Genomic DNA, 57,671 nt, shown 5'->3' on the forward strand with positions numbered 1-57,671 from the left:
CGTAGTGCAACGGCAACGACGCCCAGTCGAACGAGACGTTCCGGGCCTGCAACACGACCCGATCACCAGGCGCACGGCCAGCAACCGATGTGCTGGACTTTTGCGAATGTTCGGGTGAAGACACGCATCCCTTTCCTAGAATGGACGACATCCAAGAGCGACGATCCCGACCTCGTCGCTTATCTTGTCGATCACCGAGACGCTACGCATGGAGCCTCTGGAGAGCAACCAAGATCACTCTCGACAACACATGTGATTCGTTGTTCTGGGACTTCTTACTATCCGTATGTGTCTCTCGGTCCACGGCCCTTGACATGGCGATCGCCCTTGCGCCAACTCTTCGTTGTGGGCCCGTGAATCTTCAACGTCTTCACAACACCATGTCCGACGGCCGCAGCGATCTTCGCCAGGATCTGAGCCTGCATCAACCTCAGCTGAGTAGCCCATGCGGTCGATTCTGCGCTCACACTGAGCACTCCGTCTTCGAGTTTCGTCGGTGTCGCGTGGGATGCGATGTCCTCCCCGACCACTGCGGCCCAGCGACCGAGAACCGTTCCTTCGGAAACCTTGTCGGACCACCCACGTGATTTGGCGATGGACCCGGTCAAGGAACCCAATGTCTGCGGATCACGATCATCGGGGCCCGGTCCGGACCAACCACGCTTCCGGCGACCGCGAAGTGCTCTGACCCCACCCGTCGGCGAGGATCTGCCCTGACCGACCGATTTTCCGCTGGCTTTGGCCGCCGCTCGCGCGTCCTCGAGGGCTCGGCGCGCCAAATCGACGCCTTTCAGTTCGGGTTCGGATGTCGCACTGGGGATGTCCGCATCGGATCGATCGTCGTTCACAGCTGCAGACCTTCTTCCGTCTCGAAGGCAACGATCGTCGATATTCGTGCCGATTCATGTTGCACCGCTTCGACTTCCAGTCTGTTCGCGTTGAGTTCGGCAGGCACATCCTCGGCCACCGCCGCGGTAATCAGTACCTGTTCGGCATCGGCAGCGACCTTTGCAAGAGCACTGCGTCGCTTGCGATCGAGTTCGGCGAAAACATCGTCGAGCATCAAGACGGGATCGGATCCTTCGGCCCGTAACAACGCGAACGATGCCAACCGTAGGGACAGAGCAAAGGACCACGATTCTCCATGGCTTGCAAAGCCTTTCGCGGGTTGATCGCCGAGCGCCAACTCGAGATCGTCGCGATGCGGTCCGACCAGACACACTCCACGCTCGATTTCCCGCTGCCTCATCTGCATCAGTTGATGAAGAAACGCGGCCTCGAGGACTTCGACGTCGTCCGGTTCGGGCATGCGGCGTGCATCGGCGAACTCCGGGGGCAAGGCATCACCGAGACTGCTCCGATATCTGACTGCAGCAGGACGAGATTCGGGTGCAATCGAAGAATAGGACTCCGCCACGAACGGAAGTAATTCGTGTACCAACGCAATACGAGCAGCGAGCACCTGTGCACCATGGGCTGCCAAATGACCGTCCCAAACATCCAGCGTCGCAAGGGCACTGGTGCCGTCACTCGACCGGCTACCACGCCTGAGCGCACCACCCGCAGTCTTCAACAGCGCCGAACGCTGCCTGAGAACCTTGTCGTAATCCGCTCGCACAGCGGCCATTCGAGGCCGCCGCGTCGTTGCCAGATCATCGAGATAACGTCGACGCTCACCAGGATCGCCACGCACCAACGACAGATCCTCAGGAGCGAAAAGGACAGTCTGCAGGACACCGAGAATTTCCCTCGGTCGCCGAACCGGCGAACGGTTCATTCTGGCCTTGTTCGCTTTGCCCTCGAGCAATTCGATATCGATCGTCAGTTCACGGCCGAGATTAACGACCGACGCACTGGCGAATGCGCGCTCGGCTCCCGCTCGGATCATCGGTGCATCGGCGGACACTCGATGAGAGGACAGCGTCGACAGATAACCGAGGGATTCGATCAGATTGGTCTTACCATGTCCGTTCGGTCCGACAAACACCATCGACCCTGGCTCGAGATCGATGGTGACGTCGTCCCACGAGCGAAAGTCACGCAGGGTGAAGGAGCGAACGAACAAGACTTATTTCTTGGGGTCGGGTGCGCGGAGCGTCTCTTCGGTGGTGGCGCGCTTGACTGCGTGCCCCCCGAATTGATTCCGAAGTGCGGATACAGCCTTCATCGCGGGTGAGTCGGCCTGTCTGGACGCGAACCGCGCGAACAAGGCCGCCGAGATCACAGGGGCCGGCACCGCATGACGAATCGCCTCTTCGACGGTCCAGCGACCCTCACCCGAATCCTCGGTGTATCCGGATATTTCCCGGAACTCGGGATCCTGCGCCAAAGCCTGAACGAGAAGGTCCAACAGCCACGACCGTACGACGGTTCCCTTGCTCCACGCGCGGAGAACTCCGTGAGTGTCTTGCACCAGCTCTTCGGCCTCGAGGAGCTCGTAGCCCTCGGCATATGCCTGCATCAGGCCGTACTCGATGCCGTTGTGGACCATCTTCGAATAGTGGCCCGCACCGACCGGACCCGCATGAACGAAACCGTCGGCGCGCTCGCCCTCCGGACGCAGAGCGTCGAAGATCGGAAGCGCACGCTCGACGTCGGCCTCCGAACCTCCGACCATGAGGCCATAACCGTTCTCTAGTCCCCAGACACCGCCGGACACTCCTGCGTCGATGTAACCGATGCCCTTCTTCGCAAGCAGCTCAGCGTTCGGTCCGTCGTCGGTGAACCTCGAGTTGCCACCGTCGATCACCAGGTCACCCTCCTCGAGGGCGTCGGCAAGTCCGGTGATTGTGTCCCGAGTGATGTTTCCCGACGGAACCATGACCCACACCACGCGCGGAGCCGTCAGTGCACTGGCCAAGCCCTCGAGCGACGGCGTGTCCGTCACCTCGGGCCGGGGGTCGTATCCGATGACCTCGTGTCCGTGAGCGCGCAGGCGCTCGCGCATGTTGAAGCCCATTTTCCCGAGTCCGACCAGTCCCAGCTGCATGCGGAGCGTCCTTCTCTAGTGTGCGGGTGGTGGTGTGGACGACTTACCCTGGCTGGAGGCCCTCCACACGCTGGCGTACCCCGATCAGCCCGGAAGGCGAACCGGCATCAACAGGTACGTGTAGGCGCTCTGCGGTGCCGCGAACTTGCCCGAGGAATCGGGTACGAGTTCATCATCCGTGGTCGGACGAAGAACCGCAGGCCTACTGGGCGTCGTGAACCCGAATGTGACCTTTTCGCTGTGCAACGAGGACAGCCCGTCGATCAGGTAGCCGGGATTGAACGCAATGGTCAGCGCCTCACCCTGGAAATCGGCCATGAGTGCTTCCTCGGCGCGCCCCGCGTCGTCGCCGCCTGCAGACAGCAACACTCCGTCCGGGGAGAACTCGAGGCGGACCTGCGCACCACGTTCGGCGACGAGGGCGACGCGCTTGATCGCCTCGACGAGCGGAGCAATCTCGACTACCGCGACCGCGGTGTGCTCCGGCGGCAACAGCTGACGGAACTTGGGGAAATCCGCGTCGAGGAGTCTCGTCGTGGTCCGCCGTCCACCGCTGATGATGCCCAGCAGGCCGTCTGCGCCGACGGATGAACCCGATCCGAGCGCCAGCTCCACCGGCGAATTTGCATTGCCGGTCAACGTTTTTGCGGACTCGGACAGCGTGCGAGCCGGGATCAGAACCTCGGTTTTGGTCTCGCCACCGACCGGCATCCACTCGAGCTCACGGACGGCGAGGCGAAATCGGTCCGTGGCGGCAAGCACGACCGTGGTTCCGTGAATTTCGACGCGAATACCGGTCAGCATCGGCAGCGTGTCGTCCTTGCCTGCAGCGACGGCGACCTGCGCGATGGCTTCCGAGAACACGTCGACTGCGATGGACCCGGTTTGGGTGGGGAGTTCGGGCAGCTGCGGGTAGTCCTCGACGGGCATGGTCGGCAGCGAGAACTTCGCACTACCACACGTGATGAGTACCCGAGTGCCTTCGACGCCGACGTCGACGGGCTTGTTCGGCAGCGACTTCGTGATGTCGGCGAGCAGTTTGCCGGAAACGAGTACTCGACCTGCCGTCGCAACCTCGGCCGACACTCGAACTTGAGCCGAGACCTCGTAGTCGAAGCCCGACACGGTCAGACCCTGGTCGTCGGCGGCAAGCAGCACGCCACCGAGAACCGGGACAGGCGGCCTCGACGGCAGACTTCGAGCAACCCAGGCAACGGAATCGGAGAAATCTTCGCGAGCAACGCGAAACTTCAGACTTCCAAGCTCCATCGCTCGGTTTTTCCTCTCGTTCGGCAGCGGTCCATCTCGAAGTGTTGTCTTCGGTGAGTGCCTGTTGCGCTCGATACCGGTGCATCGAAGAGTCTGACACAGGCGATGGTCATGCACACCGTATGCCCTTCGCGACCAACTTGAAAGCCGAACTGTCGTCCCCGAGGGATGCGTGAGGCGCTGTCGAACGGCCTGTGAACGGATCGCTCCCCAACACCTGTTTTCAAAGAGATTCTCTTCAAGAGAAATTCTTCGTATTAATAGGTCCTGTGGAATCTGTGCACACGTGCCACTCGATGCTGGTCGGCAGGCGTGGTGTCGTGGGGATGAACTCTGCACCAATCAGTGGTTGCGTCGGGACGGCATGTGGACAAATCTCAGCGGTACACAGGGCTTCACAGTTCATCCCCAGATACGTACTTCTATCCACATGGTTATCCACAGGTGTGAATCAATGGACGAGAAGTGCAAGAAATTGTTCTCGGACCGCCCTCGCGGTGGATTCGGATCACCGAAACATGCAAGAAGGGCGGACCCGAATCGGGTCCGCCCTTTGTCTGCTCGGAGTACTCGTCACAGTCCCTAACGCTTGGATCGCTGCTTGATCCGTGCGGTGAGTTCTTGTACCTGGTCGTAGACCTTCCGGCGTTCGGTCATCTCTTTGCGGATCTTCTTGTCCGCGTACATCACCGTCGTATGGTCGCGACCGAACGTCTGACCGATCTTGGGCAGCGACAGATCGGTCAGTTCGCGGCACAGATACATCGCGATCTGCCTGGCCATTGCAAGTGCACGTGCTTTACCAGGACCGCAGAGATCATCGATCGACGTGTTGAAGTACTCGGCTGTGACGGCCATGATCGTCGCCGCATTGATCTCGAGACTCGTCGAATCCGGCATCAGATCTCGTAGTACGACTTCAGCCAGAGTCAGGTCGAGTGCCTGTCCGTTGAGTGAGGCGAACGCAGTGACACGGATCAGCGCACCCTCGAGCTCACGTATGTTGCGTTCGATACGACTGGCGATCAGCTCGAGCACGTCGTGCGGCACATCCAGCCGGTCCATCCGTGCTTTCTTGCTCAGAATCGCGATGCGCGTTTCCAGCTCGGGTGGCTGAACGTCCGTGATCAGACCCCACTCGAATCGCGTGCGTAGTCGTTCCTCGAGTGTCGCCAGTTGTTTCGGCGGACGGTCGGACGACACGACGATCTGCTTGTTCGCGTTGTGCAGGGTGTTGAAGGTGTGGAAGAACTCTTCCTGGATGCCCTCTTTGCCTTCGATGAACTGAATGTCGTCGACGAGCAGTACGTCGGTCTCCCGATAGCGACGCTTGAAAGCCACTTTCCTGTCGTCGCGAAGGCTGTTGATGAAGTCGTTGGTGAATTCTTCTGTCGAGACGTACTTGACTCGCATGCCCGGAAAGAGACGCTGCGCATAGTGACCGGCGGCATGCAGAAGGTGAGTCTTGCCGAGACCGGAGGCACCCCATACGAACAGCGGGTTGTACGCACGGGCCGGTGCCTCCGCGATCGCGACGGCTGCAGCGTGCGCGAATCGGTTGGACGCGCCGATGACGAAAGTGTCGAAGGTGTATTTGGAGTTCAGGCTGCCTGCACCTGGAGTCGTGTTCGACGACTCGGGAGGCTTGGTGAAGTACGTCGGCCACGAATTCTGAACACTTGCCAGAGCCTCACGCTCGTCGTCGACCTCTTCGTAGTCCGCAGTTTCGGAATCCGAAGGATCGTTGTCGGTGCTTGTGAGGAACCGCCGACGGTAGGTCGGTGAGCTCGCAGCCTCCGGATATCCGCGTTCGGGCTCGAGCTTCTCGTCATCCGGCGCCGAGATACGGACACCGAGGCCTTCGACTCCCTGTCCGAGGTGTCGGCCCAACGCATGGAGTATCGGTTCACGAAGGTCGCGCTCGATGGCTTCCTGGGCGAACGACGATGGAACTGCCAGGAGTGCGAATCCCTGGGTCAGTGTCAGGGGTTCGACGAGCGCGAGCCACGCCTTCTGCCCCTTGGTCAGCGGTTGTCCGCTGTGCCGGTCGGACGTCAACTCCGTGACAACCTCTGGCCAGACGCGCGCCAGCGCACCCGGATCCTCGTTCACGGTGCCTCCCATTCGACCGAACACATTACGAACTGCGCAGAGTGCGCTGAAAAAACTGATGTCATCGAAGCGCCGTACACCACCCCAAGTTCGACTATCGTCCCCGACGACGAACGTATCGGGGAGTCACACCGAAGTGGTGTGTGCCCGCCCCCGTACGAATATGCCACCTGGCGCGTGTTTCCACACAATTATCCACAGGTGTGGATGAACGACATCGGTGTGAGCCAGAGCGTTGGCCAGCCGGCGTTTTCGGCCGATTTGTGGCGGTTGACCTGCACCGTTGTGAAATTGCGAAATCTCGAGCTACGGCAGGTGCCTGTTAATGGACGCGGGATATTCAGGTGGAGAAGTTGTTCACAGGTCTTCGTCCCCAGCCTTGTGGATGAATGACATCGATGTAGTCTTTGCGGTGGCGAGAAGACGAGTTTGACCCTCGCGCACTCGATCAGTACTCTCGAACAGTCACCCAAGGCGAGGTGGCCGATGCTTGCTGGCTGCTTACAGTCTGTCTTCACTCGGGTTTCTCGCTCTGGGATGTAACTCGAGTTCGACCGAACTCGCTACTACCGCCAGTAGACGTCCGTGTGGGCGTCGAAACTTTCGAGGAGTGTTGACCGTGGCCAAGGGCAAGCGGACGTTCCAGCCGAACAACCGACGCCGCGCGCGCGTTCACGGCTTCCGTCTTCGTATGCGTACGCGTGCAGGTCGTGCAATTGTTTCTGCGCGTCGCGGCAAAGGCCGCAAGGAACTCACCGCCTAAATCATTGTTCGTCTGAGTTTACGGAGCTCGGGGTGTTACCTGAGCCGCACAGATTGCATCGCAGCGCGGATTTCTCGCGTGCCGTGCGTCGAGGCCGTCGAATGGGTAGACAAGACCTGGTAGTTCACGCTTACACGCGTGACGACGCAGGTGTTGTCTGCAGCGTGGGCGAACCTAGATTCGGACTGATCGTGAGCAAGGCTGTCGGGCCGGCGGTAACTCGTCATCGAGTTGCGCGCCGGCTTCGGCATATCTGTGCCCAGTTACTTCCGGATGTGCCGTCGACCGCAGACGTTGTCATCCGTGCTTTGCCCGGCTCGGCGGGGTTGTCCTCCGCCGACCTGCATCGTCAGGTTCGGTCGGGACTGAAGAAGCTGGGATACCTGGAAACCTCGAGCACAACGGCGTCGAGAGATGCGCATTCATGACCGTTCTACGTTTCATCCGTTCGCTCCCGGTGCGAACATTGGTTTTCTGCATCGAGCTGTACCGAACGTACGTGTCTCCGCTCCGGCTGCCGACCTGCAGGTTTTATCCCACTTGCAGTGAGTACGCAGTCGATGCGTTGAAGACCCACGGCGCAATCAAAGGATCTCTTTTGGCTGTCGCGCGGTTGCTCAAGTGTGCTCCCTGGCACTCTGGTGGGTGGGACCCGGTGCCAGAGCGTGGTTCGTGGCGTCACCGAACCCGCAGCGATGCCGATCAGACTTCGACCGAAGACATCCACTCGCACGTGAAAGTGGACGAACAGAGGAGTACATAGAGCCGTGCTCGATTTCATTTACATTCCGGTCTCCTGGATTCTCTGGGTGTGGCACAAAGTGTTCGGCGCTTTGCTAGGTGCCGACAACGGTTTCGCGTGGGCATTGTCCGTCGTGTTCCTCGTCTTCACTCTGCGACTCATTCTGTACAAGCCCTTCGTCAAGCAGGTTCGAACGACGCGTCAGATGCAGGAGTTGCAGCCGCAGATCAAGGCGCTGCAGAAGAAGTACGGCAAAGACAAGCAGCGCATGGCCGTCGAGATGCAGAAGCTGCAGAAGGAACACGGCTTCAACCCCATCATGGGTTGCCTTCCAGTGCTCGCACAGGCGCCGGTGTTCATCGGTCTGTTCCACGTGCTCCGCTCGTTCAACCGAACCGGCACGGGCATCGGACAGTTGGGTCTTGATCCCGAGGTCAACAGAACACTCCCGAACTATGCGTTCGACGTTGCCGACGTGAACTCGTTCCTCGATGCTCGTCTGTTCGGTGCGCCGATCTCGGCATGGATCACGATGCCGAAATCGCAGCTCGATGCGTTCGCCAACCCTGAGTTGGGGCTAGGGATTCCATCGGTATGGACGATCGTCGCAGTGTCGGTGCCGCTGATGATCATCGCTGCCATCGCGACGCATATGAACTCGCGAGCGTCGGTGGCTCGCCAGAGTGAGGCAGCTGCTGCCAATCCGCAGTCCGCGATCATGAACAAGCTGGCGCTGTATGTCTTCCCGTTGGGTGTCCTTGCCTTCGGCGCTTTCCTCCCTATCGCGATCCTTCTCTACTGGGTCAGCAACAACGCCTGGACCTACGGTCAGCAGCACCTCGTCTTCGGAAAGATCGACAAGGAAGAAGCGGCCAAGAAGCAGGTTGCGCTCGACAAGCGGACCGAGAATGCGCCGAAGCCAGGCGCAAAGCCCATGTCCAAGCCGAAGCCGGGCGCGCGTCCGAAGCTGTCGAAGATGACGCCAATCGAATCGGCCGCCAACGATGCGAACAGCGCGGGTGGTTCTTCGGATTCGGGGACGACTGCGGGTGGGACGAACGGTTCGAGTTCGACGGCTCCGAAGCCGCGACCGCAGGCAAACCGAAGCAAGTCGAAGCGCAAGCGTCGCTGACGCTCAGATACCGAGGACCGAACATGTCTGCAGAAACAGAAGAAGTAGCCAACACGGACAACGCAGTGAACGCTGGGGATGGAGCGAGTGAAGACGTGGCAGTCGAATCGGAGAAGTCTGGCGAAACGGAGAAGTCTGACGAAGATCTGAAAGACGTCGTGCCCGAGGTTGCTGACGCGGATGAACTCGAGGACGACGATGAGGACTCAGAGGACTACCTCGTCGAAGAGGGCGAAATTGCAGGCGACTATCTCGAGCAGCTACTCGACGTCCTGGACTTCGACGGTGACATCGACCTCGATGTCGAGGGTGATCGCGCCGTAGTCAGTATCGACGGCGGATCCGACTTGACGAAGCTTGTGGGCCGCAAGGGCGAGGTACTCGACGCACTTCAGGAGCTGACCAGACTGGCAGTCCAGCAGTCGACCGGCGAGCGAAGCAAGCTGATGCTGGACGTAGCGGGCTGGCGTGCGAATCGCCGAAGCGAACTGAGCACCCTCGGTATCGATGCTGCACAGCGCGTTCTCGAAAGCGGAGAGCGTGAAGAGTTGACGCCGATGACTCCGTTCGAGCGCAAGATCGTGCACGACGCAGTCGCACAGATCGACGGTGTCGACAGCGAGAGCACGGGCGTCGAACCCTCACGTCGTGTGGTCGTCGTCAAGTCCTGAGCAGAGTGTAGGAAAGAGTCCCCGGCTTCGGTCGGGGACTTTTTTTGTCTGCAGTCCCTAGTTCGGGATATGTGTTGCTGACGCGACACCTGAATGACAGGCATGTAGTTCGGATTTCGGCCGTTTCACGTGAAACATAGGAGTAGGGGACGAAACGTCACTGTGACGGCTGAAGCGGATGGGCTATTGCGTGATGTTTCACGTGAAACGACCGATCCGCCGTGATGTAGAACCGAACCAGAGGCTGGACGTCCGGGTACGACTTGGATTTCTGTGTAGTGGTGCTCCCCCACATTCGGCGTAGTTCGTGCGCAGGAGGCCGTGACTCGTTGACGTTTCAGCGGTTGGTGCTTCACATGCATCCCTTCTTTGAGTACCACTGGCATCTGTGCCGGGTGTGGATGTCAGCTGCGGTAGTTAGGTTGGATGGGCTAGTCGGCTAGCCCTCAGTTGGTGTTTCACGTGAAACATCGGTTGGCGCGCGGCGGCCGATCTAGCGACGTGTGTTGTCGCAGGCTCGTCAAGGACATCAGGTGTAGCGATCGACTGATGGATCGATTTGGGTGTCTCTCGATTCCGTGGTCCGGAACCCCGACCGCGGCGACGGTAAGAAGTGTGGATGATCTGTGAGTCGCGAACAGGCGCATGTGTTGGATTTGGGCGCAGTCGAATTCCACATCGCGACGGTGGCCATAGCTAATTCCGGAGATGACGGTGCGCGACACAATGTCGATCCGCGAACTGGTGTCGCCGATGCGAGCAACTGTGTAGCGAGAGGCCCACGCGGAATCGTGACGGGTCGCAAGTCTTCAACGCACCGAGTGCGCATGGTTCTTTCGCGCGCTGAACACATGCCAGATGTGGGGTCGACTCGTGGTGATGAGTGTCCCCTGCGTCTGTGGCCACCATGACCCGCCCACGGTTGTGACAAGGAGTGCCCGTTGTCGGACTAGATCCGTGTTTCACGTGAAACGACTCACGCCGCGAATGTAGGTGATCGGTGTGCGGTCGGCGGTGCGTGGAGCCCGGCGCCACCTGCGTCACGCCACCGTGTATCAGTGGTGAGATCGGTACGCTGCAAGTCGTGTCGTTGGCGGAGGGTGCTGTGGTCACCGCGGCCGCCGTCGATCTCCGAGGGGTGTTCGGTTGAGAGTTCGGCCAGCTTGGTATTTCACGACAACCGCTCTGTTTCACGTGAAACGGTCCGCCGACTGACCGACGGGTCGGGTTCCTACTGCGGGTGCTCTGCCTGCGTTCGCGTGGGTGCTTGATGCATCGACATCCCCTACCGTGGCTTGGTGGTGCCGGTTGTTGTCAGGGCACCCAGACACATTTGCCCTCGTGCGCGGACGGGCAGCCTCTCCGGCTCGGTAGCTTCGGGACCGGCGGAGCCGCGACGACGCTCGCCGCCCGGGAGCGTCTTTGCTGTTACTTACGTGGGGACGGCCGCGGGTACAAGCGTTCTGAAGGATCGTTGTTTCACGTGAAACTGATCCGACGATGTTGGCGTAGCGATAGTGACCCTCGCGGCGCCCAGGGCGACGCGGCAACACGGGCCGGCCCCTCGTCGAACTTGCATACATCGCGGAGCTGTTCGTCGTCGATCCCCGCCAACGCCTACGAGCATCCTCGCGATCAATCCCCAGGGGCGGAGAAGACAAGACGACGCAGAGCCGACACCGGGTATTCGGGAGGGACGAGCCATCGCATTGGCCAACCGGTTTCACGTGAAACATGCGTTTCAAGCGAAGATTCGAGTGACTTCGACGTCAACGGGGCCGACAGTTTGGCGAAGTGAGCCGCCACGCGGGAGGATAGGAGCTGTGGAACCTGATGCCTTGGATGACGATCGTTTGATGGAAATCGCAGAGCGTGTGTTCGGTCCGCGCCTGGATCTGGCCAAGCAATATCATGACTCCCTCGCAACGGATGGCGTCGAGCGTGGCCTGATCGGCCCCCGCGAAGTGCCGCGGCTTTGGGAACGTCATCTACTCAACTGTGCAGTGATCGGCGAGCTGATCGACGAAGGTGAACGGGTTGTCGACATTGGCAGCGGTGCGGGACTACCGGGTATCCCACTCGCGATTGCTCGGCCTGATCTCCGCGTGACACTTGTCGAACCTCTTCTGCGTCGAACCGTGTATCTAGCCGAATTCATCGAAGCTCACGGTCTCGATGTCCTCGTCGTTCGGGGCCGTGCCGAACAGCCCGGCGTGAAGAAGGAAGCGGGTGGAGCGGATGTCGTCACATCACGCGCCGTAGCGCCGCTCGAGAAGCTGGCGAAATGGTCGCTCCCGCTCATCCACGAACGCGGCCGGATGCTCGCAATGAAGGGAAGTAGCGCCGAGGAAGAAATCGAGCGGGATCGGACTTCCCTTAATCGCATGGGTGCTGGCAAGCTAGAGGTTGTGAGGTGTGGCGTCGACGTACTGCCGACGCCGACAATCGTTGTTCGCGCTGAGAGGGTGCCACGCCGCTTTCCGCGTTCGTAACTCGTCCCGTACCTCAGATCAAGTTCTTCTACTTCAATCCAGTTCCGCATTAAGGAGCACGTATGTCGGGTGGATCCGATCCAACTGTTTCACGTGAAACAGAGTCCGCAGCCAGCGGTGCGCCGAAGGCACCCAAGGCATCCCCTACGGACGCGACGGGCGGATCTGGCTTCGGCGCGTACAACAGCATCTCCCCGAACGACACCCCGATCGGTGCCGCCGCTCACCGTGCCAGTCAGATCTTGCACCCGGGCAGCGTGGCGCTTCCCAAGCCGGCGCATCGTCGAACGCTCACCATCGCGAACCAGAAGGGCGGCGTGGGCAAGACTACGACCGCTGTGAATATGGCCGCTGCTCTAGCCCTTCAGGGTCTGACGGTTCTCGTGGTGGATCTGGACCCTCAGGGCAACGCCAGCACAGCGCTCGGCGTCGAGCATCACTCTGGGGTGCCCTCGAGCTACGAGGTCCTCATCGGTGAAGTCAGCGCCAGAGAGGCCATTCAGCAGAGCCCGCACAGCGAACGACTCTTCTGCATCCCCGCGACAATCGATCTGGCGGGTGCGGAAATCGAACTGGTGTCCATGGTGGCTCGCGAGGGTCGGTTGAAGACCGCGCTCACCGACTTGGACGACGTCGATGCGGACTTCGTTCTCATCGATTGCCCCCCGTCGCTGGGCCTGTTGACTGTCAATGCGTTGGTGGCAGCTACCGAGGTTCTGATTCCGATCCAATGTGAGTATTACGCCCTCGAGGGTGTGGGACAGCTCCTGCGAAACATCGAGTTGGTCCAAGCGCATCTGAATCCTGCCCTCCACGTTTCCACCGTCATTTTGACGATGTACGACGGCCGGACGAAGCTCGCAGATCAGGTCGCCGAGGAAGTCCGCAAGCACTTCGGCGATGCGGTGTTGAGGGCCGTCATCCCCCGAAGCGTCAAGGTATCGGAGGCTCCCGGTTATGGGATGACCGTTCTCGACTACGACCCCGGTTCGCGGGGGGCGATGAGCTATCTGGATGCAGGTAGAGAACTAGCAGCGCGGTCCGCGGTCGCGACATCAGACGGAACGCAGGAGCAGTAGGAAGATGAGTCAGACACGTAAGGGTGGCTTGGGACGTGGGTTGGCAGCGCTGATCCCGACCGGTCCCGAAGCAGGACCCCGACTGGGCAGTGCAGCTGCGGACGTCGTGATCGGCAAGGACAATTCGGCTACTCGAGACAAGCCGCGGGTAACCGCTACGGCCGAGAAAGTCGCCACTGCGCCGACCCCTGCCCCGCCGATTCGAAGCTCGGAGGAGGACCTCTCCCCCGCAGGCGCCGTGTATCGCGAGATCGCACCGTCCCTCATCCAGCCGAATCCGAAACAGCCTAGAAGCGTTTTCGACGAGGAATCCCTCGCGGAATTGGTGCATTCGATCCGCGAATTCGGACTGATGCAACCGATCGTCGTTCGCGCTGTGGACGACGGCAAGTACGAACTCGTGATGGGTGAGCGTCGGTGGCGCGCGAGTCAGGAAGCCGGCCTCGAGTCGATTCCGGCCATTGTTCGCGAGACTGCAGATGACGCGATGCTTCGAGACGCTCTCCTGGAAAACATCCATCGAGTGCAGTTGAATCCGCTCGAGGAAGCTGCCGCCTATCAACAACTTCTCGAAGAATTCGATGTTACTCACGAGGAGCTCGCTGCGAAGATCGGCCGCTCCCGACCCGTCGTGACCAACATGATCAGACTGCTCAAGCTTCCCATCCCGGTTCAGCGACGAGTCGCGGCCGGTGTTCTGTCCGCCGGACACGCTCGTGCATTGTTGTCGCTGGACGCTGGGACGGATGCTCAAGAGTCGTTGGCCGCTCGAATCGTCGCCGAAGGGATGTCTGTTCGAGCAACCGAAGAGGCAGTCACTCTCGCAAACCGGAACGACGATAGTGCACCGAATCCCGCTCCGCGCCGCAAGCCGATCCAGATGCCAGGGCTTCAGGATGTCGCGGATCGGCTGTCGGACTCCTTCGATACGCGCGTAACTGTAAGCCTTGGTAAGAAAAAAGGTAAGATCGTCGTCGAGTTCGGCTCGGTCGACGACCTTCAGCGGATCGTCGACATGATGGAAAGTCAGAAGAAAAAATAGTCACGATCTTCAAGGTATAGATACAAGCGGGACATACGTCACTGTGACGATAGGTTCCGATTTCGTGCCAAGAACGAACCAATTCTGGTTGAAAGATACTGCATCACAACTGTTTTCGAGGATGGCGCCTACGACGACACCTGATGAGGTTCCATCGCTTATTCTTGTCGAGAGTGTCGGCGCTCGAGACACCCGACAAATGACATGCAAGGGTTTGGAGGCTGAGGTAAGCAGTGTCGACGCTCGTCACCGGAGTCACATTGAACTCCTTCGATCGATTGCCGAACCATACCCGTCGGTGTGGGTTCTGGGTTCTCGATCCAGCGACCGACGGCGCCGACCGCCAGACCCTCGATCTCGAGTTGGAGAACGAAGCATGGTTGTCGATGATCATGCTCGAATGGGGATCGTGCGGACAATTGCTCACTTCGCATGGCGCCACGGCTGGATGCGCTATCTACGCTCCCCCCGGCGTCGTCCCGCGAGCGTCGACCTTCCCGACCTCACCGGTGAGTCCCGACGCCGTGCTGCTGACAACACTGCGAATCGAATCCGAAGTGGACAGAGAAGGCAACTCTGCAGCCTTGATCCAGGCAGTCGTGTCCGATCTGGTGAACCGAGGTGTCCGCGCATTGGAGGCGTTCGGGATCCGTCGCACCGCAGCGGACGAAACCGACGTTCCGCGCGCCACGGCGTCGATGTCATGCTCGGACACGACCTGCATGATCGATGCGGACTTCCTGGAAAAGGCGGGTTTCGACGTGATCGCGCCGCACCATCGATATCCGCGGCTTCGGCTCGAGCTGGATCGAGATCACGGGTGGAAGGAAGACGTCGAGTCCGCGTTGGAACGACTGCTGATCGCGGCAAGCCTGACGATGGTGGACATCGAGCACAAGGACACCGTCGGCGTCCGTTGAATCATCGTCACGCGCAACCGGCCGCACGTCAGCGGCGGTCGGCGGCGGCCAACTCCTCAGCGAGCAGTTCTGCGAATGTGAATGTGCCCGTAGGTTGATCGTCCTGACCCAGAAGGTAGAGACGCTTGACGGCGACGAGAATCGCCTCGGCGATGACGTCGCGTGAGCGTGGATCGCTCAACACCGCGACATCGGAAGCGCTCGTGAGATAGCCCAAGTCGACCTGTACGGTCGGCATGTTGGTCAGCCGCAACAAATCCCAGGTACGTCCGTGACTGCGGCAATCCAACAATGGTGTGCGAGCAACGATCTCACGTTGAATGTACCCGGTGAGGACCTGACCGATCAGCGAGGCCGAACCGTGCGAATTTCCGAAGTGGAAGCTCGCGACACCGTTGGCCGCAGAGCTGGTACTGGACGCGCACCTGAGCGAGATCATCAGGTCGGCGTTGAATGCGTTCGAGGTCTCGGCTCGGTCTGCAACACTCGGGTTGGTTCCCCGCGCTCGGGAGAGGAAAGTCTCCATTCCCGTTGCGGCCATCCGTCCCTCGAGGCGACTGGCGACATCCCACAGTATCTCGGCTTCCGAGATCCGACCGAACACCCCGTCGACGATCATTCCTGTTTCCGAGCCACCGAGGTCGGGGTCGATGACGATGCGCTTGCCGGTCAGTTGTGGGCCGGACTGGCGGACCAGCTCTTCTTCACTGATGGCGTGCGGTGATCCGCCGGTGACTCGCGCGCCGAGCAGTTCCAAGGAGCGCAGCGTGGCCGGACCACAGATGCCGTCGGGCGACAGGCCGATTTCGCGCTGGAACGAGGACAAACCTTCGTGGGTCTTGGGACCGAAGTAGCCGTCGACGCGTTCGCTGTAGAAACCGAGGTCCTGGAGCCGCGTCTGCAATGTGGCAACGTCGTCGCCGTATAGCGGCGCCGACAGTTGGTAGATCAGCGTGCGCGCGCCGAGCCGGTACGACGCTTCCTTCAGTGACCGATATGTTGCCGGGCCGACGACGCCGTCGACGAGCAGACCGCGGTGTTGTTGGAATGCCCGGACGGCCCCGTCGAGTGCGGAGTCGTAGTCAGATGCGGGCGCGCTCCAGTGGAGTGGATCGCCGGCTCGAGCTGCGTCGTCCTGCTCGTCCTGTAGAAAGCCGAGGGAGATCAGCGTGCTCCGCACCTCCGCGACGGCGGGACCGGAGTCGCCGTGCCTGAGTCGGTGCATACCTATTGACCTCTCGCAGAAAGAACGACTACGTGTCGAATCATCGCAACCAGGGAACTCACGTAACTCCCCGGCGAATCAGTCGTCGAACACAAAAGTCGATGTACCGACCCTGTGCCGGCACATCAGACGATTGTCGCAGAAAATGGCCGTAGGACCGTAATCCACACCGTCTTTGGCGTGGACTCGGTCCTACTGCGGTTGCGTCACAAAACGGATTCGAGGTCCTTGAGCAGGGCCGCCTTACCCTTTGCACCGACGATCTGCTTCACGGGCTTGCCACCCTGGAACAGAATGAGCGTAGGGATGGACATGACCTTGAAGTCGCGCGCGGCCTGCGGGTTGGCATCGATGTCGAGCTTCGCGACGGTCAACTTGTCGGCATGCTCGGCAGCGATCTCCTCGAGGACCGGTGCAACCATCTTGCACGGGCCGCACCAGGTGGCCCAGAAGTCGACGAGAACCGGCTTCTCGCTGGTCAATACATCGTCGACGAACGATGCGTCTGTGATCGTGACGGTCTTCTTGTCATCGGACATTTGGCTGTGCTCCCTGGGTCGGTGAAATAGTTCGAGTGATGAGATCGGTCGAGCGTCAGGCAGACCCGACATCGACGGGCTGATCGGCGTGTTCGAGGGTGTTGCTGGTGATGTCGCCCTGCTCGGCAAGCCAGCGCTCGGCATCGATCGAGGCTGTGCAGCCGGTACCTGCGGCCGTGATCGCTTGCTGGTAGACGTGATCGACCAGGTCGCCCGCTGCGAAGACGCCTGCGACGGATGTGGCCGACGACGGAGATGCGACCTTGACGTAGCCGGCTTCGTCGAGGTCGACCTGACCCTTGACCAGCTCGTTGCGAGGATCGTGTCCGATCGCGACGAACATTCCGGTCACGTCCAGAGTCGTCTTCTCGCCGGTGAGCGCATTCTCCAGAGCCAGTCCGGTGACCGATGTGTCACCGAGAACCTCGAGGACCTTGGTATCGGTCAGGAAGGTGATCTTGTCGTTGAGCTTGGCGCGCTCGAGCATGATCCGCGACGCGCGAAACTCGCTGCGACGGTGAACAACGGTCACGCTGCGGGCGAATCGCGTGAGGAACGTGGCTTCCTCCATGGCGGAGTCGCCACCGCCGATCACGGCGATGTCCTGATCGCGGAAGAAGAACCCGTCACAGGTGGCACAAGCACTGACTCCGCGGCCGAGAAGCTTCTCCTCGCCGGGAATGCTCAGGTAGCGCGCCGCCGCACCCATGGCCAGGATGATCGCGCGAGCTTGGTAGGTCTCACCGTTGGCCGAGACGGTCTTGATCTCGCCGGTCAGGTCGAGCTCCTCGACATCTTCGGTGCGGATGTCGGCACCGAAACGCTTGGCTTGCTCGCGCATCTGCTCCATGAGGTCCGGGCCCATGATTCCCTCGCGGAAGCCAGGAAAATTCTCGACCTCGGTGGTCGTCATCAAGGCGCCGCCGAACTGAGTTCCTTCGAACAGGATGGGTTCGAGCTCGGCGCGGGCTGCGTACACGCCAGCGGTATAACCGGCGGGTCCCGAACCGACGATGATGAGATCGTGAACCTTGGGCGTAGTCATGCGGACCTTCCGATTGAAGTTCGAGGACGAACTGCCTGTAGTCGCCGACTCCAGACGTGTGTGTTCAACACCAGGGTAAGGGGTGTTGTTCCCGCTCGTATGGGTCGACGTCGGAGAATCGGACTGGCGGGACGAGCATCGTCAATCGACATCCTGGCGGACCAGGACACCGGGGTTTCCGAGACCGCAGTCGGTGTCGACGGCCAGGAGTGTCAGGCCGGTCTCCTGACCGGGTTTCGGTAGGACGAGCATGACGCCGCGTTGACCGTCGAGCTCGACTCGAGCGGACCCGAGCACGGTGGTCGAGGGTTCGAAGCCGTTGGCTGCAAGACACCCGGACAACGCACCGGACTCGAGAAGATCGTTGGTTTCGCGATTCGTCATGACTTCGTAGGCGACGGATGCATCCAGGTTGTCGGAGTCGACAACCAGGGCCGGTGAATCCGCCGACGGAGCCTCGGCGACGAGATCCTGCGTACCTTCGCCATCTGACGTCACATTGTTCACCACGACGGCCGTCATCACGACGCCGAGTGCAACCGTGGCTGCGACCCCGACGACGATCGCGACTCGACCACGTCGTCGACGTGAGGCCAGCGTGATGACGTCGGTGGATTCGGCGCTGGTGTGAAGTGCGGTCGGCGGTTCCGCCTCGGCGAGAGCTCGGTCGATTCGCTCGGCGACCTCAGGGGGAAGCGGTTCTCCGCGGGCAGGTTCGCGGCTGGCTCCTCCCAGGCGGGCGGTGACCGCATCGAGCGCAGCGAGGACATCCATGGCGTCCGGGTCCTGCCGTACGAGGGGCCACAGCTGCGAGCTGACCGCCTCGGGAAGTGCACCCGCATGTAGATCAGCGAGAAGTTCCAGTGAGTACGGCTGGGTAGGAAGGGGGTCGGTGCCGTGCGACGCCATCACGATCTCCTTCCATGCACAGTCTCCCTACACATGCTATGACGCAGCGAACGGTTCAACGGTTCCCGTCGTATCGAAGAAATTCGAGATGAACGGCCAATTTGAGTCTGCCGCGAGCGCAGCGGCTCTTCACCGTTCCTGCGGGTACCCCGAGGAGTCGTGCCGCATCAGCTACGGAATACCCCTCCATATCGACCGCGACGACTGCCGCGCGTTGCTCGGGTGCCAGCGTCATGAGGGCTTTGTGCACTTCGATAGAGGTCTCCACGGTCGCCATCGGGTCGCGCGAATCGGCGGGATCGAACGAGTCGCCGTCGGGTAACGACACCGTCGGCCTCGATCGATTCCGTCGGATGCGGTCCAGGCACGCGTTCACGACGATCTTGTGCAACCAGCTGCGCACAGCAGCGTCTGCGCGGAACGACGCCGCCGTACGATGCGCCGACAGCAAGGCTTCCTGCAGCGCGTCCGCAGCATCTTCGGTCGTGTAGCTGGTCCGGCGTGCGGTCATCCACAGGTGCTCCTGATGTCGATGAACAAGCGTCGTGAACGCCGATGTGTCACCCGCAACGTGCGCCTCCAGCAATTCGACATCGGAGCGCCCACCGAGCAGATCCCCGACCCCTTCGTTTACACCTGCAATCCCCATACGAAAACGGCTCCCCCCGTGTTACCGCATTGCTGGAGAGCCTAAAGCATAGAGACCGCGCAGTACGAAAAGATGTTCTTTTCAAGCACTGTGCAGGTGAAGCGGGTGTTTACAGGGCGAGGATCAGGATTGTGCGGTGAAGCCGAAATCCGCGATCGACGACTGGTTGCGTCCACTGTCGGTGCTGAGGCCGGTGATCCACACCAGAACGTGGCTCGTCGGCTCCGTCATCTGCAGAGGAATATCGGTGACACCACTTCCGAGAGTTGCCTCGCCGATGATCGTCGTATCACTGAGGCTCGGAGAATCGCTCGGGGCCGATCTGATCTCGACGACTGTTCCGGGTGACGGAGAGTTCACGAACGCGCTGGTGAGCACTGACGACGATGGCAGTGTCGCAAGCAAGCCCACGCCCTCCTTGAGTGAGGGGAATGGCTGGAAGTAGGAGTCCGACGCCCACACGGTCGAAGGATCGCCATCGGTCGCATTGGACGCCGTCGAGGCATTGTCCGCACTGCCCTGCGGTGAGAACACCTCGACCGAGTCGATAGCAACGGGCGCCGCGGCCGGGGTCGCAGCCTCGGGGGCCCCTGGTGCGGGCGGCACTGTCTCGGGCGTCGTGAGACCGAAATCCTGTTGCGTCAACGGTTCATCGGAGTTGCCGCCGGCGATGGTGGTGAACAGCCAGTACCCGGCGAAGCCGAGGACAACGACGGTCAGAGCACCGAGAACGGCAAGCGCGATGTTGGTTCGTCTCGATCGCTGCTGTTGTGCCGCAATCTCTTCGGGGTCGGCGAGGGAATGCCCGCTGGCCCCTGGAGCTCGCTGTCCCAGACGAAGCGCGGGCATCATGTCGGTCTTGTCGTTGACGACGGCAGCCTGGTCGAGGACGTGCTGAACGGTTGCCGCAGTCCTGATTCCGCTGTTCTGCTCGAGCGCGCGTACAGCAACAGCCGAGATTTCGAACGGAACATCGGACCGAATCCGACGTGGCTCGACGGCATGGCCACTGGCGTCTCGATCTGCGGGCTTCATGCCACCGACAGAACGCAACTGTCCGTCCGGACGGGTGTTGCCGGCTGCGTCGACGAGGGGCCATCGTGCGGTGATCAGGGCGTAGAGCATGGCGCCGAGTCCACGAACGTCCGAACCCGGGTCGGCGTCGGCGAGTGTCGCGGGGAACGCAAGGACGGCGTTTCCGCTCGTGCTGATGCGAACACGATCGGGGTGGTCGATCGACAGTGCGCCGCCGCTGCGGTGAGCCGCTTCGGCAGCGCCCGCCAGCGCCTTGATCGCTCGCGCTGCACCAGTCGGGGATGGAACGGTGTCCGCCATCTCGCGCAGTGAACGACCGGGCGTCCATTCGGCGACGACGATGCCACCGGAACTACCGCGCACGACGTCGAGCACGCGCGCAAGTCCGGGCGAGTTGATGCGGCCGAGACGCAATGTGCGCGACAGGATTGCCTGCGGACCTTCCGGCCCATCTGCCGAGGCATCGCCGGCGCGCTGGTCGGCGTCGACGAAGGTGAGAGCCACCTCGCGGTCGAGCTTCACATCGTGTGCCTGCCAGAACTTGAGTCCGCGAGCACCGCCGTGTGGGGCGAGCAGCCGGTAGCGGCCACCGGCAACCGACGCTCCGGGAATGAGTTTGGGGCCGCGCAGCGCGCGCGGGTTCTCACTTGCAGCGGGCGAAGCCGTCAAGCCGCCGACTGTTGCGGTACCGGGCGTGACCTGCGATGCAGCGCTGGCGTTCTGGTCGGAAGCCTGATCCGCTGGTGCGTCGTCGGAATCGTGCTTGTCCGGTGCCGCTGACTTCTCGGGCGCGAGTGCGCTTGTCTCCGAAGGGTTCTCGTCGGCAACAACCTCGTCGGGATTGCCCGGCTGTTGCACCGATGCCTCGACCGTGGACTCGTCGACAGCGGGAGTCTTGTCGGTCGAGCTCGTGTCGGAGTCGGTGCTGTCGGACGACGATGGTGTGGGCGCAGCTGTCTTGGGCGGAACCGAGGGCATGTGTGCGCGCTCATCCACCTCGACTCCACCAGGTGCTCGGTCGGCGCCGTTCTTCACGGATTCGGCCGGCCCCCCAGCCACTTCGTCGTCGGTCACTCTCACTCCTTCACGCGTATGTGCCCCGGATTGCCCCACATGACCACCCCGTTCGGGCGGACGTGGCGGGGACTGCGTCCCGGTTCGCCGAGGTCCAGGGTACGGGAGTCGGTCGCGTGCAGTGTCCCATGCAGCGGCGGAACTGACGACCGGTATCGCTTCGGTCTGCTGGGTGGGGAAAGGTTCGGCCGATTCGGTGACGGACGCGGTCCTGCCCCGAACTCGGTCGACCAGTTTGCGCACGGCGACCGTCACCGCCAGCACCTCCGGAATTCGGCCGAACCACAGGATTCCGAAGGTGATACCGAGCATCAGGACGGCACAGATCCCGACGCGCAGCAACGCGCCGACCACGCCTAGCGGTTCGGTGACAGCTCCGAGGTCGGCAATCCGGTCGATGGCGAGCATCGCGGTGCCGCCCGCTGCAGATGCGATGAGCACCATCCAGATGGTCTTCCCGATGTTGATCATCCGCAGGTTGCCGAGGCTTCGATGCAGCAGGAATCCGCCGATGCAGGCACCGACGACGAATCCGAGGCCATTCGCGACGCCGAGCCAGAGGACGACCTGCTGATCGTTGCGTGCCAGGACGGGTGCCAACGCGGACAGGGCGATCTTGACGCCGGTGATGCCGAGAATGATCCAGGTCGGCGTCCACGCCTGTTCTCGTGCGTAGAAGACTCGAAGGTGGATCAGGACCAGTGCGTACGGGATGAGAGTGAAGGCCGACCAGCTGACTGCTTCGCCGAGTCGTCCCGCATCACTGGCGAAGTTGCCGAAACCGAACAGGGCTTCACCGACCCATGGTCCGGCGAAGGTCAGGAACACCACGATGGGTACGAGTGCGACGAGCGTCAGTCGGGTAGCGACCGACAGATCGTCGACGACAGCGGGGGTGTCCCCGTTGGCCGCGTTCCGGCTGAGCCGCGGCATGATCGCGGTCAACACCGTCACGCCGAGGATCCCGTAGGGCAGCTGCAGCAGAATCCACGCTTGCGAGTAGATCGCCGGGCCGGCTTCGTCGGCCCCGGCGGAGATCTTCGTCGCGAAGACAAGACCGGCTTGGCTGATGACGACGTACAGGATGATAGCGGCCGCCATGCCGCCGAAGGCCTTGAGCCGGGCGTCGAATCCCCACAGTGGTCGCAGGTCGATCTTTTCTCGCCGCAGAGCCGGGATCAGGGCCGCCACCTGGGTCACGACACCGGCGGTGACGCCGAGACCGAGGATCAGGATGTGTGGGTCGCTCATCTCGACAGGATCGAGCGTTATCTCGCCCGGCACGAGGAAGTACAGCGAGAAGATCCCGAGTACGACCAGGTTGTTCCACACAGGCGCCCAGGCACCGGGGCGGAAGTTCTGCCGAGTGTTCAGTACCGCGGTGAGCAGCCCGGACAGGCCGTAGAACAGAATCGCTGGTAGGACGAGGTACGACAGCGCAATTGTCAGTTCGCTGCTGACCTTGGCATCGTCGTCGATCAGCATTCGGCTCAGCACCGGCGCGCCGATGGTTGCGATCACCGCGACGACGGCAAGCATCGTGAACGCGATCGTGAACAGTCTGCGCACGAACGACGTGCCGCCGTCGGGATCCTCCATTTCGGCCCGCACCAGAACCGGTACGACGATCGCGCTGAGCACCGCGCCGAGGACCAGCTCGGAAATCATGTTCGGCAGAATCGTCGCTGCCGTGAAGGAGCTTGCGATCGCGCCGCCGAGAATCGCGAGCATGACGACCTGTTTGAAGAACCCGGTGATCCGACTGACCAGTGTTGCCACGGCGATCGACCCCGTCGACGCGAGCAGGCTCTTCTGCTTCGCCGGGGGGCGAGCGTCGGGTTCGGGTGTCGGTTGCGGCTGGTCCGGGACCGGCGGGAAGTCCTCGTCGCGGAACCTGGGAATGAGTTGGGTGACGGAATTGTCCGGAGCAGGCCCGCCGTCGGGAGACGGTGGAGCCGGGTAGCTGCGCATCTCGCGTGGCCGTGCATACGCGTCGCGTTCCCACGGCGCCTGACGAGGTGGATCGACGCGCCTGAACACCTGGGCTGCGGGCAGCCGAGTGCGCGGGCCGTCCCCCCGGTAGGGCATGTCGCCCGAGTGGGGGATATCGCTACCCGTCATGGCCGTTCGTACCCTTCGTCTGCTGGGTCCGGCTGACCCCTGAACCTGTGCAGAAGTCTGCGGCCGGCGAGTAGTAGCAGCAGAACCCCCGCGGAGGCGGTGATGATCGCCAGCGCCTGTCCGTATGCGTTAGACCGTACGGACACCGTCGACGCTTCGCCCAACTGCTGGCCGTCGAGGGTGGTCAGGGAAAAGTCGACAGCCAGGTTGCGGCTGTCGTCGACCTGGGCCGGAACTGTGATCGTTCGGCTTCCTCGCGCAGGCAGCGCCATGGCGCCGACGTCGCTGACGGTCATTTCCGGTGGCGCGTCGACCTTGAGCCGCACGTTCACCCCGACTGGGAGGTCGTTGCGGGCGACCAGCAGCAACGGACTCTGTTCGGACGCCAACGTGTACACACCGCCGGGGGCGAGGACCGTAACGGATTGAAAGATGCCGTCGAGTCCGGACTCGGAACCGTCCATCCGTACCCGAGCTGCGTTCGACGCGGCTTCGGAACGATCGGCGGTGCCGATCGCACGGAGCAAGTCCTCCCGAAGCGGGGCCGTGTACAGGCGCGGTGTCAGAGCAGACTGAGGGTCGTCGACCAGTGAGCCCCGTAGCGCCTCGATGCGCTTGCTCTGCGCCCGCACGCGATCCTCGAGATTCACGTCACGATCGTCCTGATCGATGGTTCTGGTCTCGACAGGCAGTCCGGTCGGTACGGCGGCGGCGAGCTCGGCGAACGGTCGCGCCGACGCAAGACCGGAACGAAGCAGCGACGACACGGTTCCGAGAATGGCGTCGGGTTCGTCACCGCCTGCCGTCCAGTACTGGGGTGGAGCGATCGTCAACGTGCGCGGCGCACCGCCCGTCGGAGCCAACGAGTGATAGGCGACCGCGCCCAGTGCATCCTGTAGGCGAGCTGTCCTGGAATCGTTGGTCAGATCGTATCGCTGGTTCTCGGGCGTGAATGCGGGTGTACTCGGGTCGTCCCCGACGCCGGCCAACGCAGTCGCCGTCGCAGCGTCGAACACGGTGGCGTTCAATTCCGCGTCGACACTGCTGCCACCGACCACGCGGGCTACGGCTCCAGACGCACTCGGCGCGATGCTGTTGTCCGCGAGCAGTGCAGTTCGTGCACCGATCGATCGCACCGCTGCAGCTCCGGTCTCGCCGAGCTGTCCCGTCGAACTCCAGACGATGCCGCGCACAGAAGTCACCCCGAGGATGGCGTCGACCACGTCGGATGGCGATTCGAGCGCGGTCGACACCAAGGAGGCATCGCCGACGTTTCCCAACGTGTCGAGATCCACCTGAGCGAACGGCAACGCAGTCACACACGTCGACTGCGTCAAGGTTTCCAGTCTGCTCAACCAGTTCGACGCCACTTCCCGGCCGGTACCTTCGCGGGCGGGCCCGGTCGGATCGGCAGGGTCGTCGACGATGGAGTAGCCGCGAGTCATGTTCGACACGGTCACCAGCAGGTCCGGGTCGACGGCGAGACACAGAGATTCGGCCAGGCGTCCTTCCGGATCCAGCTCGTCGGTCGTCGCGAACTCGACTGATTGCAGGAGTTCGTCGAGGCGCCCGCCCGGTGCCAACTCGCCGGCAAGTTCGTCGTCGACGAGACGTACTTTCTCGTCCAACGACCCGGGGATTCCCGCAGCGAGGCGTGGCTTGTCGGCTAGGGGCCACAACAATGTCGTCGCCACCGGATCGGCCGTGCTGGGCGGCAACGGCTGTGCATCGGGTGCCATCGGGTCGAGGGCGGTCGGATCTCGCGGAACCCCAGTGACCGGCAGGAGGAAGCGAGCGTCGTCGAGCCGAGCAGTACCGCCGTACTCGGGTGTGCCGTTGACGTTGAGCAACAGCGGGTACACGCCGGGTCTGTCGATGCCGAGCGACGGGCCCTGCGAGCTTCGAAGTGGCATCGAGATGACGAACTGTGTGCTCGCGCCCTGCTCGAGGTTCACAGCGACATTCTGAAATTCGCCGACGTTGAGGTATTCCTGCTGATCCAGCGACAAAGTCGTGCGTAGCTCCTCGGGCGCATCGACGGCGTCGGCGCTTTGCATACGGACGCTGATGTCGTCGACACGACGATCTCCGGTGTTCGTCACCGTGGCGCGCACCGTAACGAACGGTTCACTGGTGGTCGTGACCGTCCCAGGTGCCACTGCATCGACGGAAAGCCGCAGGAACTGGCTTCCCCTATCGGTCTCGGGTAGGTCGGTGTCACCAGACTGGTACGAGATCTCGGTCGGGTCCTGGGTTTCCTGAGCGACGGCCGGCCCGGGCACCAGAACCGACGGGATCAGAACGAACATCAAAGCAGTCAATGTGGCCGCAGTGACTTTCGAGCGCCGCACCATCACTCCCCGCCGACGTGCGTCTCGGGATCCGAGTTGTTCATACTCTCGATCAGCTGGCTGGCGATCGCAGCCAACTTCCGCTCGTCGGCGTACGCCAACCGTGAAGCCAGTTCACTGAGTGGAACCCACGCGACCTCGGTGACCTCGACGTCCTCGTCCGACAACTCGCCGCCGAGAAAGCGCAATAGATAGTGGTGCACCGTCTTGTGGACGCGGCGGCCCTCGGTGACGAACCAGTAATCGATGCTGCCCAGCGACGCCAACACCGATCCGCGTATGCCCGTTTCCTCGGCAACCTCGCGCATAGCGGTCTGTTCGGCAGTCTCGCCCTGCTCGATGTGGCCCTTCGGAAGCGACCACAGCAGTCGTCCACGGCGGTCGGTCCGGCCGATCAGAGCGGCGCAGCGCTGCGCCGGAGGACCATCCAGACCGTCGACGACCAGGCCTCCAGCGGAAGTCTCGCGCACCGTCCGCAGCCGTGGCTTGTCGCTGTCGGCGCGCGCAGTCCGCCGCCGCGGGTTGCGGCGGCTCCTGTTCGCACGTTCGCCAGCAGACACCCAATCCATACTAGATGGAAATGGACGGTGATCCTCCTCGCCGCACCGTGACGGTTGCGCGGGCACTCCTTGTGTCCCGTCTACATGGGGTCATTCCGCAGGCTCCACTCCCGTCTACATGGGGTCATTCCGCAGGCTCCACTCCCGCCGCCTAGGCTTTCTCGACGTGCCCGAGAAGTCTCCGATCCCCCGACCGTTCGACGAGTCAGCCGACCGTCGCAGTCGGCTGTTGGCGTCGGCTGCGGTGACCCTGAACAAACTCTCCGATGTACTTGCCCCCTTGGCGGCTCGATTCGCAGCCGAGGGCCACGAGCTGTACCTCGTCGGTGGCAGCGTGCGCGACGCCGTCCTGGGCCGTCTCGGCAACGATCTGGACTTCACGACCGATGCCCGACCCGAGGTCGTGCAGCGCCTGCTGTCCGGCTGGGCGGACAATCAGTGGGACACCGGCATCGCCTTCGGCACCGTCAGCGCAGCCAAGGGCGACCAGCAGATCGAGATCACCACCTTCCGGACCGATTCCTACGACCAGGTCTCACGCAATCCTGAGGTGCAGTACGGCACGAGTCTCGAAGAAGACCTGATTCGACGCGACTTCACCGTCAACGCGATGGCGGTACGGCTCGGCGCCGACGGGTCCCAGGAGTTCGTCGATCCCCTCTCCGGCATGGATGCGCTGCTCGAAGGCCTACTCGATACACCGTCGACGCCGGAGAAGTCGTTCGGCGACGATCCGCTGCGCATGTTGCGCGCCGCCCGCTTCGTATCGCAGCTCGGTTTCTCGCTGATGCCTCGGGTCCACGACGCGATCACTGCGATGGCCGGGCAGATCGAACGAATCACTGCCGAGCGTGTGCAGGTGGAGTTGGACAAACTGATTCTCGGTGAGTTCCCGATCGAGGGAATCGACGTGATGTGCGAGACCGGACTCGCCACACACGTACTGCCCGAGGTTCCTGCGATGAAGCTCGAGATCGACGAGCATCATCAGCACAAGGACGTCTACTGGCATTCACTGACGGTGCTCAAGCAGGCGATCGATCTCGAAGATGGCGATCCGGATCTCGTATTGCGTTGGGCTGCACTGCTTCACGACATCGGCAAGCCCGATACCCGCAGGCACGAAGAGGGCGGTGGCGTCAGCTTTCACCACCACGAGGTCGTCGGAGCGAAGATGGTGCGCAAACGAATGCGCGCACTGAAGTACTCGAAGAAGATGATCGACGACGTATCCCAGCTCGTGTTTCTGCATCTGCGGTTCCACGGCTACGGCAAGGGGCAGTGGACGGACTCCGCGGTACGACGCTACGCAACAGATGCCGGCGATCTACTTCCCAAGTTGCACAAGCTCGTTCGCGCAGACAGCACCACCCGGAACAAGCGTCGGGCCGCAGCGCTGCAAGCAACCTACGACGATTTGGAGGAGCGCATAGCCGCGCTCGCCGAGCAGGAGGATCTGGCTCGGGTTCGCCCCGATCTCGACGGCAACGCCATCATGGAATTGCTGTCGATCCCGGCCGGTCCAGAGGTCGGGAAGGCATGGAAGTTCCTCAAGGAACTGCGTCTCGATCGCGGGCCACTCCCCCGCGAGGAGGCCGAGAAAGCGTTGCTGGAGTGGTGGAAAACGCTGTGAGCTGTGCGTGTGGGGCCGCCGGCCCAGTGGCACGAAAGAGTGCACGGTAGCGCACTTAACCGTGCCACTGGGGGCGGAGCCCCCAAAGGTTCGCGGTCCTACGACACGGCAGCTTTCATCAGATACACGTTGTAGCTGTCCCATTCGGAGACGGTGAAGTACAGCTCGCCGTCCTTGGACCACGGGTGCATGAAGCCGCCGTAGGCCTTGGGGTACTCGGCGGTGCGCACCAGCGTCGTGGGCGGCGTCCACTGTCCCTGTGGTGTAATCGATTCGCGCAGAACGATGTTGCCTGCGATCGGATCGAGATACGTCATCTGCCAGATCGACCGCTGCGCGTCGTAGCGGACCGACAGCTCGCTGGCTATACCATCGGCGATGGGGGTGGCTTCGTTGAAGTCCACCGGCGCCCACGTACCGTTCACCCAGTACTGGTAGGCAGTCTTGTTGAGCACGTCGTCCTTCGGCACGCGTGCGAGTCCGACTGTGCCGACGCGGCCGTTGACCGTTCCGAACATGTAGACGTGGTCGCCCTGCGGAACCATCGTCGAGACCTGGAATTTCGAGAGCCCGAACATGTTGTCCCAGCGGGCATGCGGGTCCTTGGTCCAGGTGGAGCCGTTGTCGTCGGAGTACGCGATACCCCCGTAGTTGGTCCACCACATCCCCGGTACGCTGCTCCAGCGGCGAATGGACATGTACGACATGTATTGACGGTCGCTGACCGCGAATCCCGACGTCGGGATGACAGTAGTCTCCCAATTCTTCACCTTGCGGCTGCTGATCAATTCGGCTGCGTGGCAGCGTGAGTCCTGCACCATACTGTCGATGGTCATACCGTCGGACAGGTCGGAGTCGGTGCTGTGGCCGAGCGTGTTGCTGCGCCAGTCCGGTCCACCGACTACGCCGAATTCCCAACCCTTGCCGAAGGAGTCACCGAACGCGACGGCAACCTCGCCGGGTTTGCTCTCCCACATGATGCCGAGGTCGGTGCCGTCGACCTGCCAGCGCTTGTCGGTGCGGTTGTCGGAGCCAGGCCCGGTGACCTGTGAGACGACGGAGACGTCGAGGACAGCCGGTTGCGGCGGAGCGCCGCTGATCGGGCCCGGTTCCGCGGGATTCACCGCGGCGGGTGGCGCGGGAGCGATCGGCTCACCGGGCGGACCCGGGATCGGGATCGGAATCGTTTCGGGCTGCGGATCGATCTCGATCCGTGGAAACGGGAGTTCGGCGGAGCCGGACCCGACGGCAATATCCTGAGGATCGTCCGTGAGGTCCGGACACGGATCCATACAGGGGTCCGGTAGTGGCTCGGCCTCGACGCGGGTGCGGTCCGGTGCTGGATCGGGCAACGGAACCAGCTCGACGGACGGGTACGGCACCGGAATGACGAACCGGTCGGGGATGGGGGGAAGCACCGGAGGCGAGTCGAGGCTCAGCGGCTCGGGCGGATAGTCCTTGGGGTCGAATCCGGTTTCGCCGCACGCGTTGACGGGCGGAGCGGGCGCAGCGGACGCTGGTGCAACCAGGATGGTGCTCGACGCGGTGAGCGCGAGCGCGCAGACCAGAACAGTCGATCTGGCGCGCATGCGTGTTCCTCCTGGCTGGAGAGTTCTCGTACCGTGCGGTGTGCAAAACAAGGTAGCACCGGACGAGCTAGCGGGCGCGCCGGGCACTGAGGGACACGACGACGAGTCCCAGCACGTAGACCAGGCCGCCTGCGAAGACGACGACGTGGGCCGAGGCGTCGCCGGCGAGATTGGATGTGGTCGGGCCGACGGCGAATGCTGCCGCGGCGAGGGCGCCGACGAAGAAGATGTTGAAGACGGTGTCCTGCAACGCGAAGACCCGGCCGCGATGATCGTCGTCGATGTCGGTCTGCATCGACGCGTCGCCGGTCAGCTTGATGGTCTGCCCGGCAGCGCCGAGCAGGAACGCGCCGATGAGCAGGCTCGTCTGGGTGAGGGCGGCGATGAACGTCACCTGGACCACTGCCGCGAGCGCCAGCGCTCCGACGATGGAACGAACACGGCCGAGGCGCGGCAGTAGAAACGGCGTCAGGACCGCGGCGACGAGCATACCCACGGCAGTCGCACCGAGTGCGATACCGAACCCGGCCAAACCACCCGGCAACGAACTCGGCGTCGTCTCTCGCAGGATCAGCACCATGACGAGCGTGTCGATTCCGAACACGATCCGGTGGGCGCCGATGCCGGCCATCGCCGCGGTCACCGTCGGCGAATTCCAGACTGCGACGGCTCCCGATTTCAGGCCTGTGGCGATGTCGGAGAGCGCCTCGAGCGCGCCTCGATCATCACGTTCCGTCAGTGTTGCCGGGCCGAGTGACCCTCGGGCGAAACGGGCAGCAGCGATCGTCCCGACTACCGAGCCTGATGCCGACACTGCCACGGCGACGCCGGATCCGACGTCGCCCGCGCCCACGACGCCGATGACCGCGACGGCGGCCCCAGCACCTGCCGCAGCGAAACCGGAACCGATTGTGGCGAGGAGCGAGTTCATCGGTACGAGCCACTCCGTCCTGATGACGTGCGGGAGGGACGCCGATGCACCTGCCATGACGAACCGACTGAGTCCGACGGTCGACAACGCGAGGAGGAGGAGCGGTGTCTCACCGCCGCCCGTCCACAGGACCGCCGCCGTGGCGACGATGAGCACCACGCGGACCACGTTTGCCCACAGCACCACTGCTCGCCGATCCCAGCGGTCGAGCATTGCGCCCGCGAACGGTCCGATCACCGAGTACGGCACGAGCAACACGGCGAATCCGGCAGCGATGGCGGCTGGGTTGGATTCGCGCTCGGGGTTGAACAGGATCGCCCCACTGAGAGCGGCTTGAAACAGGCCGTCGCCGAACTGCCCTGCGAAGCGGATGGTGGTGAGCTTGCCTGCTCCTGGCGAATTGCGTAGCCGTGCCAGGAAGGTTTCGTCGCTCACTCACGGGACTGTAGTACGAGGAATTCAATGGGAATCTTCGAGAAGGATAGCCAATACGGAATATAGTAGTTATGCTACAAATCATCGTCAGACCACGATGCTGGGAGGCCGGGGTGAGTACATCGAGCGATGTCGCCATCGACGTCGAGGACGTGCGAATGAGGTATGGGGCGACCGACGTTCTGAAGGGGGTGACGTTCCGGGCGCACCGAGGTGAAGTCCTCGTGATGCTGGGTCCGAACGGGGCGGGCAAGTCGACAACGCTGGAGATTCTGGAGGGATTTCGTCTGCGATCTTCGGGGCGAGTCGAGGTGCTCGGCAGCGACCCTGCCGACGCGGACGAGCTGTGGAGGGCACGCATCGGAGTGGTACTGCAGTCCTGGCGTGACCACGGGCGTTGGCGGGTAGGCGAACTGCTCGACTACCTCGGCTCCTTCTATGTTCCGTTCGGTACCGCCGTACACCGCCGCCCCTGGGACATCGAACGACTGCTGGAACTGGTCGGACTCACCGATCAAGCAGGGAGCAAGATCGGATCGCTCTCCGGTGGGCAACGGCGTCGGATGGATGTGGCGATCGGAATCGTCGGCAAGCCCCAGGTCCTCTTTCTGGATGAGCCGACGGCAGGGTTCGATCCCGATTCGAGACGCGAATTCCATGATCTGGTACACAGATTGGCCGATCTCGATGGGACAACCATCCTCGTCACCACTCACGATCTCGACGAGGCCGAGAAATTAGCGGACAGAATCGTCATTCTCGGAGGCGGTCGGATCATTGCCGACGGTTCACCGGATGACCTTGCCCGCACCATGCCTTCGGATTCGGAAGTGCGGTGGAGTGTCGACGGTAGTCGTTCGGTGCACAGCACCGCCCAGTCGGCGAGGTTCGTACACGATCTGTTCGCGCAGTACGGCGACCGCGTCGTGGACCTGGAAGTACGTCGCGCAACTCTGGAGGACACCTACATGTCTCTGGTACACGACCACGCATCGATCGGTCCGGCTCGCACAATGGAAGCGGTGACTCGATGAGCGCGAAGGGCGTAGCGGTACGAGCAGGGTTGCGGCGCACCCGAATAGAGCTCCGCCAGATGTTCACCGATCCGCAGGGTCTGGCCGCGCTGTTCCTCTTCCCGGCATTGATCATGGTCGCGTTGTTCTTCATGCGAAACGGGACCTTTCAGTCGACCGGTTACGGACTTGCGGTGCTGGCGTTGCCCGGTGTCATGGGTACCATCGTGTTCTTCAACGGTGTGTACACCATCGGTGAGAGTTTCGTGCTCGACCGCGAGGATGGAACACTGTTGCGTGCCAAAGCAACTCCGAACGGAATGATCGGATACTTCGTCGGGCGTATCGGCACCAACGCCACTGCCGTCCTGGTTCAGGTGATGGCAGTACTGGGCGCTGGGGCGATCATTGTCGGTGGTGTCTCCTTGGACGGTGCCCGATCGTGGATCGTCCTCGCGTGGGTTCTGGTACTGGGACTATTGGCGACGTTGCCGCTCGGTGCGTTGCTCGGGGCAGTCGTGGGCACCGCGCGTGGTCTGTTCTTCGTAACGATGCCGCTGATGTTGGTCGTCGGAGTCTCGGGGATCTTCTATCCGATCACCGCGCTCCCGGGGTGGTTGCAGAGCATTGCTGAAGTTCTGCCGTGCTACTGGCTCGGACTTGGTTTGCGATCGGCATTGCTGCCCGCGGACGCGGTCGCCATCGAAATCGGCCAGTCGTGGCGCCATCTGGAAACGGCAGGTGTGCTCGGGGCATGGGCCGTCGTCGGACTTATGTTGGCACCGATAGTGTTGGGACGCATGGCCAGAAACGAATCCGGTAGCAAGATGGACGAGCGACGAGACAAGGCCCTCGCACGTGCCTACTGAAGTTATCTACAACCGCATCGCGATGTTGCGCGCCGAGCGCGGGATCTCGAGGCGGGATCTGGCCGACGCCCTCGGTGTGCACTACCAGACCATCGGCTACCTCGAGCGCGGTGAATACAGCCCGAGCCTCCATCTCGCGCTGCGGATTGCGGCGTACTTCGAGGTGTCGGTCGAAGTGATCTTCTCGATCGACCCCTTCGCGAGGATCGGGTCCAAGGAGTCTTCTGCCTGACACGCGGTCCCGCCGATACTGTGTCATCTATGACGACCACCCCCCGTGCGCGCGCCAGGGCGCAGACGCTGGCCGACATCACGCGTATCGGTCGCGATCATCTCGCCGCGGACGGTGCAGCCGCGCTGTCCCTGCGGGCGGTGGCGCGTGATCTCGGTGTCGTGTCCTCGGCGGTGTACCGCTACGTCAAGAGTCGGGACGAGCTGTTGACTCTCCTCGTCGTCGACGCCTACACCGAACTGGGTGACGAGGTCGACGCCGTGGTCGACGCGGCCGAGAGCCCGGTGGAGAAGTTCCTGGCGCTCGGTCGTGCCGTCCGGAGTTGGGGGCTGAGGGAACCCGCGCGATATGCATTGCTGTTCGGAAGCCCGGTTCCCGGGTATCACGCGCCGGCCGAGCAGACGACCGGGCCGGGCACGCGAGTCGTTGTCAAACTCGTGTCGATCTTCGATGACGCCTCCCGGTCGGGGCGACTGATCGATAGACCGTCACCGTCGTCGCTCGCGTCCTTGCACGGCAGCTTCACCGAGATTCGTAACGAATTGGGAACGGAATTGTCCGATGAGGCGATTGCCCGTGGAGTGTCGGTGTGGGCGTCGCTGTTCGGGGCGGTGAGCTTCGATGTCTTCGACCAATACGGCGCGGATACCTTCAGCAGCCGAGACGAGCTGTTCGAGTACCAATTGGCATGTCTGATCGAACTCGCAGGATTGGAGTGACACCTATGAACTCGTGCGATTCCTTACGTCACATCCGCTTGTGCGCGGTGCCACAATGTTCCCATGGCGGCGCACGCGGAAGAACCTGAAGACCAGACGGCATCCGTCGACCAGGGGGTACGGCCAGGGAGCCTGCTGGTGTCGTCGATCGAGCTCGTGGAACCGACGTTCAGACGTACCGTCATCTACATCATCGAGCACAACGACGCAGGCAGCCTCGGTGTCGTCATCAATCGGCCGAGCGAGACCGCCATCGCGAACGTTCTGCCGAAGTGGGCGGACCTCGCCGCACGACCGAAGGCTCTTTTCGTCGGCGGCCCCGTGAAGCGTGACTCGGCGCTGTGCCTGGCGACCGTTCGCACCGGCGTCGACGTCGACGGTTTTCCGGGGGTGCGTCGCGTCGACGGGCGTGTGGTCATGGTCGATCTGGATTCCGACCCAGCCGAAATCGCACCGCTCGTGGAAGGTGTCCGAATCTTCGCCGGCTACTCGGGCTGGACGCTCGGTCAACTCGAGGGCGAACTCGAACGAGACGACTGGATGGTGGTGTCCGCTCTCGCGTCCGACGTCATCGGGCCGCCGAAGATAGATCTGTGGGCACACGTTCTGCGACGCCAGCCGATGCCGCTGGCGATGCTCGCGTCGCATCCGATCGATGTCGAACGGAACTGATGGGGCCTCTGCCCCGTGCTGAGCCGCATCTGACCGCGCACTGCGGCGGAGCCGCATCAATGCGCGAAATGTGTCCTCGCCGGATGACCCTTCCCCGCTGCTGCCGCGTCGAGTTGGTCGATCACCTCGCCGATCGCGATGCACAGCAACCGTCCCAGATCGGCGCTGAAGCCCTCGCGCACGACGATGCGGAGCACGGCGACGTCCGTTGCATTGTCGGGCATCGTGTACGCCGGTACCTGCCAGCCGCGGGCTCGCAGTTCGTGCGAGACGTCGAACACCGTGTAGTGCTGCTTGCCGGTCAACTCGAACGAGATCACCGGGATCGCGCTGCCATCGGTGATGACATGGAATGCCGGGTGTTCGTTCAGATGACCGCTGACCCGAACTGCGGTGTCGCGCAACGCGTTCATGATATCGGTGTAACCGGATCGGCCGAGGCGAAGGAAATTGTAGTACTGCCCGATCACCTGATTTCCGGGCCGCGAGAAGTTCAGTGTGAACGTCGGCATGTCTCCGCCGAGGTAGTTGACCCGGAACACCAGATCCTCGGGTAGATCCTCAGGAGTACGCCATACCGCGAAACCGATTCCCGGATAGGTCAATCCGTACTTGTGACCGCTGGCATTGATCGATTTCACCCGCGGGAGCCGAAAGTCCCACTCGAGGTGCGGATGCAGGAACGGCACGACGAATCCACCGCTGGCTGCGTCGACGTGAACGGGAATGTCGGGGCCGCCACCGGCCGCGAGCGAGTCGAGCATGTCGCAGATCTCCGAGACCGGCTCCAGCTCCCCGGTGAACGTGGTGCCGAGGATCGCGACGACGCCGATGGTGTTCTCGTCGACGGCTCCCCGAACTTGATCGGGGGTGATGACGTACCGGCCCGGTTCCATCGGCAAGTACTTCGGCTCGACGTCGAAGTAGCGGCAGAACTTCTCCCAGACGACCTGAACATTGCTTCCCAGAACGAGATTCGGGCGAGTGGTGTCGGCGTCACCGCGTCGTGCTCGCCACCGCCACTTGAGAGCAAGTCCTGCCAGCATCACCGCTTCGCTCGAACCGATCGTGGACACACCCGTCGCGCTGTCCGGATCTTCGGGGTCGAGTCCCGGCGCGTGGAACAGGTCGGCGACCATGTTGACGCAGCGTTCCTCGATCGATGCCGTCGCGGGGTACTCGTCCTTGTCGATCATATTCTTGTCGAACGTTTCCGCCATCAACTTCTCGGCCTGTGGATCCATCCACGTCGTGACGAACGTGGCGAGGTTGAGGCGCGAGGAACCGTCGAGCATCAGTTCGTCGTGAATGAAGCGGTACGCCGCCTCCGGATCGAGTTGCTCGTCCGGCAGCCTGAGCGCAGGTACCGGGTTCGTCGCCAACCGACCGGTGTATGCCGCAGCGATCACTCCGCCAGGATGCTCGATTCGTGCCACGTTTCCTCCAAGGCAATAGGGGTCCCTTGGACGCTAACGTCGTACTACAGGCGTCCGCATCATCCTTCGCAGGCGATTTCTGCGGATAGTTCACTCGGCTCACCAAGCCCGTGGAGCATTCGCGCACTGTTTGTGAGGGCGTCCAACGACGACGCAGAATGGCAGATCCTTCTCCAGAACTTGCCGAACAGCATAGGAAAACTGTTTCGGTGAACTTAGTGTTCCTTCTGGCTCGGCTGACAGCATCGACGCTGCGCCACACGCGGAAGGCAGGGTTTCCGGAGGAGAAACTCGAACGTCGTTGTCACGGCTGGCTCTTCGTGGATGTCGTGTGTTTCGGTATGCGACGAAATCGATGCAGTAGCGGCATCTTTGCGCTCACGATTGCTCGTGGTCGCGTCCTTGGATGACCACATGAAGAAAGCGAACGGCCTATGTCGATCAAGCATGCCCGATCCGGCGGCACAGCGCGGTGGACCGCGACCATCGGAGCAATATCCTGTGCACTGTTTCTCGCCGGAACCGTCACCGCCACAGCGCAGCCCGCAGTAGAGCCGACTCCGCCGGCCACGATCACCGAGGACGGCGCGGAGGTCGTGCCGCCCGAGGGTAGCGAAGAGCAGCGGGTCAAGGCAGAGGACCAGGGCGTCGAGCGACCCAGCATCGACCAGGTCGGCCAGGCCTCCAGCACCTATGACCCGGAGAGCGAGACCTCCGGCTACGGACCGGTGTTCACCAACTTCATCGCCGGGTTCCTCTACAACGTGGTCAACCCCAACGTCGCCCCGCAGGGCGCGAACGATTGGAACTGCAAGCCCACCGCCGCGCACCCCGAACCGGTCGTTTTGCTGCACGGAACGTGGGAGAACGCATTCAACAACTTCTCTCGCATGTCGCCTGCACTGAAGGCAGCAGGGCACTGTGTGTTCGCGCTCAACTACGGCGACAGTGACGCCAGCGCTCTGGGCCACATCCAGTCCGTCCGCGGAACCGGCCCAGTTTCCGAGAGCGCCAAGGAAATCGCCACCTACATCGACGCGGTCCTTGCCCGTACCGGTGCCAGCAAGGTGAACATCGTCGGTCACTCGCAGGGCGGTCTGGTCACCCGTCAGTATCTCCGCTTCGAAGGTGGAGCCAACCCCTCGGATCCGAGCCAGAACAAGGTCAACAAGGTTGTCAGCGTCGCCGGATCCAACCACGGCACCACGCTCGTCGGCATCGGCACGCTCGGTCGCACCATCAACAACCTCGGCCTGAACGTGCTTGGCCTCGTCGGCGCGATTGCCGGTCCTGCCGCGTCCGATCAGGTTATCGACTCACCGCTGGTCAAGGCACTCGCCGTCGGTGGGGACACCGAGCCGGGCATCGACTACACCGTGCTCGGTACTCGCTACGACGAGGTGGTCACCCCGTACGACACGACGTTCCTCGCGGCGGGACCCAATGCGACCGTCAAGAACATCGTGCTCCAGGACGGCTGCGGCATCGACCTGTCCGACCATCTCTCGATCTCGGTATCGCTTCGTGCGATCGGCATCGTGAAGAATGCTCTCGACCCGGTTGGCACTCCGGCCACCGCAATTCCATGCGCGTTCAATTCGCCGATCACCGGTGGCTGAGTAGGCGCACGAGCCTAGCCAGCAGAGAGCCCGAGTCCGCCGCACGTCGCGGCGGACTCGGGCATCTCCCGTTTCACAGTTGTGTTGTTGCGGTGCGATTTCCGCCGTCGTACTTGGCGCGGTACATCATGGAGTCGGCGGCCCTCGTCGCCCTCGTGATGACGCTCGGTCCGCCGCTCCATAGGTCCGACGGGTTGGAAACGATGGCGGCACCGACGCTGACGGTGATCGGGATCGGATCGTCCGGACGGTAGAGGGAGCGCCTGACTTCGTAGATCAGATCGTGTGCGTGTTCGATCGGGCCGGAGAACACGATCAAGAACTCCTCACCGCCGGTTCTGGCCACCACACCGTCGCGTTGGAACAGCTCGCGCAGTCTCTGCGATACCGCGACGATGACGTCGTCTCCGGCGTCGTGTCCGAAGTAGTCGTTCACTGCTTTGAACCTGTCGATGTCGACCACCACGACGACGAGCGAGTGTCCCCGAGCGTGGCTACTCGACATGAGGACGGAAGCCGCGTCGTCGATTCCACGCCTGTTGAGCAGTCCGGTGAGTGGATCGAGAAGGGATCTTCTGGCATCGCGGCCGATTGCCGTCCATGCAATATGAGCGAGAAGAGGAATTGCCGAGTTGATCGCGAACACGACAAGTCCTCCGGCGATTGCCGTTGGGTTGTCTTCCACACTCCACAAGCACGCCCGCACCGTAGTGATGGAGATGATGATGGCGCACCAGACAAGGTGGGCGAGCAGCCATCGTTGACTCAAGAAATAGGTGCACAACGCGCCGGTGACGACGAACAGTCCGGAACCGATGAGTCCACCGAAGGGTTCGTACAGCACAAGCACCGATGCCAGTCCGACATCGCCGAAAATCGCGAACGCGATGAAGTCTCGGCGGGTAGGCAGCGGACCGAAGAACCACCGAAGCGCGACGGCCAACTGGAGCATCAGGACAAGTCCGACCCACGCCTGGGCCAACATGCTCTGTGGACCCCGCGAACTGAACAACATGAGAATCGATGCCGCGGCGAACAGCAGCGTTGCTGCACCGAAGACGTTCTGGATGGAGCGGTGCAGTCCACGGGTCGATCGATGCTTGATGATCCACTCATAGTCGAACGGTTGCTCGTACCACTCTTGCAGTGCCGTCCACACGGTGTCGGTAGCTGGTCGCCGGTGACTGGCCCTCTGTCCCTGTCGCCTGCCTACCGGTGGTCCTATGTCGTTCGTCATGGCCTCCGGTCACTACCCCTGTGTCGGTTCAGCCTAACCAGAAAAAGCGACAGTAAGTTTTGTTTTCGGACGATTCAACGCTGTGAAGAGAGCGTGTTGATGGTGCCGGCTATGTGTTCTGCGTTGGCTGTCGTGATGGTCAATCGCTGTCCGTTGGCGAATGTCACGAACACCGCCGGACCCTTCGTTGTCGCGACTGCATAATTCCCACGACCTTTGGCACGTAAACCCCATCCGCCGAAGTCCGAGAACGGATCTACCTCGCGTACGGACGCACCGGTGATCTCACCGATCGAATAGTCGAACGCGGACATCCCGAGGCTGCGCACGTGCAGTCCGGCTCGGTCGACGATCAGCTCGTAGCGCATCAGTGACACAGTCAGGATCGCGAGCGGCGCGAAAATGGCCACCGGCCACCAGGATTCCGACAACCAGCAGGTCAAGGCTGCAGCCGCTGCGGTGATCGAGAACAGGATCGTGAGTGCGACCCTGCCGGCTCCCAGAGGTTCGACGATGGGGAGATCCAGGTCCGTTGCTCTGGGCAGGGACGCCGGTGGCGGGGAGTCGGCATCGGTGCGCTCGCGGTAGTCGCGGAGCAGGGATGCTCCGAGGAGCCCCACGGAGAAGCCCACCAGGGTGCCGACGCCGAGCGCCCACCCTGGCACCTCCACGTTGTCCACCGCGGTCAAGTCGAGTTGTCTTTCGAGGATGGCCAACTGAAGGACGGTGATCAGCCCGACGACGGTGAGACCGATCATCAGCATCGTCCGTCGCATGATGAGCAGGCCGTGGGCGAGCGCTGCCAGTGCGCTGCACCCACCGCCGACGAGCACGATGACGATCGCGAGGGTCCACGCACTCGTGTTGGGGCTCATGAAGCCATCGGGCTGGGTGCCGGACCAGTGCGTTGCAATCTGCTCGGGAAGTCTGGACTTCCAGAGCTCGACCGCGATCAGCCCCAGTGCCGCAGCAGCAATCGGAACGACGACGCCGAAAACGACGCCTGCCGGGTCGAATGTCCGCTGCTTCATGATCTACGTCAGCTTGGGGCGCACGCGTCCTTGAGGCTGCAGGAAATACAGGAGTGGCCGCATCCTCCGGTCTCCGGGACGGGTGCTGCAGCGGCGGCACGGGCGCCGATCGAGCCTCCGACACCTGCGGTCACGAATGCGGCGATCAGGCACGCAACGACTGCGACGACGGCAAATGCTCCGGTCAACAGCACGGCAGCGGCGCCGCCGATGAAGAGGAGTAGAGCGGCGGCGGCGTTGGTGGGGCCGGCGACACGATTGGCCATGACGAACGTCTCGTCGTCGCGCATCGACTCGGTTGTCCGGACCCCTGCCCAGCGGTTACGTGGCAGTTTGCCCGCCAGGCTCGCAGCGGCTACCAGGCCGACGACGAGGGCAAGCACGAACAACAGTATCGACACGACGATCACGGTAGGTAAGGATACGTCGACTACAGGCCGCGGTACCAGGCGCCCCAACTCACGCTTTAGGCTGGTGGGTGTGACCGATCCAGTCGAAACGCCTTCCGAGTCCGTCCTCGAGCATCGCTACACCGCGGATGTGGCAGGGCGGATCGAGCAGCAGTGGCAAGACCTGTGGGATGAGCAGGGCATCTTCGACGCCCCCAACCCGGTTGGATCGCTTGCCGGTGAGGTTCCCAAGGACAAGCTGTTCGTCCAGGACATGTTCCCGTATCCGTCGGGCAGTGGCCTGCATGTCGGGCATCCACTGGGATACATCGCGACGGACGTCTTCGCGCGCTTCCACCGCATGCACGGTCGCAATGTCCTGCACGCGCTCGGTTACGACGCGTTCGGACTGCCCGCGGAGCAGTACGCCGTGCAGACAGGAACACACCCTCGCAGCACCACCGAGGCCAACATCGCGAACATGCGCCGCCAGTTGCGGCGATTGGGTCTCGGGCACGATCGGCGACGGTCGTTGGCGACGACGGATGTCGACTTCTACCACTGGACGCAGTGGATCTTCCTGCAGATCTTCAACGCCTGGTACGACGTCGACCAGGCCAAGGCACGCCCGATCTCGGAGCTGGAAGCAGAGTTCTCCTCGGGAGAGCGCGCGCTGGACGACGGACGTGACTGGACTTCTTTGACGGGGTCCGAGCGCGCCGGGGTGCTGGACTCCTACCGTTTGGTCTACGAGTCCAACTCGATGGTGAACTGGTGCCCCGGGCTGGGCACCGTTCTCGCGAACGAGGAAGTTACCGCCGACGGACGCAGTGATCGAGGAAACTTCCCGGTCTTCCGAAAGAACTTGCGGCAGTGGATGATGCGCATCACCGCGTACTCGGACCGCCTGATCGACGACCTCGAGTACCTGGATTGGCCGGAGAAGGTCAAGACCATGCAGCGCAACTGGATCGGGCGATCCCGCGGCGCGCAGGTCTCGTTCTCCGGGATCGAGGTGTTCACCACTCGTCCGGACACACTGTTCGGTGCCAGCTATGTCGTTCTCGCGCCCGAGCACGATTCGGTCGACGGGTTGGTGGCGTCCGAGTGGCCCAGCGGGGTGTCGGACGAGTGGACCGGCGGCGCTGCAACCCCCGCGGAAGCCATTGCGGCGTACCGCGCGTCGATTGCGGCGAAGTCCGACCTCGAACGCCAGGAGAACAAGGAGAAGACCGGCGTCTTCACCGGCTCCTACGCCGAGAATCCAGTCAACGGCGAACAGGTACCGGTGTTCATCGCCGACTACGTGCTGACCGGCTACGGCACGGGCGCGATCATGGCGGTACCAGGCCACGACCAGCGTGACTGGGAGTTCGCGACGAAGTTCGGCCTACCTGTTCGTGAAGTCATCGCCGGCGGCGACGTCACTGTCGCTGCGTACACCGGCGAGGGATCGCTGGTGAATTCCGGCTTCCTGGATGGACTTTCGGTCGAGGATGCGAAAGCCTCCGTGATAGCTCACTTGGAGAAGGACGGCAAGGGCCGCGGAACGATTCAGTACAAGTTGCGCGACTGGCTGTTCGCGCGTCAGCGCTACTGGGGCGAGCCGTTCCCGATCGTCTACGACTCCGATGGCAACGCACACGCCCTTCCGGATTCGGTGCTGCCAGTAGAGCTTCCCGAGGTCGAGGACTATGCACCGGTCTCCTTCGACCCCGATGACGCAAGTTCGGAGCCGTCGCCGCCCCTGGCCAAGGCGTCGGATTGGGTGAACGTCGAACTCGATCTGGGCGACGGGCTGCAGACCTACCGCCGCGACACCAACGTCATGCCGCAGTGGGCAGGCAGTTCGTGGTATCAGCTGCGCTACATCGACCCCACCAACTCGGAGACCTTCGCCGATCCGGAGAACGAGAAGTATTGGGTCGGACCACGCCCGGAGATCCACGGGCCGAACGATCCTGGCGGTGTCGACCTCTACGTCGGTGGCGTCGAACATGCCGTGTTGCATCTGCTGTACTCGCGGTTCTGGCACAAGGTGCTGTTCGATCTGGGCCACGTCAGCTCGAGCGAGCCCTACCGTCGCCTGTACAACCAGGGCTACATCCAGGCGTATGCCTTCACCGATGCGCGCGGGGTCTACGTTCCCGCCGACGAAGTGGAAGAGCGCGACGGCGGCTACTTCTATCAGGGTGAACCCGTCAATCGTGAGTACGGGAAAATGGGCAAGAGCCTGAAGAACTCCGTCTCCCCCGACGACATCTTCGCCGAGTACGGTGCCGACACACTGCGTGTCTACGAGATGTCCATGGGCCCGCTCGACACCTCACGCCCCTGGGCGACGAAGGACGTCGTGGGCGCGCAGCGGTTCCTACAGCGCGTGTGGCGGCTGGTGCTCGACGAGGAGACCGGCGTCGTTCGCGTCACCGACGAGAAGCCGACCGAGGACACCTTGCGCGTACTCAACCGTGTGATCGACGGCGTGGAAGCGGATTACACTGCGCTGCGCGACAATACGGCCGGGGCCAAGCTCATCGAGCTGACCAATCACCTCACCAAGGCATACCCGGACGGCGCGCCTCGCGGCGTGGTCGAGCCGCTGGTACTCATGCTCGCTCCGATGGCACCGCACCTGTCGGAGGAGCTGTGGCGCCAGCTCGGTCACGACCGGTCGCTCGCCCACGGGCCGTTCCCGCGGGTCGACGCCAAGTGGCTCGTCGCCGACACCGTCGACTATCCGATACAGGTCAACGGCAAGGTGCGCAGCCGCATCACCGTGCCCGCGGATTCCTCGGTCGGTGACGTCGAGAAGGTCGCGTTGGCGGAGGAGAAGATCGTGGCCCTGCTCGACGGCAAGGCGCCGACCAAGGTCATCGTCATTCCGGGCCGGATGGTCAACATCGTCCTGAAGTAGCCGCCTGCCGTCGAATTCGCACTTGTGCAGCTGAACGGTCGCATTTCGGCTGCACAAGTGCGAACTCGCGGAGACCGAACCCATCCTTGGAGGATGAGACTCGGACATTCGGCTTCTCCCAGGGGGCGTCGTGCGCTTTAATCTGTGCCATGTCACAGATCGGTAAAGGCTTTGTTGTGCGGTTGGTTACGCTGATCGCATTGGTAGTCGGTTCGAGCGCGTATGTCGCCCAGGCAGACCCGGGTCCAGGCTCTCCGATCCCCGCGAACGATCCGTTCTACAGCTACGACGGCTCCCTCGACGTGGCTCCGGGAACCGCACTGCGGACCCGACCCATGACCTTCGCGACGCCGACTCTGACCACGCCCATCAAGGGCGAGCAAGTGCTGTACCGGACTACCGACCAGCAGGGCGAGAGCGTCGTGACCGTCGCAACGGTATTGCGGCCGCTGATCCCCGGGCCGACGAAAATCGTCTCGTACCACATGGCCTACGACGCGCTCGGCTCTCAGTGCGACCCGTCGTACACCTTGAGCGGCGGCGCGACCAGCCCGATCGCCAGCGCCGAACAAACCGTCATCGCCGGATACCTCGCCGCCGGATACACCGTGGTCGCACCGGACTACGAGGGTGAAGAGCTGGAGTGGACGGTCGGACGCCAATCCGGATACGCGGCCCTCGACGGCGTCCGTGCTGCGGAGTCGTTTCTCGGGCTCCCGTCCTCGACTCCGGTGGGGCTGATCGGCTACTCGGGTGGATCCGTACCGACGCAGTGGGGTGCCGAGGTAGCGCCTCGCTACGCACCTGAGCTGAACATCGTCGGCGTCGCGGCAGGTGGTGTGCCCGTCGACTTTGCGCACAACCTTCCCTACGTCAGCGGCAGCCCCAAATGGGCCGGGGTGATTCCGGCGCTCATCGTCGCCTACCAGCGATCGTACGGTCTGGACACTTCCGAGTTTCTGTCCGAATACGGCGCTCAGGTCGTGGATCAGGTCGACCAGGAGTGCATCGCCCAGTTCGCCGACGACTACCCCACTCTCACCGACGCCGACATGGTGAAGGCGCCGTACACGTCGCTGCTCGATGTTCCGGCGGTGGTGGAGATCATCAACGACAACATCATGGGTATCTCCGGTACGCCGAGCGCTCCGCTCTTTCTGGCGGTCGGCCATTCCGATCCCATCGGCGATACCGTCATGATCACCGCCGACGTCCAAGGGCTCGCTCACGAGTACTGCGGCCGCGGCGTGGACGTGCAGTATGCCCAGTACGACGGCTTGAACCACGAGCTGGCCTTTCCACCCTTCGAGGCTCAGGCTTTGCAGTTCTTGACGGAACGCTTCGCGGGCGGCCCGACGAACGGCAATTGCGCGACCATCCCGGTCGGCAACTCGCTGGCTCCCACGCCCGTCCCCTGACACACGGCGGTCTAGATGAAGCGGTTGACCAGCTCTCCGACGACAGCGAAGTCGTCGACCTGGGGCACGTTGTACTTGACTACCTCGCCACTGATGAACGGGTGCCACGCCGGCCCGCCGACGGAGTCCTCGTCGGAAACGATGAGGGCGTTGCCGACGTAGACGCCGGGGAAATGACGGTTGGCGAGGGACTCGTTGTGAGCAGCGGCAGCGAGGAGTTCCTCGGCCCGGCTTCGATCGATGTCGTCGCCCATCCTCGTGAGCATGTCGTGCGGTGCTTCGCCGTCGTGGTGCAGGGGGTCGCTACCGAGGAGGGTAAGGCTGTTCACATAGCCGCCGCGCACCTGGAGTTCGACGGCGATGGCGTGGGCGAGTAGGCCACCGAACGACAGTCCCAGAAGGTTGATCGGACCTTCGGTGGACACCTCGCGGATCTCGTCGGCGTAGTGAGCGGCGAGGGCGGTGATCGATCCCGGACGCGCATCCACCGCGGATGCCTGCACACCGTAGACGGGGCGATCGGCCCCGAGGCGTGTGGCAAGCTCGGCGTAGCAGCTGGTCAGGCCCTCGATCGGGTGGATGCAGAAGACTGGAGTCTGCGTGCCCGCGGTGTCGATGGGTACGATGGTGGGCGTCGCATATGCGGTGACTGTGCGGTCGACGAAGGACAGCTTCGAGTAATCATTGACAACGGTCATGCTGAGCCTCCGGGGTCGAGTCTTGGTGCTGGGCGTGCGATCCGCCCGCTTGGTCTGCGCCGCGTGACGAGTATGTCGTGGCAGAAGTCGAATGTGTTACCTGCGACACACACTCGTTATGTTCGTGGTCAAATCGAGACCTCGAATTACACTGCGGTAATTAGCTTTTCGCTCCACCCTCAGCGAACCTCCGGGTACCTACCGTCGCCGAAGTCGGGGTCCGGAAGCACACCGTCGGGATCGACGAGCACTACGGTCCGTCCGTCGAGCGCCAACCTCCTCATACCCTCGAGGACCATGCGACGACCCACGTCGCTGAGCCTGTCCACCCGACCCACATCGACTACGACGGTCGAGGTGCCGGAGTCGTCGTTCTCCAACCCGTCGAGGATGTTCTCGGCCCCGGTGAACTGGATGACGCCCTGTAGTTCGATGATCAGTTCGCCGTCGACGATGCGGATGTCCCGCAGCACCGAGGAACCGTACGGTTCGACGTCCATCAGGTGCAGGCCCATGTCGTCGGACAATCGTTCGAAGACCTTGACTCCGCGGACGCTGTTGCCGTGGCTGTCGAGCCGGGGCGAGAAGACGCCGACCCCGGCCTGGCCGGGCAGTGCGCCCAGGAGACCACCCGAGACGCCACTCTTCGCGGGGATCCCGACGGCGGTGAGCCAGTGCCCGGCCGCGTCGTACATCCCCGAGCTCGCCATCACCGACAATGTTTGTCGTGCAACAACTCTCGAAAGAACACGCTCCTTGGACACCGGATGAACGCCGGCATTGGCGAGCGTAGCTCCCATGACCGAGAGGTCACGCGCCGTCACGTTCACGGAACACTGCGTCGTATAGCCCTCGACCACGGCATGTGCCTCGTCCTCGAGTATTCCGTAGTTGCGCAGCATGTGTGCGATGGCCAGGTTGCGGTCCGCAGTGTCCAACTCGGACCGGCACACGGACTCGCTGACCGACAACCGGCGGCCCGCCAGTGTCGAGAAGAAGTCGAGTGCCCGTTCGATGCGCTGTTCGGTGTCGGGGCCCAACAGTGAATGCGTCGTGATCGCGCCGGCATTGATCATCGCGTTCTTCGGGCGTCGGGAATCGCCTTCGAGCGATAGCTCGTTGAACGCTTCTCCCGACGGTTCGACTCCGACAGCGCTTGCGACAGAATCGAATCCACGATCGGTGAGCGCGGCGGCATACGCGAACGGTTTCGAAATGGACTGGATGGAGAACTCGGTCTCATCGTCGCCGACGGAATGGGTGCGGCCGTCGACGGTGGTCAGCGCGATGCCGAATACGTCGGGATCGGCGTTCATCAACTCGGGTATGTAGTCCGCAACTGCACCGTCGGTGTCGTCGGCAAGGTTGTCGAGCACTTCCCGGAGATAATCGCGAACAGGTGACTTCACAGCCGCAAACCTAACATCGGCTCGGGCGGCGCCACGGGGTCACTCCTTCGCGAGTATCCGCTCCAGATAGTCGAGATCCTGACGCAGCATCGAGATCGCGCGTTCCGGGCCCTCGGGTACCGCAGGCGTGCCGTCGTCCTGCGCGAGGGTCCGCACTGCCATATCGGCAAGCTGGGTGGCCACCGTGCGAGCGCTGTCCGGATCGCCCGGTTGATGCCACCAGGCGATCCAGTTCAACATCCCGATGATGCCGAGCGCAGCGGTGCGTGGATCGACCGGCCGCATTTCCCCGGCCTCGATCCCGCGCTCGATCACCGTCACGAACTCTTTCAGCACATGCCGACGACTCTGGTGATAGGTATGCGAAAGCGACTCGGGCAGATCGGCTTCGGACCTGATGATCAGCTTGAACCGGTCGGCGGTCTCCGCTTGACCGATCGCTATCGCGGTGGCCATCTTTCGTAGCTTCTCCGTGGGTCCGAGTTCGGGTCGCTCGTTGATCTCGTGCAGCACGGCTGCCGGAGTGGCGGTGCTCTCGCTGATGAGCCTGGACAACAGTTCGTCCTTGTTGGCCACGTAGTGATAGAGCGCGGGACGGGTGAGGCCGGTCGCGTCGGCGACGTCCTGGAGTGTGGTGCTGGCGAAGCCCTTCTCCGCGAACAACCTCGTCGCCTGGTCGAGAATCTGCTTCTCGACCAGTTCACGACGTGGGTTGCGCCCCCGTGGTGCGTCTTCGCGTGTCATCAACGCAGAATAGCCGTCACGTACCCACCGACACGAGGTGCGTGCGCGCGCTGACCAAGCCCGCCACGGCATCGGCTCGACACAGTTCGGGCACATCGACGACGACGAGAGCCGTGCTCGAGGCCAGTATTCGCTCGGCTAGATCGAGTCTCGTCAGGACGGCCGAGCGGTCGGGTGGTCCGGTGAGCCACACCGTGGTGCCGGCCCGGGCCTCGTCGACGAATGCCGTCGCCTTTTCGTTCCAGGCGGAGTCCACCTCGACGTACAGGCAGGTCGTCGTGGGGTTCTCGCGTAGTTCTGCAGGCGCACGCCGGTCGGCGAAGGAGCCATGAGTGTGCTGTAGGGGTCGGCTCATCACCCAGTCGTCGATGTCCTCGGTGTCGACAGCATCCGCCTTCACCTGCCCGAAGGCGGCGATACCGGCGACGGCCACGTCCGGCGCGGATTCGAGGAAACGTCCGAGTCCGACCTTTCCTGCCCTGGTCATGTACGCGACCATCAACTGCTCGACGGGCAGGTGTGCGCGCGCGGGGAAGGACTCCCACCAGTGCTCGCTTCGACGGGCGATCTGTTGTAGATGCTCTACGTCGGGCCGCCGCACGCGCTCGTACTCGGCAAGCGCGTCGGCGATGGACTCCGCCGAAGACAGTGCCGCATCGAGCGCGATGGCGTCTTCCATGGCGAGCTTGGTCCCGGATCCGATCGAGTAGTGCGCGGTATGGGCCGAATCTCCGAGCAGCACCACGTTGCCGACCGACCAGCTACGGCACGTGACGGTACGGAACTGCATCCATCGGGTCCGATTGCCGATGAGTCGGTGTCCCTGCAGCGTGTCCGCGAACGCGCTTTCGAGGTAGCGCAGCGACCTCTCGTCACTGTCAGCGAGTCCCGATGCGTTGGATGCCACATCGAAGCCTGCTCGACGCCACGTCGCGGCATCCGTCTCGACGAGGAAGGTGCTTCGGTCTTGGGCGTACGGGTACGCGTGCGCGACGAAGGTTCCGTGCTCGGTGGTCACCGGTACGAAGACGGCGCTGGGAAGCGCGAAATCGGTTCCGCACCAGAGGTACAGGCCCGATCCCGTGGCCGTCTCGGTGCCGAATCTCGGATCGGACGCACGAGTTGCGCTGTTGATACCGTCGCTCGCGATGACCAGGTCGGCGTCGAGGTCGGACGCCGCGCGGCGTTCGCCGAATTCGAGCCGAACGCCCGCGCGGCGTGCTTGATCGTGCAGGATCGACAGCAAAGATGTTCGCGCTATGGCGAGTAGGTCGCCGTGTGCGAGGCGCGCGGTTCTGCCACCGACCTGCATCGACATCTCATGTGAATACGCCGCGCTCACAATCGCGTCCAGTGACGGGGCGTCGGCCTCGCGCAGATTCTTCTGGGTCCGGGATGCGAGCCCGACGCCGAAGCCGAACGTGGTGTCCGGTGAACTCTGTTCGTAGACGGTGATGTCGGCATCGGGGTTCGACAGTTTGAGCAGGCGGGCTGCGTAGAGGCCGCCTGGGCCTCCCCCGATGACTGCTACGCGGTCGAGTTTCATTCTTGCCTCTCGAGTTTCGCGGCGATATCGACGCGCAGATGCTTCTTGTCGATTTTGTTCACATTGGTTCGTGGCAGGGCATCGAGCCATTCGATGCGTTCGGGCCACTTGAACTTGGCGACGCCGAGTCGGGTCAGGTGGTCTTGAATATTCGCCAGGGTCAACGACTTCCCGGCAGCTACAAGGTAAGCGCAGGTCCGCTCTCCCAGGCGAGGATCGGGCATCGCCACGACAGCCGCATCGGAAATACCTGGGTGTTCGAGAAGCAGGAGTTCGAGCTCCTCCGCATTGATCTTTTCACCGCCTCGGTTGATGAGGTCTTTGATCCGACCCTCGATGGTGACGTACCGGGTTCCGTCGACGATCGAAATGGAGGCCAGGTCGCCGGTCCGGTAAAAGCCGTCGGAGGTGAAGGCGACCCGATTGTGGTCCGGTGCAGCGAAATACCCCGTGATGGTGTACGGACCGCGGCAGCACAGTTCGCCCACTTCCCCGTCCGGAACCTCGGTCTCGGTGCCGGGATCGAGGATGCGGACTTCGTCGTCCGTCGACACCGGCGTGCCGACGGTAGAAATGCGTGCCTGACGCGGTGACGAGACGGGCGTGACCGTCAGCAATCCCTCCGACATTCCGAACAGCTGGCCACCCCAATGGGAGTCGCCGTCGTCTACCCGGTCCATCAAGGCCGGAGACACTTTCGCTCCGGACAACACCACGCGACGCAACTGTCCCCGGACCCGGTCGAATCGGGGATCGAGTACTGCCTGGTAGTGGCCGTGCCCGATGAGGACGTCGGTAGCTTCGGCCCGTTCCATCAGATCGAATGCTGAATCGATGTCCGCAGTGGCGAGCACGAGGCAGGCTCCGACCGAGTGTGACGCATGCAGTCCACAGGCGATGCCGGCGTTGTGCACGATCGGAATCAGGTGCGCTACTCGACTGTCGGCCGTCCATTCCAGGCGCTGTGCGTACAGCAGCGCATTGTTCCAGTACTCGGCGTGGATCCGCGGGATCACCTTGGGGGCGCCGGTGGTTCCACCGGACAGTTGAAATGCCACGACATCGTGCGGATGTGTGGTCGCGTCGATTGCCTCGACTGCGGCCCGCGCCCGACTCGGCTCGATCCCGCGTCCGATGTCAGCCAGATCCAGCACATCCACGCCGTCGCCTCCCACGGTGACGACACGCCGAACCGTCTCGCTGTCGGCCGCGTGATCGAGGGCGAAGCGCACCAGATCGAACGACCCTCCGGCCTCGACGATATGCAGCACCGCTCCTACGGTTCTCCCCACATGGCTGATCTCGTGCAGACGATGAGCTGCGAGAGTTGCCACCGGAACCAGGCCCGCCTTGACACATCCGTACCACGCCAGGACGGTGTCCAGTCGATTGGTCAGCTGGAACAGGACTGGCTCGAGCCGGGCGAATCCGAGCTGGATCAGACCGGCCGCTATCGCGTCGGTTCGGCGGTCCAGCTCGGCGTACGTCATCGATCCTTCGGCGCTGATGACCGCAGGTCGGTCCGGGAACCGAACGGCGACATCGTGGAACCGTCGTCCGGTCGACTCGGAACTCCATGAACCGCTGGCACGGTAGCGCTCCGCCAGTGAGTCCGGGTATCCGACGAGACGGCCGTCCCAGTCCGAGGGCGTGCGAGTGGCAGTCGCCGTCATCGCTCCGCCACCGCGGGGAGCAACCGGGAGATCTCGAGGGAGTGATCGGGATGGTCGGCCGGAACGATCCCCGAGTAGATGGCCGTCCAGCATCCCGGGCAGCACAGCTGACGGAAGACGATGGGTGTGTCCACGTACTCGGTGGGGTCGGACGTCACCTGCGGTCCCGCAGCCGACGAGGGCCCCTCGTACCGAGCCAGATCCAGAACGCCACTGGACTTCTCGTCGCCGAGTAGACGACCGCACTGCGCGCACGCAACGACCCGAACATCGCCGACCGTGACCTCGGCAAGGTTGTCATCGAGTCTGCGCGCGAGCGACAGGTCCATGATCGGGGCCTCCGAGTGCTCGGTGGACCGCGTACGCCTCTCGTCCACCAGCGCGCGTCGACGCTGCGCGGTTGCGGGCTCATCGACCACACCATCGTCGATCACGACGCCGTACACGGTCGATGCGCCTTCGGCAGTGACCTTGCCTTCGCGTAGGTCGACAGCTACTGCGGACGGGTCGCGGTGCAGTGGATCTCCGTACCCGCCGCCGCCCTGCCAATGCATGTACAGAACTTCTCCCGGCGCGACATAGCTTTCGGCGTAGCAGGCCCCGAACTCCTTGCCGCCGCCCAGTTCGTCGAGGGCGCCCGGGATCTTTCCTGCAGTGAACTGCTCGTTGATGTCGGTGTTGCGGGCGAGGATTTCGACACCCGTGTTTCCCGGATAGCCACCGGCCAAACCGTTGTTCTGCGCCACCGCTTTACCTGCGGAAGCCAGCACGAGGCCCATCGGCAACGACGTCCCGTACGGCGTGACAGCAATCGACGCACTGACGCCTCCGCGCTGGCGGCCGGGGCCGCCCGAGTCCGGTTCTTCCCGACGCCACAGTGTCAGCAGCGGGTACAGAAATTCGGTCATCTCGGTGTCGGGAATTCGACCCATCGGGATGCAGAAAAGCCCACCGGTGTCCATCCCGTCGGCGGTCGGCCTGGCGCCGTATCCGCCGGCCATCGGTTCCATCATGATGTTGAGGAACGGGACGGGCTGCTCGGCGCGCTCGTCGAGGCCCGCGATCACGGCGGTGTCCCAGGTTCCGCAGCACGCGGCTTGCACGCTCGTGCCGAGATCGACGGATCGATCGAGCATCTGGGACAGGCATTCGGCGATGAGGGTGCCCGTCAGCCATGCAGGCCCGATCGGGCCACGGCTGACCGCGGCCGGGAAGCTGGCGTTGTTGATCGTGCCCTCCTCCGACACGAGGTCGAAGCAGCGCATCAATCCACCTGCGGACCAGGGGATGTCGCCGGCGAGAATCGGCAGCAGCGCGAGCATCACACCGCCGCGCATACCGGCGTAGGTGCAGTTGATGACACCGGTCTGCTTGTCGGTGCCGGTGAAGTCGAACGTGAGGTGATCGGCCGTCTTGCTCATCGCGACGGTGATCTTGTGGACACCGCGGTCGCCCGTGTGCGACTGGTCCTGGTAGCCGGTCGCCTTCCATGTTCCGTCGGGCAGCGATGTCAACTTGCTGCGGAGGCGGCCCTCGGCATCGGTCATCATGCGCTTCATGACGGCCTTGACCGTGTCGGCGCCGTACTGCTCGATCACGGCGAGCATGCGATTGCGACCGACGGTGTTGGCGCCGATCTTCGCCCGGAGGTCGAGACCGACCAACATCGGAACCCGTGAGCGCCGCACCCAGACGTCGGCGACGTCGCGCTGAAGTTCGTAGTCGCGCACCACCTTGATCGGCGGTGTCGGAAGGGATTCGGAGAACACGTCTTTCGCGGACGGATCGAACGAGCCGAGGCCCGATCCGCCGAGGTCCGGCTCGTGGCAGATCGCACTGGTCCAGGCGAACAACTGTCCTTCGTGAAAGATCGGCTGGTAGACGATGACGTCGCTCTGATGAAGTCCGCCGCCGACCCAGGGATCGTTGCAGAGGAACATGTCGCCCGGGGCGATCCCGGGGTTCGTGGCCCGATGCTGCAGCGTCCAGTAGATCGCGAGATCGACGGCACCGACGAGCATGGTGTTGTACAGACCGACCTGAACTTCCTGTCCCACTTCGTCACTGATCGCGAAGTCGAAGTCGTTGGCGTCGGTGACGATCGGCGAACCCGACATCCGCTTGAGCGCCTCACCCATCTCGTCGGTGACCGACCACAGCCGGTGCCGGATGACCTCGTAGGTCAACGGATCGAGGTCGTCGATCTGCTGCTGGGTGACGGTGTGGATCGGGAGGGACGGAGGTAGGGAACGGGACAGGGCGTCGGGATCGACGGGGCGGCTCGAGAAGATCTCGGAACCGGGAATGGCTGAGGTCATGGTGGCTCCTACCAGTCTTACTGGGCGATGATGTTGAGGTTGCCGAGGCGGTCGACGGTGCCGGTGGTGCCGTGGGGAACAACGACCGTCGTGGTGGGAACCTCGACGATCGCGGGGCCGGCGAGGACGTGACCGGCTGCGAGCTTGCTGTAGTCGTAGATGTCGGTGTCGACGTAGCCGATCCGTCCGTCCAGGCACACTTTCCGTGAACCGATGCGCGCCTTGGCGGCGTCGGACGAATCAGCCGATTTGAGCTCCGGCAGCGTCGGCGAGAACGGTAGAACGCCGGTCGCACGAACTCGGTAGGTGATGGCTTGGATGCCCGCCTCGCGGAATCCACTGTCCTTGCCGTAGAGGTCTGCATATCGCTGCTCGAAGAGATCCGACGCGTGCGCGACGCTGGCGGCGTCGAGGTTTCCCTCCGGGATGGCGGTGGCGACCTCGGCCAGCTGCATCGTGTACCGCATGTCGATCTCGCGTTCGACCTGGATTCGACTGAACGACAGTCCCTGTCGACCGAGTGCGTCGCGTACCCGCTTCTCGAGACCCTCGAAGTTGCGTTCGGCGCGCTCCGGGTCGAGCGGCATCGCGGCGGGATCGGACAGCTCGGCAGCGAGCACGATGTTCGACGACGCGAGACCGTAGGCCGAGAACGCCGAAGCGACCTGCCCGAGTGGCACGATGACTTCCTTGACGCCGACTTCGGCCGCGTACCGGGCGCAATGGGCTGGTCCAGCTCCCCCGAACGCGTAGAGCACGAAGTTGCGCGGATCGTGACCTGCCTCGACGACGGTCTTGCGCAGCAGATCTCCGGTTTGCGCGTTCTGTACCGCATAGATTGCCGCAGCAGCGTCCTCGATGGACAGCCCGAGCGGCTCGGCGATGCGGCGTCGAATTGCCTCGCGCGCGAGTTCCTTGTCGAGTGGTTTACGTCCGCCGAGGAGGCCCCGTTCGGGCAGGATGCCGAGGACGAGATTGGCGTCGGCGTTGGTCGGTTCGGTTCCGCCCTGTCCGTAGCAGGCAGGCCCTGGTACTGCCTGAGCGCTGTGCGGACCGATCTGCAGGTTTCCACCTGGATCGACCCACGCGATCGCTCCGCCGCCGGAACCGATCGCATGCACCTCGAGGGTGGGCACGTTGATCGGATGATGGTTGATGATCGTGCTCGACGCGCGTACCGGTTCGCCGTCCACGACGAGTCCGACGAGGAAGGTCGTCCCGCCGACGTCGGTGGCGATGATGTTCTTGTGTCCGAGTTGTTTGCCGAGTGACACCGCGCCGACGACGCCGCCGGTCAGAACGGAGCCGACGGTGCTGATGGCATTCTTCGGGGCCTCTGCTGCGGCGACTGCGCCGCCGTTGCTCTGCATCACCAGCAGTGGTCCGGCGAGATCGAGCGCGCGGAGCTTGGATTCGAGCGAACCGAGATAGTCGGCGAGTCCGGGGCCGATCTGGGTGCTCATGATCGTGGTCGCGTTGCGAGCGAACTCCCGGATGCGGGGACTGACCTCCGAGGACAGCGAGACGAACATGGTGGGGTCGATCTCGTGGACGAGCTCGCGAATTCGATTTTCGTGCACTGGGTTTCGGAAGGACCACAGCAACGAGACCGCGATACCGGATACACCGTCGTCGACGAGGCTTCCAATGGCGATCCGGGCCGAATCCTCGTCGAGGGCGACGACGACGTTGCCGTCGCGATCGAGCCGCTCGGTGACCTCGAGAGCATGTCGTTTCGGAACAAGACCGTGAGACTTGCTTTGTCCCATCACGTTCTGCAGCTGCTCGGGAGAGCCACCGAGGTATCTGCCCTCGACGTTCATTATGTAGATCGAATCCCGGTGGCCCTTGGTGGTGAGGAACCCGACGGGCGGCACGTTGCCCATCACCAAGGCGTTCAGCGAGGACGTCGTGCCGTGGGCGATGTGGTGCGTGTTCGCCAGCATCTCTCGCGTCGAGCTCCCCAGCTGCTCGGCCAGTGCGTCGAGCACGTCCATCACACCCAGCGAGTAGTCGGGTGGTGTCGACGGTGCTTTCGCGGCGACGACCGTGCCGGAGCCGTCGTCGAGTACTGCGTCTGTGAACGTTCCGCCGACGTCCACTCCGATCACATATGCCATGCCGGTGTGCTCCTTAGGTCCGAGTCGAAGACGCCAGTGCGGTGTGAGAACCCTCTCGAACACCGCTTACGTCTGCGTCGAGTATTCGACGTGAACGACAACATGTCAAGCAGCAATTGTGAGCGCTATCACCATGCTCGATGGTGCCTGACCGGACCGCGGTCGTCGATTGCGCAGGCCAGTGACGCTTGACGAATTGTCATTCACGTCGAATACTCGTCATTAACGTCAAATTCCGAGAAGAGGCCCTATGAAAATCCACCGCGTCGGACTCGTCGTACCGAGTTCGAATGTGACGGTCGAAACCGAGATGCCCGCGTTGCTGGGGCGACACCGCGACGCCACGTTCTCCTTCCATTCGAGCCGGATGCGCATGCAGGCCGTGTCGCCGGAACAGCTTCGTGCGATGAATGCCCAGCGCGAACGGTGTGTTCTCGAACTCGGCGATGCCGGCGTCGACGCACTCCTGTACGCGTGTCTCGTCGCGCTCATGGTTGCCGGACCCGGAGAGCATCAACGCGTCGAGGGACTCGTCGCCGAACAGTTGGCAACGGGTGGGTCCGACGCCGCGGTTCGATCGAGTGCCGGCGCGTTGATCGAGGGTCTGCGTGCGCTCGACGCAACCGACATTGTCCTGGTGACGCCGTACATGCGGCCTCTCGCCGAGAAGGTCGTCGAGTACATCGAGGCCGAAGGGATTCGGGTGCTCGACTGGCGCGCATTGGAGGTCTCCGACAACGCCGAGGTCGGGTGCATACCCGGAGAACGGGTGATGGACGCGGCTCGATCCCTCGATCTCAGCGGCGCCGACGCGCTGGTGATCTCGGCGTGCGTGCAGATGCCCTCGCTGCCACTCGTGCAGGCGGCCGAGGACGAATTCGGCATTCCTGTGCTGTCCGCGGCCACGGCGGGCGCCTACAGCCTGCTGCGGGCTCTCGATGTGCCCGTGGATCTACCCGGTGCCGGCTCGCTGTTGCGGGCCGACGTATCGGCAACTCTGTAAAGGAAGGTACTTCTCCATGTCCGACATGCGCCACAAAGTCAAAGGCGTCGATCACGTCGCCTACCCCACCTTCGACCCGGCGGGCACGGTGGAGTTCTACCGCGATGTGCTCGGTTTCCCCGTCGTGCACTCGATCTGTGCCGCCGGGTGGGGACCGGAGAAGCACCCGGACTTCATCCACTTCTTCTTCGACATCGGGAACGACGACCGACTCGCCTTCTTCTACTACTTCGGCCTCGAGCCGTTCGAGGGTGGACCACAGGGCGATTCGTACTCACGCTTCGCCGAGGACGTACCGATATTCTTCATCAGGTCGCGGCATCTCGCTATCCACGTCGACAGTGAAGACGACCTCATGGAGTACCGGGGTCGACTCGACAGGAGTAGCTGGCCGGTCGAGATGCAGATCCAACACGAGACGATCGAGTCGATCTACACGCACGACCCCAATGGCTACATGATCGAGATCACGAGGGCGATGCGGCCGGTGACGCCTCAGGAGGATCTCGACGCCAACCTGACGATCGACGCTCTCATCGACGTCGTGCGCGGGCAGGATCCGAGCATGGCGAACCTTCTCGTACGCAAAGCCGAACTGATCCTGGAACGGGCAGAGGGGGCTTCGGTTCGATGACAACGATGTTCGTACTCGACATTCCCGAGAACACGTCGATCGTTGCGGTCGCGGACAGTGATCCTGCGGTGGTCCTCGACCGGGTCGGTTCCTACTTCCGCTTGGTCTCGGACGGCATCATCGTCATCGACCGTCGAGCGACCGGGTGCAGGCACGCGGTCTGGTACAGCAGCGTCGCAGGCCTGATGAACTCTCGAATCACGCAGTGGGACAAAGACGCGATGAAGATCGAGCCGGCATGACGGGGGTGGGTGCAGGCCGTTACATCGAAGCCGCGCAGGTACCGTCGTCGACGACTACCTCGGTGCACGAACTGTCGACCGCAGACGGCGCCAAGGTCACCGGCGTACTGCGTTCGGTTCCAGGTGCCCGCACCGTCGTCTCGCTCATGCACCCCCGGCAGGATCTGACGCATCATGTCCTCGTTCCGGAACTCCTTGCTCGCGGATTTGCGGTCTGGACGCAGGGCACGCGCTCGGTCAACAACGACATCTCGCTACTGCACGAACAAGCGCTGCTCGACGCCGCCGCGGGCCAGGTCTTCCTGTGCGACAGATCATTCGATCATCGTGTGACACTGGGACATTCCGGTGGCGGAACGCTGTACGCCTTCTATCACCAGCAGGCAGGATCGGAGCCGAAAAGTCGGTTGTCGTGCACTCCCTCGGGA

48 protein-coding genes (1 of these 48 running past the window's edge) are annotated in these 57,671 nt (G+C 62.9%); 22 read left to right on the forward strand and 26 right to left on the reverse strand.

What is annotated here, in order from left to right; genetic code table 11:
- Positions 1-278: 278 nt before the first annotated feature.
- The 5 genes from ACODSO_RS00005 to dnaA all read right to left on the reverse strand — a co-directional run bounded on the left by ACODSO_RS00005 (position 279) and on the right by dnaA (position 6,370).
- A complete protein-coding gene (locus ACODSO_RS00005) occupies positions 279-848 on the reverse strand; it encodes a DUF721 family protein (protein WP_489034074.1) in 570 nt (189 codons plus the stop codon).
- Positions 845-2,065 carry a DNA replication/repair protein RecF gene (gene recF / locus ACODSO_RS00010; RefSeq protein ID WP_489034076.1) on the reverse strand — a complete coding sequence of 407 codons (1,221 nt, stop codon included), beginning with the start codon at positions 2,063-2,065 and terminating at the stop codon, positions 845-847. The genes ACODSO_RS00005 and recF overlap by 4 nt, the downstream gene beginning before the upstream one ends.
- Before the next feature lie 3 nt (positions 2,066-2,068).
- On the reverse strand, positions 2,069-2,989 hold the full coding sequence (gene gnd / locus ACODSO_RS00015) for a phosphogluconate dehydrogenase (NAD(+)-dependent, decarboxylating) (protein ID WP_489034078.1): 921 nt from the start codon (positions 2,987-2,989) through the stop codon (positions 2,069-2,071).
- 84 nt (positions 2,990-3,073) lie between these two features.
- Positions 3,074-4,258, reverse strand: a complete 1,185-nt coding sequence (gene dnaN, locus ACODSO_RS00020) for a DNA polymerase III subunit beta (RefSeq protein WP_068370940.1) — start codon at positions 4,256-4,258, stop codon at positions 3,074-3,076.
- 582 nt (positions 4,259-4,840) lie between these two features.
- Positions 4,841-6,370 (reverse strand): chromosomal replication initiator protein DnaA, encoded by a 1,530-nt coding sequence (gene dnaA / locus ACODSO_RS00025; RefSeq protein WP_489034079.1) that lies wholly within the window; start codon positions 6,368-6,370, stop codon positions 4,841-4,843.
- A gap of 619 nt (positions 6,371-6,989) precedes the next feature.
- Between dnaA and rpmH the strand changes: the two genes are divergently transcribed.
- The 9 genes from rpmH to ACODSO_RS00070 all read left to right on the forward strand — a co-directional run bounded on the left by rpmH (position 6,990) and on the right by ACODSO_RS00070 (position 15,211).
- Positions 6,990-7,133, forward strand: coding sequence for a 50S ribosomal protein L34 (gene rpmH / locus ACODSO_RS00030; protein WP_026347786.1), 144 nt, complete (start codon positions 6,990-6,992; stop codon positions 7,131-7,133).
- Positions 7,134-7,165: 32 nt separating this feature from the next.
- Positions 7,166-7,561: a ribonuclease P protein component gene (rnpA, locus tag ACODSO_RS00035; RefSeq protein ID WP_489034082.1), complete on the forward strand. Its 396-nt coding sequence runs from the start codon at positions 7,166-7,168 to the stop codon at positions 7,559-7,561.
- A complete protein-coding gene (gene yidD, locus ACODSO_RS00040) occupies positions 7,558-7,896 on the forward strand; it encodes a membrane protein insertion efficiency factor YidD (protein WP_068370914.1) in 339 nt (112 codons plus the stop codon). The genes rnpA and yidD overlap by 4 nt, the downstream gene beginning before the upstream one ends.
- Before the next feature lie 4 nt (positions 7,897-7,900).
- On the forward strand, positions 7,901-9,007 hold the full coding sequence (gene yidC, locus ACODSO_RS00045; protein ID WP_489034084.1) for a membrane protein insertase YidC: 1,107 nt from the start codon (positions 7,901-7,903) through the stop codon (positions 9,005-9,007).
- A 23-nt stretch (positions 9,008-9,030) separates the two neighbouring features.
- Entirely contained in the window at positions 9,031-9,678 is a 648-nt protein-coding gene (locus ACODSO_RS00050; RefSeq protein WP_489034086.1) for a Jag family protein, read from the forward strand.
- A gap of 1,856 nt (positions 9,679-11,534) precedes the next feature.
- Positions 11,535-12,170, forward strand: coding sequence for a 16S rRNA (guanine(527)-N(7))-methyltransferase RsmG (rsmG, locus tag ACODSO_RS00055; protein ID WP_489034087.1), 636 nt, complete (start codon positions 11,535-11,537; stop codon positions 12,168-12,170).
- Between the two features lie 62 nt (positions 12,171-12,232).
- Positions 12,233-13,249, forward strand: coding sequence for a ParA family protein (locus ACODSO_RS00060; RefSeq protein WP_489034089.1), 1,017 nt, complete (start codon positions 12,233-12,235; stop codon positions 13,247-13,249).
- Between the two features lie 4 nt (positions 13,250-13,253).
- Entirely contained in the window at positions 13,254-14,291 is a 1,038-nt protein-coding gene (locus ACODSO_RS00065) for a ParB/RepB/Spo0J family partition protein (protein WP_489034090.1), read from the forward strand.
- Between the two features lie 233 nt (positions 14,292-14,524).
- Positions 14,525-15,211, forward strand: coding sequence for a hypothetical protein (locus tag ACODSO_RS00070; protein WP_068370931.1), 687 nt, complete (start codon positions 14,525-14,527; stop codon positions 15,209-15,211).
- Positions 15,212-15,239: 28 nt separating this feature from the next.
- Here the strand turns inward: ACODSO_RS00070 and ACODSO_RS00075 are convergent, their stop codons facing one another.
- The 8 genes from ACODSO_RS00075 to ACODSO_RS00110 all read right to left on the reverse strand — a co-directional run bounded on the left by ACODSO_RS00075 (position 15,240) and on the right by ACODSO_RS00110 (position 26,719).
- Entirely contained in the window at positions 15,240-16,436 is a 1,197-nt protein-coding gene (locus ACODSO_RS00075) for an N-acetylmuramoyl-L-alanine amidase (protein ID WP_489034092.1), read from the reverse strand.
- A gap of 206 nt (positions 16,437-16,642) precedes the next feature.
- Positions 16,643-16,975 (reverse strand): thioredoxin, encoded by a 333-nt coding sequence (gene trxA, locus ACODSO_RS00080; protein ID WP_338887781.1) that lies wholly within the window; start codon positions 16,973-16,975, stop codon positions 16,643-16,645.
- A gap of 55 nt (positions 16,976-17,030) precedes the next feature.
- Positions 17,031-18,020, reverse strand: a complete 990-nt coding sequence (gene trxB, locus ACODSO_RS00085; RefSeq protein ID WP_489034093.1) for a thioredoxin-disulfide reductase — start codon at positions 18,018-18,020, stop codon at positions 17,031-17,033.
- Between the two features lie 141 nt (positions 18,021-18,161).
- A complete protein-coding gene (locus tag ACODSO_RS00090; RefSeq protein ID WP_489034094.1) occupies positions 18,162-18,929 on the reverse strand; it encodes a hypothetical protein in 768 nt (255 codons plus the stop codon).
- A gap of 55 nt (positions 18,930-18,984) precedes the next feature.
- Positions 18,985-19,578: an RNA polymerase sigma factor SigM gene (gene sigM, locus ACODSO_RS00095; protein WP_489034096.1), complete on the reverse strand. Its 594-nt coding sequence runs from the start codon at positions 19,576-19,578 to the stop codon at positions 18,985-18,987.
- Between the two features lie 123 nt (positions 19,579-19,701).
- A complete protein-coding gene (locus ACODSO_RS00100; protein ID WP_489034098.1) occupies positions 19,702-23,808 on the reverse strand; it encodes a murein biosynthesis integral membrane protein MurJ in 4,107 nt (1,368 codons plus the stop codon).
- A complete protein-coding gene (locus ACODSO_RS00105; RefSeq protein WP_489034099.1) occupies positions 23,805-26,162 on the reverse strand; it encodes a DUF6049 family protein in 2,358 nt (785 codons plus the stop codon). Before ACODSO_RS00105 ends, ACODSO_RS00100 begins: the two co-directional genes overlap by 4 nt.
- A complete protein-coding gene (locus tag ACODSO_RS00110) occupies positions 26,162-26,719 on the reverse strand; it encodes an NUDIX hydrolase (RefSeq protein WP_489034100.1) in 558 nt (185 codons plus the stop codon). The genes ACODSO_RS00105 and ACODSO_RS00110 overlap by 1 nt, the downstream gene beginning before the upstream one ends.
- A gap of 166 nt (positions 26,720-26,885) precedes the next feature.
- Here ACODSO_RS00110 and ACODSO_RS00115 point away from each other — a divergent pair, with 166 nt between their 5' ends.
- Entirely contained in the window at positions 26,886-28,352 is a 1,467-nt protein-coding gene (locus tag ACODSO_RS00115; protein ID WP_489034101.1) for a CCA tRNA nucleotidyltransferase, read from the forward strand.
- A gap of 98 nt (positions 28,353-28,450) precedes the next feature.
- On the opposite strand, the gene ACODSO_RS00120 is transcribed toward ACODSO_RS00115, so the two are convergent.
- Together ACODSO_RS00120 and ACODSO_RS00125 are read right to left on the reverse strand one after the other, a co-directional pair.
- Positions 28,451-29,941, reverse strand: coding sequence for a glycoside hydrolase family 183 protein (locus ACODSO_RS00120; RefSeq protein WP_489034102.1), 1,491 nt, complete (start codon positions 29,939-29,941; stop codon positions 28,451-28,453).
- 67 nt (positions 29,942-30,008) lie between these two features.
- Positions 30,009-31,307 (reverse strand): MFS transporter, encoded by a 1,299-nt coding sequence (locus ACODSO_RS00125; protein ID WP_489034104.1) that lies wholly within the window; start codon positions 31,305-31,307, stop codon positions 30,009-30,011.
- A gap of 113 nt (positions 31,308-31,420) precedes the next feature.
- On the opposite strand from ACODSO_RS00125, the gene ACODSO_RS00130 reads away from it, so the two are divergent.
- The 5 genes from ACODSO_RS00130 (at position 31,421) to ACODSO_RS00150 (ending at position 34,812) form a co-directional block, all read left to right on the forward strand.
- Positions 31,421-32,341, forward strand: coding sequence for an ABC transporter ATP-binding protein (locus ACODSO_RS00130; protein WP_489034106.1), 921 nt, complete (start codon positions 31,421-31,423; stop codon positions 32,339-32,341).
- On the forward strand, positions 32,338-33,189 hold the full coding sequence (locus ACODSO_RS00135) for an ABC transporter permease (protein WP_489034108.1): 852 nt from the start codon (positions 32,338-32,340) through the stop codon (positions 33,187-33,189). Before ACODSO_RS00130 ends, ACODSO_RS00135 begins: the two co-directional genes overlap by 4 nt.
- Positions 33,179-33,421, forward strand: a complete 243-nt coding sequence (locus ACODSO_RS00140; protein WP_489034110.1) for a helix-turn-helix transcriptional regulator — start codon at positions 33,179-33,181, stop codon at positions 33,419-33,421. The genes ACODSO_RS00135 and ACODSO_RS00140 overlap by 11 nt, the downstream gene beginning before the upstream one ends.
- A gap of 29 nt (positions 33,422-33,450) precedes the next feature.
- A complete protein-coding gene (locus ACODSO_RS00145; RefSeq protein ID WP_489034112.1) occupies positions 33,451-34,140 on the forward strand; it encodes a TetR/AcrR family transcriptional regulator in 690 nt (229 codons plus the stop codon).
- 63 nt (positions 34,141-34,203) lie between these two features.
- Positions 34,204-34,812, forward strand: coding sequence for a YqgE/AlgH family protein (locus tag ACODSO_RS00150; protein ID WP_489034114.1), 609 nt, complete (start codon positions 34,204-34,206; stop codon positions 34,810-34,812).
- 56 nt (positions 34,813-34,868) lie between these two features.
- On the opposite strand, the gene gad is transcribed toward ACODSO_RS00150, so the two are convergent.
- Positions 34,869-36,248: a glutamate decarboxylase gene (gad, locus tag ACODSO_RS00155; RefSeq protein ID WP_489034116.1), complete on the reverse strand. Its 1,380-nt coding sequence runs from the start codon at positions 36,246-36,248 to the stop codon at positions 34,869-34,871.
- A gap of 434 nt (positions 36,249-36,682) precedes the next feature.
- Between gad and ACODSO_RS00160 the strand changes: the two genes are divergently transcribed.
- Complete coding sequence (locus tag ACODSO_RS00160) at positions 36,683-37,867, forward strand: esterase/lipase family protein (protein WP_489034117.1); 1,185 nt, start codon at positions 36,683-36,685, stop codon at positions 37,865-37,867.
- 73 nt (positions 37,868-37,940) lie between these two features.
- On the opposite strand, the gene ACODSO_RS00165 is transcribed toward ACODSO_RS00160, so the two are convergent.
- From ACODSO_RS00165 to ACODSO_RS00175, 3 genes are all read right to left on the reverse strand, one after another.
- Positions 37,941-39,104, reverse strand: coding sequence for a GGDEF domain-containing protein (locus ACODSO_RS00165; protein ID WP_489034118.1), 1,164 nt, complete (start codon positions 39,102-39,104; stop codon positions 37,941-37,943).
- Between the two features lie 74 nt (positions 39,105-39,178).
- Entirely contained in the window at positions 39,179-40,135 is a 957-nt protein-coding gene (locus ACODSO_RS00170) for an SdpI family protein (protein WP_489034119.1), read from the reverse strand.
- An 8-nt stretch (positions 40,136-40,143) separates the two neighbouring features.
- Positions 40,144-40,545, reverse strand: a complete 402-nt coding sequence (locus ACODSO_RS00175) for an SdpI family protein (protein ID WP_068371729.1) — start codon at positions 40,543-40,545, stop codon at positions 40,144-40,146.
- Between the two features lie 70 nt (positions 40,546-40,615).
- On the opposite strand from ACODSO_RS00175, the gene leuS reads away from it, so the two are divergent.
- Together leuS and ACODSO_RS00185 are read left to right on the forward strand one after the other, a co-directional pair.
- Positions 40,616-43,438 carry a leucine--tRNA ligase gene (gene leuS / locus ACODSO_RS00180; protein WP_489034121.1) on the forward strand — a complete coding sequence of 941 codons (2,823 nt, stop codon included), beginning with the start codon at positions 40,616-40,618 and terminating at the stop codon, positions 43,436-43,438.
- A gap of 149 nt (positions 43,439-43,587) precedes the next feature.
- Positions 43,588-44,856, forward strand: a complete 1,269-nt coding sequence (locus ACODSO_RS00185; RefSeq protein ID WP_489034123.1) for a lipase family protein — start codon at positions 43,588-43,590, stop codon at positions 44,854-44,856.
- 11 nt (positions 44,857-44,867) lie between these two features.
- Here ACODSO_RS00185 and ACODSO_RS00190 read toward each other — a convergent pair whose 3' ends face one another.
- The 7 genes from ACODSO_RS00190 to ACODSO_RS00220 form a co-directional block, all read right to left on the reverse strand.
- Positions 44,868-45,554, reverse strand: a complete 687-nt coding sequence (locus tag ACODSO_RS00190) for a thioesterase domain-containing protein (protein ID WP_489034125.1) — start codon at positions 45,552-45,554, stop codon at positions 44,868-44,870.
- Between the two features lie 179 nt (positions 45,555-45,733).
- A complete protein-coding gene (locus tag ACODSO_RS00195) occupies positions 45,734-46,963 on the reverse strand; it encodes a glutaminase (RefSeq protein ID WP_489034127.1) in 1,230 nt (409 codons plus the stop codon).
- A gap of 39 nt (positions 46,964-47,002) precedes the next feature.
- On the reverse strand, positions 47,003-47,707 hold the full coding sequence (locus ACODSO_RS00200; RefSeq protein ID WP_489034129.1) for a TetR/AcrR family transcriptional regulator: 705 nt from the start codon (positions 47,705-47,707) through the stop codon (positions 47,003-47,005).
- 16 nt (positions 47,708-47,723) lie between these two features.
- On the reverse strand, positions 47,724-49,253 hold the full coding sequence (locus ACODSO_RS00205) for an FAD-dependent monooxygenase (protein WP_489034131.1): 1,530 nt from the start codon (positions 49,251-49,253) through the stop codon (positions 47,724-47,726).
- Positions 49,250-50,926, reverse strand: a complete 1,677-nt coding sequence (locus ACODSO_RS00210) for a (2,3-dihydroxybenzoyl)adenylate synthase (RefSeq protein WP_489034132.1) — start codon at positions 50,924-50,926, stop codon at positions 49,250-49,252. Before ACODSO_RS00210 ends, ACODSO_RS00205 begins: the two co-directional genes overlap by 4 nt.
- Positions 50,923-53,244 (reverse strand): hydantoinase B/oxoprolinase family protein, encoded by a 2,322-nt coding sequence (locus ACODSO_RS00215; RefSeq protein WP_489034133.1) that lies wholly within the window; start codon positions 53,242-53,244, stop codon positions 50,923-50,925. Before ACODSO_RS00215 ends, ACODSO_RS00210 begins: the two co-directional genes overlap by 4 nt.
- A gap of 17 nt (positions 53,245-53,261) precedes the next feature.
- Positions 53,262-55,364 carry a hydantoinase/oxoprolinase family protein gene (locus tag ACODSO_RS00220; RefSeq protein ID WP_489034135.1) on the reverse strand — a complete coding sequence of 701 codons (2,103 nt, stop codon included), beginning with the start codon at positions 55,362-55,364 and terminating at the stop codon, positions 53,262-53,264.
- 250 nt (positions 55,365-55,614) lie between these two features.
- On the opposite strand from ACODSO_RS00220, the gene ACODSO_RS00225 reads away from it, so the two are divergent.
- The 4 genes in view from ACODSO_RS00225 to ACODSO_RS00240 are tightly spaced (at most 16 nt apart) and all read left to right on the forward strand, a layout consistent with a single transcriptional unit that may run on beyond the window.
- Complete coding sequence (locus ACODSO_RS00225) at positions 55,615-56,367, forward strand: maleate cis-trans isomerase family protein (RefSeq protein WP_489034136.1); 753 nt, start codon at positions 55,615-55,617, stop codon at positions 56,365-56,367.
- Positions 56,368-56,383: 16 nt separating this feature from the next.
- Entirely contained in the window at positions 56,384-57,001 is a 618-nt protein-coding gene (locus ACODSO_RS00230) for a VOC family protein (protein WP_489034137.1), read from the forward strand.
- The gene (locus ACODSO_RS00235) at positions 56,998-57,243 is read left to right on the forward strand and encodes a hypothetical protein (RefSeq protein WP_489034138.1); all 246 of its coding nucleotides are present in this window, start codon (positions 56,998-57,000) and stop codon (positions 57,241-57,243) included. Before ACODSO_RS00230 ends, ACODSO_RS00235 begins: the two co-directional genes overlap by 4 nt.
- Positions 57,240-57,671 carry the beginning of an alpha/beta hydrolase gene (locus ACODSO_RS00240; RefSeq protein WP_489034139.1) on the forward strand. It continues 792 nt past the right edge of the window, so the window shows 432 of its 1,224 coding nt (coding positions 1-432); it begins with the start codon at positions 57,240-57,242; the stop codon falls past the right edge of the window. The genes ACODSO_RS00235 and ACODSO_RS00240 overlap by 4 nt, the downstream gene beginning before the upstream one ends.

Source organism: Rhodococcus sp. FG69, assembly GCF_057808915.1.

What these genes read in the sequence shown, in the direction of transcription:
- gnd (WP_489034078.1), bottom strand. Translation starts at nt 2,989, where the DNA reads ATGCAGCTGGGACTGGTCGGACTCGGGAAAATGGGCTTCAACATGCGC.
- dnaN (WP_068370940.1), bottom strand. Translation starts at nt 4,258, where the DNA reads ATGGAGCTTGGAAGTCTGAAGTTTCGCGTTGCTCGCGAAGATTTCTCC.
- yidD (WP_068370914.1), top strand. Translation starts at nt 7,558, where the DNA reads ATGACCGTTCTACGTTTCATCCGTTCGCTCCCGGTGCGAACATTGGTT.
- ACODSO_RS00050 (WP_489034086.1), top strand. Translation starts at nt 9,031, where the DNA reads ATGTCTGCAGAAACAGAAGAAGTAGCCAACACGGACAACGCAGTGAAC.
- rsmG (WP_489034087.1), top strand. Translation starts at nt 11,535, where the DNA reads ATGGAAATCGCAGAGCGTGTGTTCGGTCCGCGCCTGGATCTGGCCAAG.
- ACODSO_RS00060 (WP_489034089.1), top strand. Translation starts at nt 12,233, where the DNA reads ATGTCGGGTGGATCCGATCCAACTGTTTCACGTGAAACAGAGTCCGCA.
- ACODSO_RS00065 (WP_489034090.1), top strand. Translation starts at nt 13,254, where the DNA reads ATGAGTCAGACACGTAAGGGTGGCTTGGGACGTGGGTTGGCAGCGCTG.
- ACODSO_RS00075 (WP_489034092.1), bottom strand. Translation starts at nt 16,436, where the DNA reads ATGCACCGACTCAGGCACGGCGACTCCGGTCCCGCCGTCGCGGAGGTG.
- trxA (WP_338887781.1), bottom strand. Translation starts at nt 16,975, where the DNA reads ATGTCCGATGACAAGAAGACCGTCACGATCACAGACGCATCGTTCGTC.
- trxB (WP_489034093.1), bottom strand. Translation starts at nt 18,020, where the DNA reads ATGACTACGCCCAAGGTTCACGATCTCATCATCGTCGGTTCGGGACCC.
- ACODSO_RS00090 (WP_489034094.1), bottom strand. Translation starts at nt 18,929, where the DNA reads ATGGCGTCGCACGGCACCGACCCCCTTCCTACCCAGCCGTACTCACTG.
- sigM (WP_489034096.1), bottom strand. Translation starts at nt 19,578, where the DNA reads ATGGGGATTGCAGGTGTAAACGAAGGGGTCGGGGATCTGCTCGGTGGG.
- ACODSO_RS00100 (WP_489034098.1), bottom strand. Translation starts at nt 23,808, where the DNA reads ATGACGGGTAGCGATATCCCCCACTCGGGCGACATGCCCTACCGGGGG.
- ACODSO_RS00105 (WP_489034099.1), bottom strand. Translation starts at nt 26,162, where the DNA reads ATGGTGCGGCGCTCGAAAGTCACTGCGGCCACATTGACTGCTTTGATG.
- ACODSO_RS00120 (WP_489034102.1), bottom strand. Translation starts at nt 29,941, where the DNA reads ATGCGCGCCAGATCGACTGTTCTGGTCTGCGCGCTCGCGCTCACCGCG.
- ACODSO_RS00135 (WP_489034108.1), top strand. Translation starts at nt 32,338, where the DNA reads ATGAGCGCGAAGGGCGTAGCGGTACGAGCAGGGTTGCGGCGCACCCGA.
- ACODSO_RS00145 (WP_489034112.1), top strand. Translation starts at nt 33,451, where the DNA reads ATGACGACCACCCCCCGTGCGCGCGCCAGGGCGCAGACGCTGGCCGAC.
- ACODSO_RS00150 (WP_489034114.1), top strand. Translation starts at nt 34,204, where the DNA reads ATGGCGGCGCACGCGGAAGAACCTGAAGACCAGACGGCATCCGTCGAC.
- ACODSO_RS00160 (WP_489034117.1), top strand. Translation starts at nt 36,683, where the DNA reads ATGTCGATCAAGCATGCCCGATCCGGCGGCACAGCGCGGTGGACCGCG.
- ACODSO_RS00165 (WP_489034118.1), bottom strand. Translation starts at nt 39,104, where the DNA reads ATGACGAACGACATAGGACCACCGGTAGGCAGGCGACAGGGACAGAGG.
- ACODSO_RS00170 (WP_489034119.1), bottom strand. Translation starts at nt 40,135, where the DNA reads ATGAAGCAGCGGACATTCGACCCGGCAGGCGTCGTTTTCGGCGTCGTC.
- ACODSO_RS00185 (WP_489034123.1), top strand. Translation starts at nt 43,588, where the DNA reads ATGTCACAGATCGGTAAAGGCTTTGTTGTGCGGTTGGTTACGCTGATC.
- ACODSO_RS00190 (WP_489034125.1), bottom strand. Translation starts at nt 45,554, where the DNA reads ATGACCGTTGTCAATGATTACTCGAAGCTGTCCTTCGTCGACCGCACA.
- ACODSO_RS00200 (WP_489034129.1), bottom strand. Translation starts at nt 47,707, where the DNA reads ATGACACGCGAAGACGCACCACGGGGGCGCAACCCACGTCGTGAACTG.
- ACODSO_RS00205 (WP_489034131.1), bottom strand. Translation starts at nt 49,253, where the DNA reads ATGAAACTCGACCGCGTAGCAGTCATCGGGGGAGGCCCAGGCGGCCTC.
- ACODSO_RS00210 (WP_489034132.1), bottom strand. Translation starts at nt 50,926, where the DNA reads ATGACGGCGACTGCCACTCGCACGCCCTCGGACTGGGACGGCCGTCTC.
- ACODSO_RS00215 (WP_489034133.1), bottom strand. Translation starts at nt 53,244, where the DNA reads ATGACCTCAGCCATTCCCGGTTCCGAGATCTTCTCGAGCCGCCCCGTC.
- ACODSO_RS00220 (WP_489034135.1), bottom strand. Translation starts at nt 55,364, where the DNA reads ATGGCATATGTGATCGGAGTGGACGTCGGCGGAACGTTCACAGACGCA.
- ACODSO_RS00225 (WP_489034136.1), top strand. Translation starts at nt 55,615, where the DNA reads ATGAAAATCCACCGCGTCGGACTCGTCGTACCGAGTTCGAATGTGACG.
- ACODSO_RS00230 (WP_489034137.1), top strand. Translation starts at nt 56,384, where the DNA reads ATGTCCGACATGCGCCACAAAGTCAAAGGCGTCGATCACGTCGCCTAC.
- ACODSO_RS00235 (WP_489034138.1), top strand. Translation starts at nt 56,998, where the DNA reads ATGACAACGATGTTCGTACTCGACATTCCCGAGAACACGTCGATCGTT.